This window comes from Arthrobacter zhaoguopingii (assembly GCF_009828605.1).
GTDB classification, from domain to species: domain Bacteria; phylum Actinomycetota; class Actinomycetes; order Actinomycetales; family Micrococcaceae; genus Arthrobacter_D; species Arthrobacter_D zhaoguopingii.
This window is the reverse complement of the sequence record NZ_WIAE01000006.1, coordinates 111,097-168,285: the sequence shown is the minus strand read 5'-3', so window position 1 is coordinate 168,285 and position 57,189 is coordinate 111,097. Positions and strand designations below refer to the sequence as shown.

The following is a 57,189-nucleotide window of genomic DNA, read 5'->3' as shown; positions in this document are numbered from 1 at the left end:
CAGGTCGCTGCGGGTGAGCGCCTTGGCCAGTTCGATCTTCGCGTAGGCCGCCAGGACCGACAGCTCCGGGGAGGTCAGGCCCTTCCCGGTCTCGAGCCGGGCCCGCAGCGCCTTGGTGGTGGGCAGGGCCTCGAGGCCCCGGTCCAGGTCCGCGTGGGCCTCAAGCCAGTCCATCAGCCGCTCGAAGCTGGGGCTCCACTCGATGATCCGCTGCCGGTCGTTGAGCAGCAGCACGTTCTGGTCGATGTTGTCGCGCAGCACAAGTCTGCTGACCTCATCGGTCATGGAGTGGAGGAAGTCGGGGCGTTCCTCCGGGGTCATCCGGCCCAGCTTCACCATCCGGTCGACGAAGATCTTGATGTTGACCTCGTGGTCGGAGCAGTCGACGCCGGCGGAGTTGTCGATCGCGTCGGTGTTGAGCACCACGCCGGTCAGCGCCGCCTCGATCCGTCCGCGCTGGGTCATGCCGAGGTTCCCGCCCTCGCCGACGACCTTGACCCGCAGGTCGCTGCCGTTGATCCGGATCGCGTCGTTGGCGCGGTCCCCGACCTCGGCGTTGGTTTCGGCCGAGGACTTCACGTAGGTGCCGATGCCGCCGTTGTAGAGCAGGTCAACCGGCGCGCTCAGGATGGCCTTCAGGAGTTCGGGCGGGCTGAGGGTGGTCACGGAGTCCTCGAGGCCGAGGACGGCCCGGATCTGGTCCGAGACCGGAATCGACTTGGACTGCCGCGGGTAGATGCCCCCGCCTTCGCTGAGCAGGGAGGCGTCGTAGTCCTCCCAGCTGGAGCGCGGCAGGTCGAACAGCCGCCGGCGCTCGGCGTGGGAGGCCGCGGGATCCGGGTTGGGATCGAGGAAGATGTGCCGGTGGTCGAAGGCCGCCACGAGCTTGATGTGTTCGGACAGCAGCATGCCGTTGCCGAACACATCCCCGCTCATGTCGCCGACGCCCACGACCGTGAAGTCCTGGGTCTGCGTATCGAGGTCGAATTCGCTGAAGTGCCGCTTGACGGACTCCCACGCGCCGCGGGCGGTGATGCCCATCGCCTTGTGGTCATAGCCCACCGAGCCACCCGAGGCGAACGCGTCGCCGAGCCAGAAGCCGTACTCCGCCGACAGGCCATTGGCGATGTCGGAGAAGGACGCGGTGCCCTTGTCCGCCGCGACGACCAGGTAGGAGTCATCGCCGTCATGGCGCACCACCCGCTCGGGGGTGACCACCGTTTCCCTGCCGTCGACGGTGACCAGGTTGTCGGTGATGTCCAGCAGCGCGCGGATGAAGGTCCGGTAGCTCTCCGTTCCCTCCGCCAGCCAGGCCGCCCTGTCCACCGTGGGGTCGGGAAGCTGCTTGGGGAAGAACCCGCCCTTGGCCCCGGTGGGCACGATGACGGCGTTCTTGACGGTCTGGGCCTTCACCAGGCCCAGCACCTCGGTGCGGAAGTCCTCGCGGCGGTCCGACCAGCGCAGCCCGCCGCGGGCGATTTCCCCGAAGCGCAGGTGGACACCCTCGACCTGGGGCGAGTACACCCAGATCTCGAACTTGGGCCGCGGGAACGGCGCCCCCTCGATCGAGGGGGTGTCGAGCTTGAAGCTGACGTGCCGTTTGTTCTGGAAGTAGTTCGTGCGCAGGGTCGCGTCGATGAGGTTGGCGTAGGAGCGCAGGACGCGGTCGGCGTCGAGGGTCACGACCCGTTCGAGTCCCGCGGCGAGGTCGACCCGGGCGGCTGCGGCCGCGGCCTCCCGGTCGGAGGTCAGGTCGGGATCGAACCGTGCCTCGAACAGGGCGACGAGCGCCCGGGCCACGCCGGCGTTGCGCAGCAGCGTATCGGCGACGAAGCCGTACGAGTTCGCGTTGCCGATCTGGCGCATGTACTTGGCATAGCTGCGCAGGATCAGCACCTGGCGCCAGCTGAAGTGCTCGCGCACCACAAGGCGGTCGAAGGTGTCCGACTCGCTGGCACCGACGACGGCGGCGGCGAACGCCTCCTTGAGCAGGTCGGCCGTTTCAAGCGGGCTGATGCCGGCCGGGTACCTCAGGCCGAGGTCGTACAGGAAGTACTGCTGGCCGTCGGCGCGTTCGATTTCGAACGGCCTCTCGTCCAGTACCTCGAGGCCGAGGTTGTGGAGGAACGGCAGGATCTGGGTGAGGCTCTTCGGCTCCATGAGGTAGAGCTTGAGCCTCGCGTCCTCCTCGGCGCCGGGGCGCTGCGGGACATAGACGTGCATGCCGGGGGCGCCGGTGGAGCCGTCCAGGGCCTCAAAGCGGCTGACGTCCTCGAGGGCATCCTCAACCTCGTAGTCCACCCGGTACCCCGCCGGGAAGGCCTCTCCCCAGAGCCCGGACAGGCGCTCGGCTTCCTCCTGGTCGAAGCGGTCCCGGGCAACCTCGGCGATGCCTTCGCCCCAGGACCGGGCGGCGCGGACGAGCCGCTCCTCGAGCTCGGCGCTGTCGACCTGCTGGACCTCCCCGCCGCGGGCGAGCCGGATACGGAAGAACAGCCTCGCGAGGGCCGATTCGCTGACGCGGGCCTCGAAGTCGATCGAGTCGGCCTGGAAGGTGGAGCGCAGCTCCTCCTCGATCCGGAGCCGGACGCTGGTGGTGTACCGGTCGCGGGGGAGGTACACCAGCGCGGACATGAACCGCCCGTAGATGTCGGGGCGGAGGAACAGCCGGGTGCGGCGGCGTTCCTGGAGGCGCAGGATGCCCATGGCCGTGTTGACCAGGTCCTGGACCTCGATCTGGAACAGCTCGTCCCGCGGATAGGTTTCGGCGATCGAGAGCAGGTCCTTGCCGGAGTGCGAGTCGGAGGGGAATCCGCAGAGCCTGAGCATCTCGGTGACCTTGTCCCGGACGATCGGCACGTTCCGCACCGACCCCGTGTAGGCGCTGGTCGCGAAGAGCCCGATGAAGCGCCGCTCCCCGTTGACGTTGCCCTGCGCGTCGAAGCTCTTGACCCCGATGTAGTCGAGGTAGGCCGCGCGGTGCACGGTGGAGCGTGAGTTCGCCTTGGTGATCACCAGGGCCCGCTTCTCGCGGGCCTTGGCGCGGCCCGCCGAGGTGAGGTGCTGGATCCGCCGGTCCGCGTCGGTGTCGCGGAGCAGGCCGAGGCCGCTGCCGCGGCGGACGCAGAGGGCGTCGAGGCCGTCCTCAACGACGAGGTCGTATTCCTTGTAGCCGAGGAAGGTGAAGTTCCCGTCGTCGAGCCACCTCAGCAGTTCCTGCGCCTGGCGCAGGTCCGGGATGGAGGAGCCGCCGGCGACTCCATCCAGGGAATCGGCGATGCTCTGGACCTGGGCGCGCATGGCGGGCCAGTCGTGCACCGCGGCCCGCACGTCGGCCAGGACCTGATGAAGGCCGTCAATGAGCCTGCCGCGTGCCTCCTCGTCGGGAATCCGGTTGATCTCGATGGACATCCACGATTCGATCGAGGAGGCCCCGGGGATCAGGTGGGAGATATCGGGAAGCGCGGCCGTGTCTCCGCTCGAGGAGCCGGCGCTGGAGGGGACGCGCTGGAGACCGTTCAGGGCGTGGGACGCTTCTTCGCGTGCCGCCACGAAGGTGGGATGGACCACTAAGCGGATGGCGCAGCCCTGCCGGACCAGTTCCGCGGTGACCGAATCGACAAGGAAGGGCATGTCATCGGTGACAATGGCGACGACGCTCGCCTCGCCCTGGTCGAAGACATCGACCACCGGCTCTCCGGCGGCGCGCACCTCGGCAATCCGGCGGTGGGTCAGCGCGCGGTCACGCAGCGCTGACCCGCTGTAGGCTTCGGCGTCCTCCCCTGCGAGGTGTTCATAGTAGTGCTCAATGAAGTCCTCAAGCGACGTGTCTGAACTGGACTGATCCGTGACGCTGGATCCAGACGACATGAAAAACGCCTCCGTAACGAGATGAAAGACCGCTCCCTTGCGGCCCCTTACCTTGGAAGCCTAACGGGCATCCACGAAAACTTCACTTCGTTGGAGCTCCATCCAATACGGCGGCGTTGGCGTTGTTCAACCGTCACATCGACAAGTCCCGCAATCGCTTTTCGCAGGGCCGAAGACGGGGCGGTTTCGGCGAGCACCGAGCCCGCCAGCAGCGCCTCGTCCGCGGCCGGAAAATCGGCAGGGAGGAAGGCCGAAATGGCCGTGCCGGGCCCGAACCGCTCCCAGGCTTCCCTCAGCTGGTCCTCCGGCGAGCGCCCGACGGAACCGGCGCGGACCTTGTTGAGCACCACCCTCGGTTCGGCCGAGGGCACCGCCTCGGCGAGGACGGCCAGCGAGCGCACGAGGCGCGGGACGCCGACGGCGTCGGCGGCACCGACCGCGAGAACGGAGTCGGCCAGCTCAAGGCAGCGCAGTGCCGCCCCGTTGCGGCGGGGTGCGGCGGTGTCGAAGCTGAGCTCCTCGTCCGCTTCGAGGCAGAACCCGCAGTCGACGATGGTCACGGCGGCGCACGCACGGGCGCACTCGAGGACCCGGGCGAGGGCTGCGGGACGCAGCTCGGGCCACCGGTCCGGCCGGGTCAGGCCGGTGAGGACGCTCAGCCTGCCGCCGCCCACGGCGACGGTTGAAGCCACCCGGCGGAGCCCGTCCGGGGCGAGCGTCCCCTGGTCGGCGAGCCGGCAGGCCTGGGCGAGTCCGGCGGCCTCATCGAGCAGCCCCAGGAACGCTGCCGCGCTGGCCCCGTAGGTGTCGGCATCCACCAGCAGGACGGTGGACCCGGCCGCGGCCAGTTCCGCCGCCATATTCACCGCCACGGTGGTGCGCCCCGGGGCCCCTGTCGGCCCCCATACCGCGGTGACGGTGCCGCCGCCGGGCTCGTCCGAGAGCGGCGGCGCGGCGTTCCCGGGGGGCGGCAGGGCGGCGGCCGGGTCGGCGTAGGCGCTGGTGCCCGTCCGGGCGCCCGGACTCCGCTCGGCCCCGGACAGGCTTTCGACGGCCGCCGCGACGAGTTCGGCCAGCGGGCCCGGCGCGATGCCGGGAGGGGCCCGGAGCACCCCGGGTGCCCCGTCCCCGGCGGCCGGTTCGTCCTCTCCTGCGAGCACCACGACGGCGATCCCGGTGTCGCGCAGCCGCTCCAGGAGTGACACCGTCAGCTCTCCGGTTCCGGGTGAGAGAATGGCCGCGCGGGCCAGTCCGGCCTGGCCGGCTGCCAGCAGTTCGGGCACCCCCTCACAGCGGCGCACCACGGTCACCGGACCGTGGAGCTTCTCCAGGCCAGGAACGTACTCCCCCGCTGCCGGTCCGACGGTGACGACGGGGATGACCGGGCCGCTCACGGACCACCCCGCGGGTTCAGCACCACGGCGATCTTCGCACCGTTCGACAGGGCGTTCAGCAGGGCCGGCATTGTCTCGTCGGCCACCAGTACGTAGACCCGGGACGGGGAGTCCGTTCCCAGGGCCGATTCGCTGACCGCTATTTCGGAGACCTCGGCGCCCTCAAGCAGGAGCCGGGGCTGCTCGAACCGGGTGCCCTGCCCGGTGCCGGCCTCGGGCAGGGCGACCCAGACATCAACCCGCACCCCGGGTTCCGTGCCCGCTGGGAGGGGATCCTCGATGGGAAGCCCGACCGGTTTCCGGTCCAGCTCGTCCGGTCGGCCGACGGCAGCGGCGGGAACCAGTTCGCCCGGGCGGACGAGCCGGGTCACCACCGCGTTCTTCGGAAGGCCGGAGGTGGCCCGAAGGTACTTCTCCTCCGAGCCGCCCAGCCGGACGGCGACGGTGGTGAGGTCACCGGACTCAAGGCGGGCGCCGACGGGCAGTTCGGTACGGGCGGCAAGGACATCGGTGGTCCGGTCGAGGCTGCCGACCAGGGCCGTGACCCCTGCGGTGGAGGCCAGCACGAGCAGGAGACCGATGATGAGCCGCGGATCCCGCCAGGACGGCCTGCCGATCCGAGGCGCGGTGGGGTTCCGGTCCGTCCGGCTGGCGTTACCGCTCATGGAGCTTCCTCCGCACGCTTCGGAGCACTCTTCGGCACCGGCGGATGGGCACCGGCGCTCCTGCCATTGTTGTGCAGGCGGCTCACAAAATAAACAGAAGGTTTCCGGCGCGCCCGAATCTGTGGACAACCGGCACCTCCGGGGCCGGGGAGTGACAGAATTGAGGCACGTCCAGCCGGGTGCCCAGGGTTGGAACGAAAGCGTTCGTGGAGGCAAGGCCACGGCTGAGGAAGAGGTGCTCGTGTGGCTGAGAAGCGGTTCCTGACCCTCGCCGACGTTGCGGAGGTGCTCAATATCAGCTCCTCCCAGACCTACGCCCTGGTTCGGTCCGGGGAGCTTCCTGCCATTCAGGTGGGCGGACGCGGTCAGTGGCGCGTTGAGGCACGGGTCCTCGAGGACTACATCGCCGATGCCTATCGCAGGTCAGCAGCCTCCCTGCGCGGAAGCGCCGACCCGGTCAACAAGGCCTGAGCGTCCACGGTGTCAGGGGTGGGAGGCCACCGCGGCCACCGCGGCGAAGGGCAAAGCCACCACAGCCCGAACATTGGCCGCCCTGCGGTGCTCACCCGGGGGAACCAGGGCCACCTCGAGGAAGTCGGCTCCGACCCGATCCAGCGTGCCCTCGGAAACCGTTGCCGGTGACCCTGCATAGACGCTGACCTGCGCCCGGTCGCGGGCCAGCGCACGGTAGGCCGAGGCGAGGCCCAGGCGGGCGTGGACCCCCGCCGGGCGCGGGGCAACGGCACGCCCAAGGCCTTCGATGCTCAGGATCGCGGCGAAGGGCACCAGGACGGACCGCTGCCCCTCCGCGAGCACGAGCCACTCGGCGCCGACGTAGGCCAGCCTGCCGGAAAATCCCTGCCCATTCCCGGTCCGGACCTTCAGCCCCTGCGCGACGGAGCCGGCCAGCCGGTCCGCAAAGGCCACCCGTGCCTGCTCCATCATGAGAAGGTCTGCCGCCGCCGCTTCGTCCGACGCCGCCCGCGCAGCCGCCAGCTGGGCCTCGAGATCACCGAACAGGGCTTCCCACCGCATGGTCCAACGGTAGGCAGGCGGGTGGAGGGGGTCAACGAATTCGAGTAGCCGAAAACGTATACAAACTCCATCAAACGCGTTCAAATGGATGCAAATGCGAGGGAGCGCACCATGGAAAGGCATTCGGCGGTTCTCTACCCGGCGGTCCTCCTCGGCCTCGGGGCGGTCCTCGTCCTCTCGGGGCTGGAGCTTACCTCCGGTGGCTTGCGGGCTCCCGAGGCCGGTATCGGTGCTGCGGTAGCCGTCGCCGGCCTGGGCGTCCTGCTCTGGTGGACCGGCGCCCTGGCGCTCGCGTTCAGCGCGGAGTTCCTCGAACGCAGGGGCCGCGCCGCCACCGCCCGCACGATGGCGGCCCTCACGCCGGGCTTCATGCGCCGACTGGCCGCCGTGCTGCTCGGGGCGAATCTCCTGGCCGCGCCGTGCGCAGCCTCGGCGCCGTCTGGGGCCCTGATAACATCCGCGGTCCCGGGACCCGCCGTCGCTGGGCCAGCGGTCGCGGCGCCGGCGCTCGCGGCGCCTCCGGGATCGCTGGCCGCGGTCGCGGCCCTGACAGTTCCAGCCGACCGCGGCGAGGACGCTCAGTCCGGCCAGTCCGGCCCCTCAGGCCGGGAGCCGCCGGTCAGCCCGGACTGGAAACCGCTGCCGCTCCCCTGTGATCCGGGCCTGCTGGCCCGGGCGCCGCGTCAGCAGGGCTCCGCACTGGACGGAGACCCCGCTGTTGGGGATCGCGCCGGGGTGGTTGTCCGCAGGGGTGACTCGCTGTGGTCGATTGCCGCGGCACGGCTCGGTCCCCTCGCCTCGGACGCCGAGATCGCGGCGAGCTGGCCGCGCTGGTACGCGAGGAACGCCTCAAGAATCGGCCCGGATCCGGACCTGCTGACACCGGGCCAGACACTGGCTGCTCCTGACCCGCCCTGAGCGTCCCAACCGGCAGCAGAACCACCCATCCCCACGCAGTGAAAGGACCATCATGGCCACCCTGACCCAGCAACGCATCCAGCAACACCAGGCCCGTGCCGCGGCGCCGTGGGCCCTGCCGTCCTGCACGGACCCACCGGAGCAGCCGCCGCCGGAGGCACTGCTGCCGGACGCGGAGCAGCGCGTCGGCGGCATCGCGCGGGCCGTGGCACAGGGAGCCGTCGAGGTCCTCGGGGGCAGCCGCCCCGCCTCTCAGATGTCCCGATGGCTCGATCCGGCCAGCTACGAGAAGCTGCACCTGCGCGCCTGCCTCATGCAGAAGGTTGCGGCCTCCGAAGCCACCGGCTCCTGCCCGGGCGGCGCTCTGCTTGACCGGCGGGCCTACCGCTGCGTGACGGTCCGCAGCGCGCGGCTCTGCCGCGTCTCGGATACCGCCTTCGAGGCCGCACTGGTCGTCCTGGACCGCAGGCGGGCCCGCGCCGTCGCCCTGCGGGTCGAACACCGCCGCGGCGACTGGAAGGTCACCGCCCTGGAGATCGGCTGAGCTGCTTCCTGGCTACTTCTTCGGCCGCTTGGAGCCGTTCCGCTCGGCCCGTGCCTTCGTCTCGGCGACGGCCGTCTTGAGCCGCTCCACGTGCGTCTCGACCTCGCCCTGCGCGTTGGGCGCGGAGAAGTTCAGGCTGGCCGGGCGCTGCGGTGCCTCAAGGCCCGCCGCCCGGATCGAGGGAACCTGGACGAGTCCGCGGCCGTCCTGGACGCCCAGGCCGTTCGACGCCGGCGCCGCGGGGGCGGCGACCTCCACCTCGAGGTTGAACAGGTAGCCGATGGTCTCCTCGCGGATGGCCTCCATCATGGCCTGGAAGAGGATGAAGCCCTCACGCTGGTACTCCACGAGGGGGTCGCGCTGGGCCATGGCCCGCAGCCCGATGCCCTCCTTGAGGTAGTCCATCTCGTAGAGGTGCTCCTGCCACTTCCGGCCGATCACCGACAGGACCACTCGGCGCTCGAGTTCGCGCATGGTCTGCTCGCCGAGGGCATCCTCTCGCGCCTGGTAGGCGAGCTTGGCGTCGGAAAGGATCTCCGAGTGGAGGAAGTCGCGGGTGATCTTCGACTTCCCGCCGGCTTCCTCGATGACCTCGTCGATGGTGAGGGTGATCGGGTACAGCGTCTTGAGGTTGGTCCAGAGCAGCTCGTAGTCCCAGTCGTCGCCGTGGCCCTGGGCGGTGGCCTCGTCGACCATGGCCGTCACCACGTCCTCGAGGAAGTAGCCGACCTTTTCCTTCAGGTCGCCGCCTTCGAGGATGCGCCGGCGGTCGCCGTAGATGGCCTCGCGCTGGCGGTTCAGGACGTCGTCGTACTTCAGGACGTTCTTGCGCTGTTCGGCGTTGCGCCCCTCGACCTGGCCCTGGGCGTTCTCGATGGCCTTGGAGACGAGCCGCGACTCGAGGGCGACATCGTCGGGCATGCTCGAGCTGTTCATGATCCGCTCTGCGCCGCCGGAGTTGAACAGGCGCATGAGGTCGTCGGTCAGCGAGAGGTAGAACCGCGAGCGGCCCGGGTCGCCCTGGCGGCCGGAGCGGCCGCGCAGCTGGTTGTCGATGCGGCGCGATTCGTGGCGCTCGGTGCCCAGCACGTACAGTCCGCCGAGTTCGCGGACCTCGTCCTGCTCGGCCTCCACGGCCTTCTTGGCGGCCTCGAGGGCCGCGGGCCACTGGGCCTCGTACTCCTCGGGGTTCTTCGCCGGGTCGAGTCCGCGCTTCTCGAGTTCGGCGACGGCGTTGAACTCGGCGTTGCCGCCGAGCATGATGTCGGTTCCGCGGCCTGCCATGTTGGTGGCCACCGTGACGGCGCCCTTGCGTCCGGCCTGGGCGACAATGGCGGCTTCGCGCGCGTGGTTCTTGGCGTTGAGGACCTCGTGGCGGACCCCGGCCTTGGCCAGCTGCTTGGAGAGGTACTCGCTCTTTTCGACGCTGGTGGTGCCGACCAGGACCGGCTGGCCGGTCTCGTGGCGTTCGACGATGTCCTTCACGACGGCGTCGAACTTCGCCACCTCGTTCTTGTAGATCAGGTCGGCGAGGTCCTTGCGGGCCATTTCCTTGTTGGTGGGGATGGGCACCACGCCGAGCTTGTAGGTCGACATGAACTCCGCGGCCTCGGTCTCGGCGGTGCCGGTCATACCGGAGAGCTTCTCGTAGAGCCGGAAGTAGTTCTGCAGCGTGACGGTGGCCAGCGTCTGGTTCTCCGCCTTGATCTCGACGCCCTCCTTGGCCTCGATCGCCTGGTGCATGCCTTCGTTGTACCGGCGGCCGGCGAGGATGCGTCCGGTGTGCTCGTCGACGATCATGACCTCGCCGTTGAGCACGACATAGTCCTTGTCGCGCTTGAACAGTTCCTTGGCCTTGATGGCGTTGTTGAGGAAGCCGATCAGCGGGGTGTTCGCGGATTCGTAGAGGTTGGAGATACCGAGGTAGTCCTCGACCTTCTCGATGCCGGACTCGAGCACGCCGACGGTGCGCTTCTTCTCGTCGACCTCGTAGTCGCTGTCGACGGAGAGCTTCTTCACGACCTTCGCGAACTCGTTGTACCAGCGGTTGACGTCGCCGGAGGCCTGGCCGGAGATGATCAGCGGGGTCCGGGCCTCGTCGATGAGGATGGAGTCGACCTCGTCGACGATGGCGAAGTTGTGCCCGCGCTGGACGAGCTCCGAGGCGCTCCAGGCCATATTGTCGCGCAGGTAGTCGAAGCCGAATTCGTTGTTCGTACCATAGGTGATGTCCGCGGCGTACTGTTCGCGGCGCGTCGCAGGGTCCTGCTTGGACAGGATGCACCCGCTGGTCATGCCCAGGAACCTGAACACGCGGCCCATGAGGTCCGACTGGTATTCGGCGAGGTAGTCGTTGACCGTGACGATGTGGACGCCCTTGCCGCTGAGGGCGTTGAGGTAGGCGGGGGCCGTTGCCACGAGGGTCTTGCCCTCGCCGGTCTTCATCTCGGCGATATTGCCGAGGTGCAGCGCGGCCCCGCCCATAAGCTGGACGTCGAAGTGGCGCAGGCCCAGGGTGCGGCGGGAGGCCTCCCTCACCGCGGCGAAGGCCTCGGGCAGGAGGTCGTCAAGGCTCTCGCCGTCCGCGTGGCGCTTTTTCAGCTTGTCGGTCTCCCCACGCAGCTCAGCGTCGGACATTGCACGGAAGTCGTCCTCGATGATGTTGATCGCATCGGCGTAGTTCCGGAGTTTCTTCAGTGTCTTCTTATCGCCGGTGCGGAGAACTCGTTCAAGAAGTGATGGCACTGGTATCTGCTCCCAATCTAAGGCTGCCGAAAGATGGCGTGATCAGTCTACGGGAAGACGCCTGGTCTCCCGCTTTAGTTCCCGAACGGCTCAACGCCGCCCCAGCGCCGCGGAAAGCGGCGCCGCGAGGTCTCCCACGGGTTCGACAACGACCTGCTGCAGGCCGAGCCATCCGGCCATGGTACCCAGTTCAGCTGCGAGTTCGTCGGCGGTGCCCGCGGGCGCGCCCGGTTCGGCATAGCTTCCGCGCACCAGCAGGCGCCCGGTTGTCCGGTCGGCCTTGAGGTCCACCCGGGCCGCCATCGTCTCTCCGAGCAGGAAGGGCAGGACGTAGTACCCGTAACGGCGTGCTGCCGCCGGAGTGTAAATTTCCAGCCGGTAGTGGAAGCCAAAGAGTTCCTCGAGCCGCGGGCGGTCAAAGACGAGGGAATCGAAGGGGCTCAGCAGCGCCCGCCCGGCGGCGCGGCGCGGGATTGTGGCGTCGCGGTGGAGGTAGGCCGGCCGGGCCCAGGAGCCCACCTGGGCTCCGGTGAGGACCCCTCTCGCCTCGAGGATCCGCACCGCCTCCGCGGTGTCGCGGACGGGGGTGCGGAAGTAGTCGGCGAAACTGCGCACCGTTCCGATGCCCAGCGCGGCGGCGGCGCGTTCGGTCAGGACGAGGATGGCCTCGCGCGGGTCGGCCTCCTGGGCTGCGAGGTCGGAGGTGGGCAGCACCCGGGCCGAGGGGGCGTACCGGCGTTCGAAGGAGGAGGTCCGGCCGGCCGAGCTGATTTCCCCGCGGGCGAAGAGGTCCTCGAGGACCCGCTTGACGGCGCTCCAGTTCCATCCCCAGTTGTCGGTGCTGCGCTGCTCCGAGTGGCCGAGGCGTTCCTGCACCTGTCCGGCGGTCAGCGCCCGGCTGGAGGCAAGGAGCGTGAGGATCCGTTCCTCGAGGGATGAGCGGAGCACCGGATCCATCCCCGATGCTCCGCTCCAGGTGCGCCGCTGCCAGGGGCGCAGGTGCGGGAACAGGGCAGGGTCGATGAAGCTGGCCTCGTGCGCCCAGTACTCGGTCAACCGGCGCGGATGCCTGCCGGCGAACCTGTCGAGCACCGCGGGGTCGTAAGCCCCCAGCCGCGAGAAGACGGGAAGGTAGTGGGAGCGCACCAGGACGTTGACCGAATCGATCTGGAGCAGCTGGAGCTGATCGAGGATCCGGCCCACGGACCGCGCGGTGGGCGGGGCCGTGGGCCGGGTCTTGGCGAGTCCCTGGGCCCGCAGGGCCGCCCTGCGGGCCTGGGAAAGGGTGAGTCGAACGGTCATGGCCCTGCCGGGGGCAGGGGGCGGGCCGACGACGGGGCCCCGGACGCGCCCTCATCGGCGCGGGTCCGGGGCCCGGAAGTGGGACGGGGTGTCACTGGGTTGCAGCGGCTTCCTTCGCCCGGTACGCCAGGAGCTCCTCCTGGGGGTCCTGCGTCCCTTCGGCGCACTTCGAATCGAGGGTGATGACGCCGTAGGTCCAGCCCTGGCGCCGGTAGACGACAGAGGGGGCACCGGTGGCCGAGTCGACGAAGAGGTAGAAGTCGTGGCCGACCAGTTCCATGTTGTCGACGGCGTCGTCGAGGGTGATCGGCTCTCCGGAGAAGACCTTCCGCCGGATGAGGACCGGTGAGTCCCCTGCGGGAACGTCGTCGGGCGACTCGTAGGGGTCGGTCGAGGCTGCTGGCGCCGTCGTTCCGTTGGAGGAATCGTCAGCGAGAGCGGCGTAGATCGGCTGGGAGGTGCTGACCGGTTCGAGCCCGGCGGTGGCAGCGCCGACCGCGACGGGGGTGTGCCGTCCGTGGTGGACCTTGCGGCGGTCCCGCGCCCGGCGGAGGCGTTCGAGGAGCTTGTTGTAGGCGAGGTCGAAAGCGGCGAACTTGTCCGCTGCCGAGGCCTCGGCCCGGATGACCGGCCCGCGAGCCACCACCGTCAGTTCGACGGTGAGGGCCGTGTCGGCGTCCCTGGCACTTGTTTCCTTGGTGATCTTGGCATCCACCCGCTGGACCTTATCGCCGAGCTGTTCGATCTTGTCGATCTTCTCTGCGGCGTACTCGCGGAACCGGTCCGATACTGCAAGGTTCCGGCCGTTAATCACAAATTCCATGGTGCCCTCCAAATCGCTTAGGTGACACAACAGCGGCCGGTCAGGCTGCCCCGGGCCGCTGCCGATGGGTGCTTGTCTGCTTTCTAACACCCATACCTCACGGTAGATCACGGCACCCCGTAATTCATCCCTCCCCGCGCCGATTTCTCCGGAATTCGCTGTAAGCCAACTCGGTGCCGGAGGGCGGCGGCGTGGCCGCCAGGACGACGGCGCCGGCCACCGCGGCGCCCTCGGCCCGCAGCGCCCGGACGGCCTCCGCGAGGGTCGCTCCGGTGGTCAGGACGTCGTCCACGACGAGGCACTGCACCCCCTGGAGCCGGCCGCGGTACCGCCGCCGGACCCGCATCGAACCGGCGACGTTTTCCTGCCGGCCGCGCCGCCCCAGCCCCTTCTGCCCACCCCGCCGCGCCGCTGCAAACCAGGGGATACCGGCGGACCGGCCGCCCGCACGCATCCCCGGATGCCGGTGCCCAACGGGCCGTGCAAGGCGGGACCCGGCAGGGAGCTCCCCGCGCCGGCGGAGCCCGTCCAGCAGCAGGCCCAACGGGTCGTAGCCGCGCCGGCGCAGGGACCGGCCGCGGGTGGGGACGGGCACCAGCAGGCAGGGACCTGCCGGCAGGCCCGCACGGGCGGCGAGCAGGGCGCCGCCGAGGGCCGCCGCGAGGGGGCGGGCCAGGTCGGTGTGGCCGGCGTTCTTGAACGCCAGCAGGGCCCGGGCCACCACTCCCCCGTAGCTTCCCGCGGCGACCACCGGCAGGGGCTCAAACCCGCCTCCGACGTCGCCCGCGCCCGGGGGAGCACCGGTGCGGGTTTCCGGTGTGGCGGGATCGCGCAGCGGGAGGGAACCGGCGCCGGCCTCGGCGCGGAAGGGACGCACCGTGGCGCGCCGGAAAGCCCGGCGGCATGGCCGGCACAGGGAGGTGTCTCGGCGGCCGCACCCCACGCAGGAGGTCGGCAGGATCAGTGCCCGGAAACCCCGAAGGGCACGGCCGGCCGCGGCCGGGACTCCTCCGTTCCTGCCGCCGGGCGCCCCGCCGGCGTCCGGGAGTGCGCGGACCGAGTGGGCCATGCCTTCAGGATGCCGCGGAGGCTGGGGATCCCGGGGCGCCCTGGGTGCGATGTGGATAAGACCGGGCGGGCGCGGAGCATCCAGCCGGGCGGGCGGCGCCGCCCGCCCCGCCCGGCGGCGCCGCCCGCCCCGCCCGGCGGCGCGCGGTCCGGCCCGCAACGGCGGGTGCGGCCGTCCCGGCATCACCCGGGGAAGGCCGGGTCCCGCACCCCTTCGACGCTTCGGATCCAGCTCTGTCCCACTCGAGCGAAGAGGGCCTCGGCGGTCTGGATGTAGAAGTCCTCCTGCGGATCGCTTCCGGCGCTGATGTTCAGCACGCCCTTGTGCGGCTTGAGGGCCTCGGTCTCCCCGCTGAGCTGGACGATCAGGGGCGTCACCTCCGCCGTCGCCGAGACCGGGGAGGCGACGATGGTGCTCTCCCCCGCCCACTTGGCGGTGCCGATGTTCGCGCCCGCGTTGAGGGCGATGGGGTCCCCCAGGCTCTGCGGGATGCCCTGGGCGCTGCGCGTGATGCCGGCGAGCAGCACCTCGGAGGTCCCAGCCTCGTCGACGACGAGCAGGGCGCGGGCGCCGTCCCGGGAGATCCGGAGCTCCCTGACCGTCCGGTCGGCGAGCCACGACGCGGAGACGACGACGGCGTTGCGCGTCATCCCGCCCGGAGGCACCGCAACCACCTCGGTGCCGCGGCCGCTCGGGCCCCCCTCGACGCTGCGTGCGGTCCACACCCAGTTGCTGGTGTCGAAGCTGGGGGCGGTGAGGCCGGTGCCCTCGACGGCGGTGCGGACCTCGCTGCCCGGGGCGGTGGCCAGCAGCGCCGTGGACCGGCCGTTGAGGAACGCGAAATTGCTCCCCTCGAGGGACCGAGCGGGGTCCTTGGGGTTGTAGGCGGCCACCGAGGGCAGACCCTCGACCGGGAGCACACTGAGGTTCTTGACGATGCGCACTTCGTTGTCCGCGATGACCACCTGCTCATTGCCCACCGGGGGGTTGAAATCGGGGATCACGAGGGCCGGGTCGGGGCTGCCTAGGTCGATCGGCTGGCCTGCGCTCATCTCCACCGAGGTGACGTCGTTGAGCGTGGTGAGATTCACCCGCAGCTGCTGCTCCATCTGCTGGAGGCGGAGGTCCGTTGCGTCCTGGAGGACATCGGCCGACAGTTCGACGGAGGCCACCCCGGAGGCGATCGGCACCGATTCCTGTGCGAGGGTGACCCCCTCGGGGAAGGCGCTCGTGACTGCACCCTGGAGGTAGGGAGCGGGGCCGGCGAGCAGGGCCTGCACCACGCGGGCGGCGATGCCGGGGCGGCGGACGAACCAGCGGACATCGGGCACCCAGTACCGGTATCCACTGCTGTAGAAGTAGAGGTGGTGCGCGGTGGCCAGCAGGGAGGCATTGCTTTCGGTGACCATGATCCCGTTGGGGATTTCACTGATGCGCCACTGCCCGTTGATCTTCACCATTTCGGCGCGGATGCTTTCGGTGGTCGGGACCGGAGGGTCGGTGCGGATGCCCCTGGCATCGATGATCCCGGTGATTTCGAGCTGCACCTGCAGCGCGCCCTCGGCCTCCCGCTGGATGATCCTCGGGTCCGCCCGGAAGATCACGATCCGTTCCTCGGGCTGCCACGTCCTCGCCAGCTCCGGGGTCAGGAATTCCCGGGCCACCTTGTACCCGTCGGCCGCCCCGGTGCCCGCCGTGATGAACTCCTGGAGCAGCACCTCGGGAGGCGCACCCGGCTGCGGGCCTTCGGGCGAGAATACCTGGGACACGGTGTCCTCATCGACCGCCGGTGCGGGAATGGTCGCCACCGGACCGCTCCGGGGAATGGAGGAGCAGCCGGACAGGATCAGGAGCAGGGCAACGACCGCGGCGATGAAGGAGCCCCACGTTCCGGCGAGCCTACTGGATTTCACTTTTCTCCTTCAGCTGCGGGTCGGGGGTGCCGCCCCCGGCCGCGGGCGGGACGTCGGCGGGCACAGCGCCCGAAGGGCCGGCGGCGGACGGCGCATCGGCGGGCGCCGGGTCGGCGGGCGCGGGGCCCGAGGACCCTGCGGCGAGCGGCAGCGGCAGCCGGCCCCGCGGCGGCAGGGGCAGCGGGGAGACCAACAGATCCCCGCCGCGCTGCTTGGGCAGGGTGAGCCGGAAGCAGGATCCGTTCCCCGCCTCGCCCCAGGCCTGGAGCCAGGCCGAGTGCAGGCGTGCGTCCTCGACGGCGATGGACAGCCCCAGCCCGCTTCCGCCCGTGGTGCGGGCGCGGGCGGGATCCGCGCGCCAGAAGCGGTCGAAGACCCTTGAGGCCTCATCCTCGGTCATGCCGATGCCGTAGTCGCGCACCGCGACCGCGACTGCGTCGGGGTTTGAGGCGATATAGATGTGGACGGGTTTTCCCTTGCCGTGCTCGAGCGCATTGACCACCAGGTTGCGCAGGATCCGCCCGATCCGCCGGGGGTCGGCGTCGACGATGCAGCTGCTCTCGGACGAGACGATGCGCAGGTCCGAGCCGAAGTTGTCGGCCAGCGGCTGGGCCCCGTCGACGACGTGCTTCACCACCTGGAAGAGGTCGGTGGGCTCGGACTCGAGCACCGCCGCGCCGGCGTCGAAGCGGGAGATTTCGAGAAGGTCCGCCAGCAGCGACTGGAACCGTTCCACCTGGTCGTAGAGGATCTCCGCGGAGCGCTTGTTCACGGGGTCGAAGTCTGTCCGTGCGTCGTGAAGCACCTCGGCGGCCATACGGACCGTCGTCAGCGGGGTCCGCAGCTCGTGGGAGACGTCGGAGACGAACCGCTGCTGCATCTGCGACAGCTGCGCCAGCTGGGTGATCTGGTCCTGGAGGCTTGTGGCCATGTGGTTGAAGGACGCCCCGAGCCGGGCCACCTCGTCCTCGCCGCGGACCTCCATCCGCTCCTGCAGCTCGCCGGCGGCCAGCTTCTCCGAGACGAGGGCGGCATGGCTGACGGGCCGGACGACGCTGCGCGTCACGAACCAGGCGATCGCCCCGATGATCCCCAGCAGCACCGTTCCGGCGAGCCACAGCACGCGGTGGATGTAGTCGAGGGTCAGCTGCATCGAGGAGAGGTCGTAGATGATGTAGACGGCGTAGGTGGTGCTGTCCGGAGGCAGGGTGACCTTGGTGGCGAAGGCGACCCCCGGCGCCTGCAGGCCGCCGGTCGCTTCGGAGCGCGGAATCGTGATCGGGGCCCAGTACTGGTCCTCGCCCTCCGCGACGGCGGCGCTGAGCTCGGGCGGGATGAGGGCCGACTCCGTCATCGCCTTGTGGCTGGCCAGAGCCGGAACCCAGTAGCCCTGCTGGCCGGGCAGCGGGCTGAGCAGCCACTGCCGTGGGGCGTCGGCGCCGGGGGCCCCGAGCCGGTCGAGGGTGTCACGGGCCAGCCGGTCCGTTGAGTCACGGTCGGCGGCCGTGGTGTCCCGAAAGATTTCCTTGATGTCGCGCAGGCCGTTGCTCGCCTCGCTCTGGAACTGCCCGAACCGCTCCTTGTACAGGCCGTTGGCGATCTGGTTGGATAGGAAGCCCCCCACCGCCACGAGGGCGAGGGAGGTCAGCAGCAGCGTCGCGACGACCGTGCGGAACTGCAGGGAACGGCGCCAGCGGCCGGCGATAAAGGACGCCGCCCGGCGGGCCTGCCGCAGCCCCCGTCCGGCGCCCTGGATCGCCGATTCGACGGCTCGGGCTGCCCGGGTGTTCACCTCAGCCTTGACCTGCCTTATATCCGACGCCGCGGACCGTCAGGATAATCTCGGGTGCCTCGGGGTCGCGTTCGATCTTCGAGCGCAGCCGCTGCACATGGACGTTGACCAGCCGGGTGTCAGCGGCGTGGCGGTAGCCCCAGACCTGCTCAAGGAGCAGTTCTCGGGTGAAGACCTGCCACGGCTTGCGCGCCAGGGCCACGAGCAGGTCAAATTCGAGCGGGGTCAGCGAGACCTTCTCATTGCCGCGGGTCACCGAGTGTCCGGCCACGTCGATGGAGACCTCGCCGATCCTCAGCGTCTCCGGCGCCCGCGTGTCTCCCGGCCGCAGCCTGGCGCGCACGCGCGCTACCAGTTCGGCCGGCTTGAAGGGCTTGGGCACGTAGTCATCGGCGCCGGATTCGAGGCCGCGTACGACGTCGGAGGTGTCGGACTTGGCTGTCAGCATCACGATGGGGACATCGGATTCGGCCCGGATCTGCCGGCACACCTCGATGCCGTCGAGGCCCGGCAGCATGAGGTCAAGCAGCACGAGGTCCGGCTGGGCCGACCGGAACACCCCGAGCGCCGCGGCGCCGTCTGCGCAGAACACCGGGTCGAACCCGTCGTTGCGCAGCACAATGCCGATCATCTCGGAAAGGGCTTCGTCGTCGTCAATCACCAGGATGCGTGCCTTCATGCCTCAATAGTCTCCCATCCGGTCTCCAATGTCCCATTGGGCACTTCCTCCGCGTGCCGCAGCAGATCGCGCGGCATCGGCGGGAGGTGCTGTGGAGGTGCGGCGGGACGTTTCGCGCTCCGCCGGGCCCCCGGAAACACCAGTGTGTCCGCCTACTGCCCTCGGAAGGCACCGGTGATTATAGTTCAACGTGAACAGGCCGTACCGGCGCCCGCTTCGAGAAGGACAGCATGAGCAACGATCCATCCGACGGGTCCCGCCGGGACCCCGCCTGGCACCCTCCCACGGGGCCGGCGCCCGAGCAGTACCCGGGCTACCCTCCGCCCTCCGGCGCGGCGCCGGACCAACCGTTCCGCCCGCCGGGCCAGCAGGACCCGGGGGTTGCCGGACCCGGCCCCGGGGGCTCCGGCCAGAACAGCTGGGGCCAGAGCTGGGGCGGCGGGTACGGGCCGGACGCGGCCGCCCCCAACCCGCAGGCTCCTCAGGGCTGGGGTTCCCTCCCGCCGCTGGCCTACGCCGCTCCCCCCAAACCGGGGGTGATTCCGCTGCGCCCGCTGGGCCTCGGCGAGATCCTCGACGGCGCCTTCCAGGCCTGCCGCCGGAACCCGCTGGCCACCTTCGGTACGGCCATCCTCTTCCAGACCATCGTGGCTCTGGTGACCGTCCTGATGTCGGCCGGGGTGCTCAGCAGCCTCGACCAGCTGGCGATGGGCACCGTCTCCCCCGACCAGCTGGGCGGCACCGTGGCCTCGGTGGTCTCCTTCGCCTCGGTGGTGACCATCATCTCGGGCGGGGCGCTGCTCATCCTCCAGGGTGTTCTTGTGATTCCGGTGGCCCGTGCGGTGCTGAACCAGAAGACCGGCTTCGCCCAGCTGTGGAAGCTCTCGGCCCGCCGCATCCTCCCCCTGCTGGGGCTGGGGCTGATGCTCACCCTCGCGGTGGTCGTGGGCCTCGGCCTGTTCGTGCTGATCGCCATCGGGCTGGCCGCGGCGCTTGAGGACGCCTCACTGTTCATCATCATCCCGCTGATCTTCGCCGTCTTCGCGGTCCTCACCTGGTTCAGCATCAAACTGGTCCTCGCACCGGCGGCCCTCATGCTCGAAGGGACCGGACCGATGGCATCGGCGCGCCGGTCCTGGGTGCTGACGGGGCGCAACTGGTGGCGGACCTTCGGCATCGTCCTGCTGACGAGCCTCATGGTCTCGATCATCACCTCGGTGGTGGCCGCACCCATCAGCTTTATCGTGACCGCGCTGTTCAGTTTCTCCGACGCCCCGGCGGCCGGGTCGGCGGATGCGCTCGATTCCCTCCCGGTGCTCTTCCTGACCCAGGTCATCTCCGCCTTCTTCGCCGCCATCGGCTACGCCTTCCAGTCCGGCGTGACCTCCCTGCTGTACATCGACCTGCGTATCCGCAGGGAAGGCTTCGACGTGGTTCTCCTCGCCGAGACCGAACGGGCCGCTGGCCAGGGCGGCCCCGGGTACCGGCCGGGACCGCTGGAGGGCCTCCGGTGACTTTCTCCGCCCCGGCGCCCCGCCCCCGGGCGTTCCTCCGGTGATGGGGGAAACGCCGGTCGACCCCGACGAGGCCCGGGAGCTGCTTCAGGACGAGCTGGCCAAACCGGCCTATCAGGAAGCCCAGCCCTCCCTGCTTGAACGCGCGGTCCAGGCCGCCCTCGACTGGATTCTGGAGGCACTGTCGGGCATCCGGTCGGTGGGGGCTGGACCGGGCACGCTCCTGCTGGCCGCAGGAGCCGTACTCATCATCGTCGTGGCCGTCCTGCTGATCCGGCCCCGCCTCAACGCCCGGGCGGACCGCACCCAGCGGGCGGTGTTCTCGACCGGAGCCGCCCTTCCGGCCGCGGAGCACCGCCGCCGGGCGGCGGCCGCCGCCGGAGCGGGCCGGTGGAGTGAGGCCCTGGCCGAACGCCTGCGCGCGGTCGTCCGGGATGCCGAGGAACGCGGACTCCTCCAGGAGCGGCTCAGCCGCACCGCCACCGAGGCGGCCGCCGGCCTCGCACCGGCCTTCCCGGGCTCCGCCGGGGAGATCCGCTGGCTGGCCGAGAGGTTCAATGAGGTCCAGTACGGCCGGGGTGCCGCCTCGGAGGCCGACGAGGCCGACGCGGCGCGGGCCGAAGCGCTCGACGCGGCCCTGGCTGCTGGTGTTCCGGCGGGTGGAGGCGTCCCGGCGGGCGAGGGCGTCCGCGGGGCCGCCCGGTGAGCCGGCACACCGCTCCCCGGCGGGCCTCGACGCCGCCGCCGTCCGCCCTGCCCGCAGACCCAACGGCTGCCGGCCCGCCACCAGCGGGCACGTCCGCCGCTCAGGCCGTGGCGGCCCGCGGGATCACCGGAGACGGCGGGAGCGTCGCCTCGACCGGCCGCCGGCGGCTGCGGCGGGCGCTGCCGGGGCTGCTGCTGGCCCTCGTCATCGCCGCCGTCGTGGTGCTCGGGCTGCTCACCCGCACCGACGCCGATACCACTCCGCTCTCGCCGGGCAATGCGACGCCGACGGGCGCCCGCGCCGTGGCCGAGGTCCTCGGCGAGCAGGGGGTGGAAGTGGTCCACGCGCGCACCCTGGCCGAGGTGGAAGCTGCCCGGGCACGCCTCGGCGGCGCCACCCTTTTCTTTGCCGACCCCAACGGGTGGCTCAATGAGGAACAGCTGTCGTCACTGAACCGCTCGTTCCCCAGCAGAATCCTCGCCGCCCCCTCCGAGCCCCAGCTGGAAGTGCTGGCCCCGGAGATCCTGCCCGCAGGACCCGCCGAGGACGCGCGCGGAACGGTGCGCGCCGGCTGCGACGAGGAGGAGGCCCGGACCGCCGGGGAGATCACCGGCGGCGGTCAGCTGTACTCGGCTCCCGTCGAATGCTTCCGTTCCCCTGCCGCCGAGGGCGGGATGGGCGCCTCGTATGCCGCCGTCGGCGGGACAGTCGTCCTGGGCAACCCGGAAATCCTCACCAACGGCACCATTGAGGAGGCCGGCAACGCCTCACTCGCGCTGTCCACCCTGGGCACGGGAGAATCCCTCATCTGGTACCAGCCGACCACCGCGGACCTCGCCGGCGCCACCGGCCCACCTGCCAACCCGCTGGAGCTGCTTCCGGACTGGGTCAACACCCTGATGCTCTGGCTGCTCGGGTGCGCCTTCCTGGCCATGCTGTGGCGGGGCCGCCGGCTGGGCCCGCTCGCCGTCGAACCCCTCCCGGTCGTCGTCAGCGCCGCCGAGACCGCGGAGGGCCGGGCCCGCCTCTACCAGGGCTCCCGGGCCGTGCGGCACGCCGCGGCGAACCTGCGCGCGGCCGCCCTCAGCCGCGCCGCGGTCCGGCTGCGCCTGCCCCCGTCCAGCGCCCGGGCCGCCGTCGTGCAGGCCGTGGCCGACAAGACCGGCCGCCGCCCCGAGGACGTCCACTCGCTCCTTGACGGCCCGCCTCCGTCCACGGAGAAGGACCTCGCGCGCTGGGCGCAACAACTTCTGGACCTCGAAAAGGAGATCAACAACTCATGAACCGACAGAGTGGATGGCAGCAGGACGGCACCGGGGCGCACGCGGCGCACCAGGGGGTGGACACCGTGACGGAACAGGCTCCCGCGGGGCGGCCGGTCGATGATTCCCCCCGACGCGCACTCCTCGACGTGCGCGCCGAGGTCGGCAAGGCGGTCGTGGGGCAGGACGCGGCGGTGACCGGGCTGCTCATCGCCCTGCTCGCCAACGGGCACGTGCTCCTCGAGGGGGTGCCCGGGGTCGCTAAGACGCTGCTGATCCGCACCCTGTCGGCGGCGCTCAGCCTCGACACCAAACGGGTCCAGTTCACCCCGGACCTGATGCCCGGCGACGTCACCGGTTCGCTCATCTACGAATCGCGCACCTCCGAGTTCACCTTCCGGGAAGGCCCGGTCTTCACCAACATCCTGCTCGCCGACGAGATCAACCGGACCCCGCCGAAGACCCAGGCCTCGCTGCTCGAGGCGATGGAGGAGCGCCAGGTCTCGGTGGACGGAGTCTCCCGCGCCCTCCCCGACCCGTTCATCGTGGCGGCCACCCAGAACCCGGTTGAGTACGAGGGCACCTACCCGCTGCCGGAGGCCCAGCTCGACCGCTTCCTGCTCAAGCTCGTGCTGCCGCTGCCCGGACGTGACGACGAGATCGAGGTGATCCGCCGGCACAGCGAGGGCTTCGACCCGCGGAACCTCGGCGGCGCCGGGGTCCGCGCCGTTGCCGGGGCCTCCGACCTCGCCGCGGCGCGCCGCGCGGTCGGCAGGGTGGCCATCGCCCCGGAGGTGATCGCCTACATCGTCGACCTGGTCCGCGCCACCCGGGCGGCGCCGTCGTTCCAGCTGGGCGTCTCCCCGCGCGGGGCGACGGCGCTGCTGACGACGGCGCGGGCCTGGGCGTGGCTGTCCGGCCGCAACTTCGTCACCCCGGACGACGTGAAGACCCTCGCCATGCCCGCCCTGCGGCACCGCGTCGCCATGCGGCCGGAGGCCCAGATGGACGGCGTCGGCGTCGATGAGGTCCTCGGCGGGATCCTCGCCGTCGTTCCGGTTCCCCGGTGAACCGCTGCCGCACCGCACCGCACCGCGCGGCCGGCGTGGGCTCCGGAGGGGAGGCCCGCGGTGGCGGTTAGCGGACGCCTGGTGCTGCTGGCCCTGCTCGGCGCGCTGCCCATCGTGCTGTTCCCCGGCGCGCTGCCCGCGCTGATCTGGGCCGCGCTGCTGGCCGCTGGTGTCGCCGTCGACCTGCTGCTTGCCGCCTCTCCCCGCCGGGTCGGGGTGCGCAGGGCCCTTCCCGCCACCGTGCGCCTGGGCGAGGGCTGCGTCGGCGCGCTCCTGCTGTCCAACGACACCGGCCGCACCCTCCGGGCGACAGTCCGCGACCCCTGGCAGCCCTCCGCCGGGGCCGCCAACCCCGAACAGCGCCTGCGCGTGGCCGCCGGCCGGGTGCACCGCATGGAGGTGTCCCTGCAGCCGGCCCGCCGGGGGATCCTCACCACGGGCTCGGTCACTCTCCGCAGCCACGGCCCGCTCGGCCTCGCGGCGCGCCAGCTGACCCTCCCGGCGCCGGCGGAACTGCGCGTGCTCCCGCCCTTCCTCTCCAAGCGCCACCTTCCCTCGAAGCTGCGCCGGCTCAGGGAGCTCGACGGGAGGGCCGCCGTACAGATCCGGGGCGCCGGGACGGAGTTCGATTCGCTGCGCGACTATGTGCGCGGCGACGACGTGCGCTCCATCGACTGGCGGGCCAGTGCGCGGCGGCGGGACACCGTGGTGCGCACCTGGCGGCCGGAACGGGACCGCCGCGTGGTGATCGTCCTTGACACCTCGCGGACCTCCGCCGCGCGGATCGCCGACGAGCCGCGCCTCGACACCGGCATCGAAGCGGCACTGCTGCTGGCGGTGCTCGCCCAGCACGGCGGCGACAAGGTGGACTTCCTCGCCTTCGACCGCCGCCTCCGGGCGCGGGTCGACTCCGGGGCCAAGGCGAACCTCCTCAACGCCTTGGTGCGGGCGATGGCGCCCCTGGAACCGGAACTGATTGAGGCGGACTTCTCGCGGATCCCGGCGCAGATCCGTTCGGTCTCCCCCCACCGGTCGCTGGTGGTGCTGCTGACCTCCCTCGACTCCGGCGCCGTCGAGGAAGGCCTGCTGCCGGTGCTTCCCGGACTCACCGCGCAGCACCTGGTGGTGATCGCCTCCGTTCGCGATCCGCGGCTCGAGGAGCTGCGGGCCGTGCGGGGCACGGCCGCCGACGCGTACCGGGCCGCCGCGGCGGAGCGGGCGCTGCTGGACCGGGAGGCGGTCACGGCGCAGCTGAAGCAGCTGGGGGCCGAGGTGGTCGACGAGCATCCGCTGGAGCTTCCTCCCCGGCTCGCCGACACCTACATCCGGCTCAAGGCGGCGGGCCGGCTGTGACCCCCGGGACCGCCGCCGGCAGTTCCCGCGGGCGGGGCACCGCCCGCGGACTCGAAAGCAAACAGGGAGGAACATCGCGGTGAAATCGATCTACCAGGAGGTTCTGGGCCGGGACTTCGAGCGGCTCCAGCCGGAACTGCGCGAGTACTTCGGGCTCCACGCCGGCAGCGGAAAGGCCGGGGTGGGAACCGGCCGGTTCGACGTCGCCGGCTGCCCCGCCCGGTTCGCCCGGCCGGCGTTCCGGCTCACGGCCCTCGACAACGCCTTCTTCCCCGAATACGAGACGTCGGTGCCGTTCACCATCGCCAACTACCCCCATACCGACCCGTTCGGCCGGCCGGCGCTCACCGCGCGGCGCGAGATCCGGTTCAGCACGGCGGACCGGGTGTTCGAGGACACCACGTCGCTGCAGGACGGACGGCTGACCGACTACCTGGGCTCGCGGCGGCGCATGGCGACGGCGCTGACCTGCTCGGTCACGGACACCGGGCACATGCGCATGGTGTCCACCGCAACGCGCATCTTCGCGGGCATCCGGATCGCCCTGCCCGACGCCCTCGGCGCCAGCGCCACCATGGAGCAGTGGTGGGACGGACAGCGATTCCGCATCACAACCCGGGTGGTGCACCGCCAGCTCGGCACGCTGCTCGTGTACGCCGGGAGTTTCGACTACGAGCTTCGCCCCTTCGACGGCGTGCTGCCCGGGCCCGCGCAGCCGCGGCGGTGGGAGGAGCGGACCTAGGCCTCCGCGGCGAGCTGGGTCAGGGCCTCCGCGGCCCCAATCAGCCGCACCAGGCCCTGCCGGGCGGCGGCGGGGGTGAGCCCGGCCATCCCCTCCAGGGAGGTCACGGTCAGGGCGCCCAGCGCCGTATCAGGGAGGCCGACCCGCCGCCAGGGGTCCACAACGGCGGCCACCAGGGCCGAGACCTGCGGCACCGTGGCGCCCGGGACCAGGATCCCGGCCACCAGCCGGCGCCCCGACTCCACCGCCTCGGCCAGCCGCTCCCACTGGGCGTCTGTCACTGCACCGAAGGGCAGCCCGAGCGCGTCGGCGGGGCTTGAGAGGGCGGCGTCGAGCACATCGTCGCCGCCGGGCACGCGGAGTACCAGCCGGTCGGCGCCGGCGGCCCGAACGGCCCGGTGCAGGCCCGCCCAGGCGTCGGTGGCCTCCTGGCGCGGCACCGCACGCAGCGTCCGGTAGCCGCTGGCGGTCGGGATCCGGCCGGCGAGCACGGCGTCGGCCTCGGGCTCATCGAGTTGCACCTCGACGACGGCGCCGCGGGCCACCGCCGCGGTCCGCCGGACCAGGTCGGCGGCCCCCGCCGCCAGTGAGGCGTAGATCTCCCGCCGGGCGCCGGCGTCGAGCAGGGCCCGCTCCCCGGAGTGGAGATGCACGTTGGCCGCCACCGAGAGGGGTCCGCGCAGGTGCACCTTCACCCGTGCGGCGGGTGCCTCCTCGGCTCCGGCGATGTCGCCCAGCGCATTGAGGTCCGACGACAGCGCCGACTCCGCCCTGCGCTGGTCCTTCCCCGGGCGCGCCACAAGACGCCAGCCGTGGGGCTGAAGGTCGAAGGGGAGCTCAACGAGCATCCCGAGGGTGCGGCCGACGGCGTCGCTGCCGGGCCCGCGCTGCGGCAGGGCAGCAAGGAACGGCAGGTGCGGGCCGCCGAGTTCGCCGCGCACCGCCCGGTGCGCCTCCAGCGGGTCGGTGCCGGGCCAGTCGCCGGAGGCCGTGGCGGCGGCCTGCACGGCCCCGGTGTCGACCGGGCCGGCGGGAGTTCCGGTCCCGGGCGCGGCGGAGAGGTCAGGCGCCACCGGTGCCCTCCGGCGCGCGTCCGGACGCTTCCCCGTTGCGGGTCTCCGAAATCGCCTGGTGGTGGCGGATCACCTCGGAAATGATGAAGTTAAGGAACTTCTCGGCGAAGGCCGGGTCGAGGTGCGCCTCGGCGGCCAGGGCGCGCAGGCGCGCGATCTGGGCCGCCTCGCGGGCCGGGTCGCCGGCGGGGAGCCGGTGCTCAGCCTTGAGGTGGCCCACCCGCTGGGTGGCCTTGAAGCGTTCGGCCAGCAGGTACACGAGCGTCGCGTCAATATTGTCGATGCTGCTGCGCACCGACAGGAGTTCGGCCATCACCTCGGGCCGAACGGATCCCGCGAGGGAACTCGCCTCGGGGTCGAAACCACGTGTCTCTTCGCTCATGGAACCAGTCAATCAGACTTCCGGGGGCACCCTTAACTGTGTCTGCGGTGCCGCGGGAGGTTCAGCCGGCCGCGCTGGCCGGTTCGGGGCGGAGCGCGGACCGGGCCGAATCGATTGTCGCCTGGCCCAGCACGCGGCTGCCCTGGTACAGCACGACGGTCTGCCCGGGGGCCACCCCGCGCATCGGTTCGACCAGGCGCACAACGAGCTCGGTGCGTCCATCGGCACCGGCTTCGACGCGGGCACGGGCGTCGACGGGATCGCCATGCGCGCGCACCTGGGCCATGCAGTCGAACTCCTCACCGGTGTCGACCTCGGCGATGGGCCTTCCGGCCCAGGAGACCTTGATGCCGCGCATCTCATCGATGGCGAGCAGCTGCTCCGGGCCGACCACCACCGTGTTCTCCTTGGGCCGGATCTCCAGGACGAAGCGGGGCTTGCCGTCGGGCGCGGGCCGGCCAAGCTTCAGTCCCTTGCGCTGGCCCACAGTGAACGCGTTGGCGCCGGGGTGGGTGCCGAGCTTCGTTCCGTCGACGTCGAGGATGTCGCCCTCGGTGAGGTCGATGCGCTCCTCGAGCCAGCCGCGGGTGTCGCCGTCGGGGATGAAGCAGATGTCGTGGCTGTCCGGCTTGTTGGCCACCGACAGCCCGCGGCGCTCCGCTTCGGCGCGCACCTCGGCCTTCGACGGGGTCTCCGCAAGGGGGAACATCGAGTGCTTGAGCTGCTCGTGGGTCAGCACGCCCAGCACGTAGGACTGGTCCTTCGCCCAGTCCGCGGCGCGGTGGAGTTCCCGGTTGCCGTCGGCATCCTCGATGACCTTGGCGTAATGCCCGGTGCACACGGCGTCGAAGCCCAGCGCCAGGGCCTTTTCGAGCAGGGCGGCGAACTTGATCCGCTCGTTGCAGCGCATGCAGGGATTGGGGGTGCGCCCGGCCGCGTACTCGGCGATGAAGTCGTCGACCACGTCCTCCTTGAAGCGCTCCGAGAAGTCCCAGACGTAGTAGGGGATGCCGAGGATGTCGCAGGCGCGCCAGGCGTCCCGGGAGTCCTCGATGGTGCAGCAGCCCCGGCTGCCGGTGCGCAGGGTCCCGGGCATCCGGGACAGCGCAAGGTGCACCCCGACGACGTCGTGCCCGGCCTCCACGGCGCGGGCCGCGGCGACGGCCGAATCGACCCCGCCGCTCATAGCTGCAAGTACCTTCATAGGGAAAAACCTGTTCCTGCCGTTTGGATTGATGATGCATGGCCGGCCATGCCCGCCTTACGCGCACGGGCGTAGGCGTCGGGGAGGGCCGCGAGAAGGGCGTCGATATCCTCCGCGGTGGAGGTGTGGCCCAGGGTGAAGCGTTGGGCGCCGCGGGCTTCGTTTTCGCTCAGACCCATCGCGAGGAGTACGTGGGAGGGCCGGGGCACGCCCGCGGTGCACGCCGCGCCGGTTGAGGATTCGATCCCTGCCAGGTCGAGCAGGAACAGCAGCGAATCCCCCTCGCAGCCCGGGAAGGTGAAGTGGGCGTTTCCGGGCAGCCGCGCTCCGGCGGGCACCGGGTGCGCAACCCCGCGCAGGACGGCCTCGGGGACCACCCGCTGGACGCCCTCGATCAGACGGTCCCGAAGGGCGGAGAGCCGTACCGATTCCTCGGTCAGGTGCCCCACCGCCACGTCGGCGGCGGCGGCGAACGCCGCGATCCCGGGCGCGTCGAGCGTGCCCGAGCGGATATCGCGTTCCTGGCCTCCTCCGTGCTGGACCGGGGTGAGCTTCACCGCCCGACCCACGAACAGCGCGCCCACCCCGACCGGCCCGCCGATCTTGTGAGCGCTGACGGCCATGGTGGCCAGCCCGGAACCGGCGAAGGAGACCGGAATGGAGCCAAAGGCCTGGACGGCGTCGGAGTGCACCGGCACGCCGGAGGCTGCGGCCAGAGCGGTGATCTCGGCGATGGGCTGGACGGTGCCCACCTCGTTGTTGGCCCACATGACCGTGACCAGGGCCGTTGCGTCGGCGTGGGCCGCGAGCTCGGCGCGCAGCGCTTCGACCGAGACGACGCCGGTGCCGTCGACGGGCAGCCACGTCACCTGCGCCCCCTCGTGCCGCTCAAGCCATTCGATGGTGTCCTGCACGGCGTGGTGCTCGACGGGGGAGGCGATGATGCGGGTGCGGCGGGGGTCCGCTGCCGTGCGGGCCCAGTAGAGGCCCTTGACGGCCAGGTTGTCCGCTTCGGTTCCGCCCGAGGTGAAGATCACTTCGGAGGGGTGGGCGCCGGCGGCCCGGGCGAGGCTTTCGCGGGCGTCCTCGACCCCTCTGCGGGCACGCCGGCCGGAGCCGTGCAGCGAGGAGGGGTTGCCGCTGCGGCTGAGTTCGAAGGTCAATGCGGCGAGGGCTGGCGCCGATAGAGGCGTAGTCGCCGCGTGATCGAGGTACACGGGCATACATCGATTCTAGCGGCGGAGCCGGTATCCGCCGATTCGACGGCGGGGCGCCGGGCCCCGGTCCGCCCTTGCTTTGGCTGTCGAGCGGGCGGCCCGGGACGCCCTGCAGCCGCCGGAGCGGACCAAAGCGGGCCGTCCCGGCGGCCGGTCCCGGCCGGCCGCTCAGTATCGAATGGCGTCGATCACCCGAACCCGCACCGCGACGAGGGCCGGAATCAGGCCGGCGAGCGCGCCCACGGCGATGGCGGATCCAACCCCGAGGAGGGCCGCGCCGATCGGGAAGGGCGGCAGGTCCGTGGCACCGGCCGCCAGCAGCGGCTGGATCCGCGGATGGCTGACGACGGCGACGGCGAGCATCACCCCCGCCACCCCGGCCACGGAGGTGGCGACGACCGATTCCATCATCACCCCGAAGAAGATCCGGCCCGAGGTCGCGCCGAAGCTCCGCCGGATCCCGATCTCCCGCACCCTGTACTTCACCGTCACCATCGAAATATTGAGCAGCCCCACGGCCCCGAGCAGCAGCACGAGCCCTGCGACTCCGCCGATAACGAGGGTGAGGCCGCCGTACGGGTCGCCCTGCGCTGCGTAGTCCTGGCGGTACACCGAGACGTCGGGGCCGAACTGGGCCTGCAGGTCGGCGGTGATCCGGGCCGTGAGCTCATCGGCCAGCCCGGCAGGCACCCATGCCTCGAGCGTCGGCGGGGCGCCCTGGACACCCGCGACCTCCCACCGGTCGGTCTGGTCCTTCAGGAGGTAGGCCTGCGGCTGCGCCCCGGAGTAGTCATTGGCGAGGATGCCGACGATGACGGCCTTGACGTCCCGCTCCCCCAGCAGCTCAACGCCCGGGTCGGCGGTGATGTCCGGTGAGCCCATCAGCGTGTGGAAGGCTTCATTGACGATCAGCACGGGGGCCAGGCGCTCCGTGTCCGCGTCGGTGAACCAGCGCCCGTCCACCACATTCATGCGCCGCATCGTCCCGTAGTCCGGTTCCACCAGCAGGCTCATGGTGTCGATGCGGCCGGCCGGAGTGCGGATCCCGAGGAAGGTGTCGACCCGCAGGGAGCTGTACTCGATGCTGTACCGGTCGACGACCTCCGCGTAGGCCGCCACGACCGCCGCCTGGTCGGGACCGGCCGAGGCGGCGGAGACGCCCAGGGTCGCGGCCCGTCCGCCCATCCGTTCGGAGGTCTGCACCATGCCGGCGGAGGCCATATTGCCCAGGGCCACGACCGAGGTGAGCGCCGCGACCGAGAGCATCACCCCCAGCAGGGCCAGCAGTACGCGCGTCTTGTGGATGCGCAGCTCCGAAAACGCCTCGAGAACCGCGCCGAGGAGGGCGGTCATGCCGCCGCCGCCTCGGGCCGCAGCACGCCGGCGTCCAGCCGGTAGTGGCTCCGCGCCCGCACCGCCACGTTGGCGTCGTGGGTGATCGTGACCAGCGCGGCCCCCGACTCCGCGGCGACCTCGTCGAGCAGTTCCATCACGATGGCTCCGGTCTCAGTATCGAGGGCGCCGGTCGGTTCGTCGGCGAGGATCAGTTCGGGGGTGCGCACCAGCGCCCGGGCGATCGCCACGCGCTGCTGTTCGCCTCCGGAGAGGTTCGAGGGCAGCTCGCGCATCCGGTCGCCCAGGCCAACCCGGTCGAGCATGGCGGAGGCGAGCTTCTCGCGCTTCCAGAACTGCCGGCCCTCGGCGTAAAGCAGGGGGGTCATCACGTTTTCAAGGGCGGTCCGTCCCGGCAGCAGGTTGAACTGCTGGAAGATGAAGCCGATGGCGCCCCCGCGCAGCCGCGCCCGGGCGTCGCCCCGGAGGGCGCGGACGTCCATTCCCCGGAAAGACAGGGTGCCCTCGGTGGGAAGGTCGAGGAGCCCGAGCAGGTTCAGGAGGGTCGACTTTCCCGACCCGGACCGGCCGACGATGGACAGGGAGTCCGAGGGGTGGATGTCGAGGTCTATGCCGCGCAGGATGTGGAGGTCCTCCGAATCGGCGATACGCACGGTGCGGGTCACCTGGCGGAGGGAGACCAGGGGCGGCCAGGCGGTGCCGGCCGCCGGAACTGTTTCCGGTGCCGTCATCCCCGGCCCCCCATTTCGGCCGGCTGCATGCCGGGCTGGAGCGGAACGTCGACGCCCGGCACGAACTCAAGGACGTTCTCGCCCTCGGTGAGCCCCGAGAGGATTTCGACGGTTGAGCCGTCGTTCAGCCCGAGCCCGACCTTGCGCTCCTCCTGCGCCCCTTCTGCGCCGAGCACCCAGACAATACCCTCGGCGATGGAGCCCTGGACGGCCGTCGTCGGCACGGTCATCACGTTCTCGGCCACGCCCGCGCTGAGCTTGATGGATGCGGAGAGCCCCGCGAAAGAGGGAACCTCCGAGGGAATCCCGCAGGTCAGCTCCCCCGCCGGCGCCGACCCGTCGTCGCCGGCAGCCGGTGGGCCTTCCCCTCCCATCGGTCCGGCCATGGCCGTGCGCTCCGAGGCGGGCGGCGTGCCGCCGGCCTCCGGTTTTGGGTCCCCGATCCGCGGGTCCTTGCAGGTGAAGGGGGCGGATCCGCCGGCGATGGTGATGGCGGCCGAGGAGGGCCGGTCGAGCAGCCGAAACTGCTGGGCGGCGGTGAGGGTGCCGGTGACGTGATAGGTGCCCGGGCTGACCGAGCCAAGGGACTGCCCGATGGAGACGCTCTCCCCAATCAGGGGCGGGAAGGAGGTCAGGGTGCCCGAGGCCGGGGCGGTGATGTCGAAGTACTCATAGACGGGCTCCGGTGCCGGGACCGGGACGCCGGAGTCCTCGTCCTCCCCCTCGGTACCCGCGGGGGCCTGGGGCTGGACTTCGGCAGGGGTGCGGACCTGGAACAGCGGATCTCCCAGGGACACCTCCTGCCCCTCCTCGACGAACAGGTACACCACCTCGCCGGCCGCGGTCGACCGGATGGACACCCCTTCATCCGCAGCCACCGTGCCGGTGAGCTCTACGGTGTTGGCCACGGTCCCCCGGGTGACGGGCACCGTGGGGGTCAGCACCTCCGCGGCGGGAAGCCCGCTGGAGGGCGGCGGTTCGGCCGCCGAGAAGAAGGCCATCTTGACGAGCGCCGCGGCGATGATCAGGAAGACGAGAAGCCAGGCGGCCGGAAAAACCGCGCGACGAAGTACAGCCATGTATTTCCCCCATTACAGATGTGAATTCCCCGGGGCCGCGCACGCGGGCCCGAATTCCGCCAAGCGTAGACGGGAGCGGAAGGACTCCCCGCGGGGACACATCGGAAGCCGGGTGCCAATTCGGTGACGATTCGGCAACGGACCGGCACCGGCCGCAGGGTGCCGCCCGCAGGGTGCCGCCCCGCCCGGGCGGCAGGCGGGTCTGGTAGAAATAGCTCGTGGACGAAACAGCTGTGGCCCCGGAGCCACCGGGCATCTTCGTGCCGGCCTTCCGGCACCCCGTCCACGCCTTCGGGTCCCGGATCCTGAATTTCGACCGGCAGGTGGCCCTGATGGCCATCATCAACCGGACCCCCGATTCGTTCTACGACTCGGGCCGGACCTTCGCCCTGGAGGCCGCCACGAAGGCCTCCCTGGCCGCGGTGGCCGAGGGAGCCGACTGGATCGACATCGGCGGTGCGCCCTTTGCGCCCGGAGAACCCATCCCGGAGGCCGAGGAGGCCGAACGCATCGTTCCCGTGATCGCTGCCGTGCGAGAGGCAGGCGACGTCATCATTTCCGCCGACACCTTCCACCCCTCGGTGGCGGCCGCGGCCCTGGCGGCCGGCGCCAACGTGGTCAACGACACGACGGGCCTGCGGAACCCGGACCTCGCCGCGGTGGTGGCGGACGCGGGCGCCCACCTGGTCATTACGCACAGCCTCGCCGAGCCGCGCACGGCGTACCCCCGGCCCCGCTACGACGACGTGGCCCGGGAGGTCGCCGACTTCCTGCTGCGCCGGGTCGACCTCGCGGTCTCCCTGGGCGTCCCCGAGGAGCGCATCCTGCTCGACCCCGGGCATGACCTCAACAAGAACACCCTGCAGTCGCTGGAGATCACCCGGCGCTTCGCCGAGATCGCCGGGCTCGGCTTCCCGACCCTGGCCGCCGTCTCGAACAAGGACTTCATCGGTGAGACCCTCGACCTCCCGAAGGAGTCGCGGACCGAGGGCTCCCTGGCGGCGGCGGTGATCTGCATCCTCGGCGGGGCGCGGATCGTGAGGATGCACGACGTCGCCGCGGCCCGCTCGGCCCTGCGCCTGACCGAGGCCGTCCTGGGCTTCCGGCCGCCGGCCTACCTCCGGCACAACATGGGCGAACGGAACGGCTCCGACGGGCGATGATCACCTCCCTGCTCCCCGGCGCGCCGGATCCGCTCACGCAGGCGGACCTGCTGGCCGAATACGCGTATCCGCCCTCTCCGGGCCCCATCGTCCGGTTCAACTTCATCGCCTCGGCCGACGGTGCCGCGTCGGTCACCGGCCGGTCCGGCGGGCTGGGCAACGACGGGGACCGGCTGATCTTCGCCCTCCTGCGGCGGCTCGCCGACGTGATTCTCGTGGGCGCCGGCACCGTCCGCGCCGAGGGCTACGAAGGCGGGCTCGTCGATCCGGACGCCCAGACCGCGCGCCGCGCGTCGGGCCGGGCGGGCCATCCCGCCGTCGCCGTCATCTCCGGCTCGCTCGATCTCGACCCCGCCTCGGGCTTTTTCGCCGCGCCGCCGGTGCGTCCCCTGATCTTCACCACCACCGCTGCCGACCCCGGCCGGCGCCGCGCCCTGGAGCGGGTTGCCGACGTCATCGACTGTGGTGATTCGGCGGTGGACCCTGCGCAGGTGGTGCGGCACCTGGCCGGGCGCGGGCTGGGGCGTGTGCTGTGCGAGGGCGGACCCGCGGTCCTGGCCTCCTTCACGGCCGCGGGCCTTGTCGACGAGCTGTGCCTTTCGCTGAGCCCGCTCCTCGTCGGCGGGGAGGGGCCGCGCATCTCCAACGGCACGGGCCCGCCGCAGCCCGCGCCGCTGCGGCTCGTGTCGCTGCTGCATGAGGAATCGGCGCTCTATGCGCGGTACGTTCGACGCTGAGCTTCCCCCCGGTGCCCCCGCGGCACCGCGGGCAGCACCGGGCGGGGCCCCGCCCGGCCCGGGTGTACTAAGCTCCAAAGTTTCCCCAATGAAAGGCGTGAGATGCCCGAGCGGTCGGACCCGTCCCACTACGACATCCTGGGCATAGCTCCGGGTGCCACGCCCAAGCAGGTCAAGGACGCCTACCGCCGTGCCGCGCGGAAGGCCCACCCCGACCTTGGGGGCAGCGAAGAACTGTTCCATTCGGTGGCCGTCGCCTTCGAGACCCTCTCCGATCCGGCGCGGCGCGAACAGTACGACAAACGCGGGCGCTTCGGCGGACGGCGCGATGAGGCCTCCGGGTCCCGCACCTTCGGCGCGGGCACGCGTCCGGCCGGCAACTCCGGCTCCGGGGCCCGGGACGACGGCGTCTTCTCCCGTCCGCCCGTGTACCTCCCGCCCTTCTCCCCGGACCAGCCCCCCGTGCTGCCCCTGGTGCTCGCAGGCCGGCAGTCGCACGGCGCCGCGCGCCAGCCCGGGCTGATCGCGCGGCTCGGCGCGGAGGCGCGGTCCCGGCTCGACGGAGAGCTGCGCACCGCGGCCCTGGTGGAGGCAGCCGTGCTTGAGGGGTACCCGGCGGCACGGCTCGTCAACGGCCTCGTGTTCCCCAACCGGGCCCGGACGGCCGCCGGCCACATCGTGCTCGCGGGATACCGGCTCGCCGTGATCGATTCGTTCACCGCATCGCCCGGGAACTTCAGCTGGGACGGGCGTTCCCTGCGCCACCAGGGGCGCCCGGTGCCGCTGCGCATGCCCGCGACGGTGCGGGAGGTCCAGGAACTCTTCCCCGAATGCAACGTCACCGGGTGGGTGCTGATCCACGGGGCCCGCGACAACCCGTTCGACCCTGTCATCGACACCCCGCCGGGATTTGACCGCTCGGCGCCCGCGCTGGTGCAGGTAGTCAACGCCGGAACCGCGGCCCGCACGCTCAAGGCGTTCCTGGCTGCCGGGCCCCAGCCCAATACGGTGCAGCTTCCGGTGCTGGGGCGGCTGCTTGCGGCGGCCGGGAGCTAGGATGGAGCGGTGTTCCGTATCCTCTTCCACTCCCCCGAAATTCCGGGCAACACCGGCAACGCGATCCGCCTCGCGGCGGTAGCCGGAGCCGAACTCCACCTGGTGGAGCCCCTCGGGTTCAGCCTCGAGGATTCGAAGCTGCGCCGGGCGGGCCTGGACTACCACGATCTGGCGGTCCTGCGCGTCCATGCCGACCTCGAATCCGCCTGGCGGGCGCTCGCCCCCGAGCGGGTCTACGCGTTCACTGCCGAGGGGGACGTGTCGTACACCGACATCAGCTACCGGCCCTCGGATGTGCTCCTGTTCGGCCCGGAATCGGTGGGCCTGCCCGAGGAGGTCAAGCACGACCCCCACGTCACCGCAAGGGTCCGCCTGCCGATGGTCCCCTCGCGGCGCTCACTCAACCTGGCCAATACCGCCTCGATCGCCCTCTACGAGGCCTGGCGCCAGCATGGCTTCGCCGGCGCCGACCGCTGACCGCTGACCGCTGACCCACCCTAGGAGCCCGCAGATGACCCCACGCCACGCCTCAGCCCTCCCGGACCAGGGGGCCGAGGACTTCGAACTGCTGGCTCCCGCCCTGTGGAATCCGATCGCCAACGCGGTAGTCGCCGCCGCCGACGTGCATCTCGGTGAGCGGGTGCTCGACGCCTGGGCCGGCACCGGCGCCGGCACCATCCCCGCGGCCCAGCTCTGCGGCGCGGACGGGTCCGTCGACGCCGTCGACCCCTCGGCGGCAATGCTCGATCTGGCACGGGCCAAGGCCGAGGCGCTGAACCTCGAGAACATCCGTTTCAGCGTCGGCGACCCCGCACGCTGGACTGCCGGCCCCTACGACGCCGTCCTCTGCAGTTACGGGCTCTTCCTCGTCCCGGATATGGCCGCGACCACCACCTGGATGGCCTCCCTCCTGCGTCCCGGCGGGCGCCTTGCCCTGAGCACCTGGAACAAGGGCGCCCTCGAGGGGTTTGAGGCGATCCTCCTCGAGGCCTGTGCCGCAGAGCGGGCCCCGGCGCTTCCCCAGGCCCGCCCGGACTTCACCGCCAACTGGGAAAAGCTGGCGTCCGAGGAGAAGCTGGCGGACTGGCTTGCCGCCCACGGATTCGGGGAGGCGGAGGTCCAGGCGGTGTCGCTGTCGGTTCCCCTCGAACCCGGAATGGCCTGGTCGCTGGTGCTCGGCAGCGGCTACCGCACGGTGCTCCCCGAAGCACCGGACCTGCGCGGGCGGATCCGCGACCGGTTCGCCGCCCTGCTTGGCGAGGACTTCGTGCTGAATGCCGATTCCCTGGTCGCCACGGCCCGCGTCGGGGAACCCGGGCAGCCCCCGGCCTGACACACCCACCCGACCCGCCGTTCGAGCCACGCCGGACCCCCCGGATCGGCCCATCCGGAACCGGCTCGGCTCCGAATCTCTTGCAGTAACGCTCCGGGCCGCAGTGGACGGCGGCCCGGAGCGCCACCCGTGCCGACGGCGCGGGCGCAGCTGACAGGGTTTCCGGAGCACATTTAGGGGCGGTGAAGTGGGTGAATCGGGTCTCGGAACGGCGGCATGCGGCATTCCTCCCCTCTTCAGGGGATGTTCGGCACCGGCCGGTTGGCGCTCTATGCTTGGACCCTATGGACACGCCACGAGTAAGCCGGGCCACATCTGGGAGAACCCCCGCGGGTGGGCTGGCCGATGATGCTGCCGCCGGCTCCGCCGGCGAGCCCACGCTGACCGACCTCCTGCTGCGGATCGCCCGGCAGGACCAGGAGGCGTTTGCCGCGTTCTACGCCCAGACGTCCCGGCGGGTCTACGGGCTGGCCCGGCGGGTCCTGATCGACCCGGAACTGAGCGAGGACGCGACCCAGGAGGTCTACCTCCAGGTGTGGAACAGCGCCGGCCGGTTCGATCCGGCCGCCGGCAGTCCGATGGCCTGGCTGATGACCCTGGCCCACCGGCGGGCCGTCGACAAGGTCCGGTCCGAGCAGAGTTCGACCGACCGGGAAGCACGGTATGGCGCTGCCACCCAGACCATCGACCACGACGACGTCGTTGACACGGTGACCCAGCGGCTCGAGGCCGAGACCGTGGTGAAGTGCCTCGACACCCTCACAGACACCCAACAGGAATCTGTCAGGCTCGCCTACTACGGTGGACTGACATACCGCGAAGTCGCAGAGAAGCTCGGGGTTGCGGTACCCACCATCAAGTCGAGGATCCGGGACGGCTTGCTGCGCCTCAAGGCATGCCTGGGGGTGAGCTGATTGCAGGACAAGGACATGAACAAACAATTCGCAGAAGACCTTCAGCAGGACCTCCATCGCGGGCATGTGCTCGAGTGGGCCGAGATGTATGCCCTGGACGCCGTGAGCGACGACGAGCGCGCCGCGATCGAGGAGTTCCTGGCCCACGACGACGGCCTCCGGCAGGCCTTCACCGATCGGGTCCGCTCGAACCGCGAGACGATCACCACGGCGTATGCCATCCAGGAGGAGGAGCCTCCGGCCGGGCTGCTCGAGAAAATCCTGAGCCAGATTCCCGTCTCCGCACCGGCCGGCACTGACGGCGCCAGCGGCGGCACGGAGGCACCGGCGGGTGGCCCGGCCGGCGCTGCTGCTGCGGGCACGGCCGCCACCGCTCTGGGCGGCGCGTCAGCGGCCGGCGACGAGCTCGCCCGCAGGCGCCGGACGAAGGGGATGTGGGCCTCCCCCGCCACCCGCTGGCTGACCGCAGCGGCTGCAGCGGTGCTGGTCGCTGTCGGGGGTGTCACCGTTGCGCAGAACCTCGGGCAGACCTCCATTGAGCAGGAGGTCCTCCAGGCCTCCGACGTCGTCACCGGCTCCTACGTGATTCCCGCCGGTGGCACCGCGGGCCTGGCCCTGTCCGAGGAGGAGGACGCCGCGGTGGTGACGCTGAAGGGCGTCCCGGCGCCGCCCGAAGGCTCCGTCTACCAGATGTGGCGGCTGCCCGCGGACGGGTCGGCACCCGTCTCGGTCAGCACGATGGACGCCGAGGATGTCGCCGGCACGAAGGTCACCGAGGTCGAGGGGATCAGTTCCTTCAGGGGCATCGCCATCACCGTCGAGCCCGACGGCGGGTCACCGGTTCCCACCACGCCCGTCATCGCGGAGATCCCCTTCCGCACCTGAGCGGCGGGCCGGGGCGGCCGGCCCTGACAGAGCAAACAGAGGGGCCCGGTGGACACCGGGCCCCTCTGCCTGTGCTGTTCTGCCTGTGCTGTTCTGCCTGTGTCGTTTTGCCTGTGCCGGGCTAGAAGCCGGCGATGGTCTGCTCGGTGTTCACGCCCACGACGTGGAACCCCTCGGCGCTGCGCCCGCCGGGCAGGCCCCCGCGGACGCCATTTCCCAGGAGCATGCTGCGCACCGCGGCGTCCATCTTCTCGACATCGGGATGCTGGCTGATGTGGGTGCGGATGGCGGAAAGTTTCACATCCTCGAAGCCGGTGATGTCAACGAAGTGGTTCTCCCTCTCCTCGGGCCCGCCGTAGAACCACAGCCAGGGCACCCGGTAGGCCTCAAGGCCGGCCGCCGCCAGCTCGGGGAAGGCGAACGGGTTCTCCACCGCCGGGTACACCGCCCGCGTGACGGCCTCTCCGCAGGCAAGGTGGTCGGGGTGGCTTTTCTGCAGCCGGTCCCAGTTCCGTTCCGGGTGGGAGGAGACAACGATATCGGGGCGCACCTCACGGATGCGGGCCACGATGCCGCGGATCACGGCCTCGGTGGGGCTCAGGTAGCCGTCCCGTTCACCGAGGAAGCTCACATCCTCGACGCCGACGATGCGCGCCGCCCGTCGCTGTTCATCGTGCCGGGTTTCGACAATGGTGTTCCGGTGCTCCTCGGAGAAGCCTCCGGCGTCACCGTCGGTCAGGATGCAGTAGCTCACCTCGATCCCGGCCGCAGTCCAGGCGGCCACGGTTCCGGCAGCGCCGAAGTCGAGGTCGTCGGGGTGGGCGGCGAAGCACAGGACGCGGCGGATGGTGTTGCGTTCGGGCTCCACCTCAGGCCCTGCGCTTCCGGATCTCCTCGGCCGCCTGCGGCAGGACAGTGAACAGGTCGCCCACCACGCCGAAGTCGGCGATCTCGAAGACGGGTGAATCGGGATCCTTGTTGATCGCCACGATCACCTGGGAGGTCTGCATCCCGGCCTTCTGCTGCACGGCCCCGGAGATGCCCGCCGAGATGTAGAGCTGGGGGGACACCGTCTTGCCGGTCTGGCCGATCTGCGCCGAGTGCTCGATCCACCCGGCGTCGGTCGCCGCCCGGGAGGCCCCGACGGCACCGCCGAGGAGGTCGGCGAGTTCCTCGATCGGGGCGAAGTTGCCGTCCACGCCGCGTCCTCCAGCGACGATGACGCGGGCCTCAACGAGGTCCGGCCGGCCGGTGGCGGGCTTGTCGACCCGGCCGGTGATGACCGCGGCGGCGGCCGGGACCGGAACCTCGACCGGGACGGTTTCCGGGCGGGCCGGCTGCCCAGCCTCGGCGGCTTCGATGCTGTTGGGCTTCACCGCGAGGATCGGGATGCCGGTGGTGACCCGGCACTGTGAGGTGTAGGACCCGGCGAAGACGGATTTCGTCGCGGTCAGGTCATCGGCCACCGCGACGACATCGGTGATGACCCCGGATTCCAGCCGGACTCCTGCGCGGGCGGCGATTTCCTTCGCCTCGTAGGCGTTGCCCAGCAGCACCACCGACGCACCGGAGGCCCGCACCGCCTCGGCCAGGAAGGCGGCCTTGCCCGCGACGAGGGACTTCCCCACCGACGGATCGGCGGGAAGGTAGCAGCTGGACACCCCGTAGGAACCCAGTCCGTCGAGCAGGGGGTCACCGGCGTCGCCGGCCACCGCTGCGACGGGATCGCCGAGGGTCCGTGCCAGGGTGAGTAGTTCCCGGTCATTTTTGGCGAGCACCGCGCCGGGGTCGTGGAGGAAGACAAGTACCGTAGGCATGCTGCGGTCTCCTTTTCGAAGGATGGAGTGGGCGGCGGGCTAGAGGAGCTTTTGTCCCGCAAGGAAGTCGACGAGCCGCAGGCCCGCGTCGCCTTCGTCCGTGATCACGACGCCCTGGCTGCGGGGAGGCCGCGGCTCCGCGGCCTCAACGGCCGTCCAGGAGCCGGCGAACCCGACCTGGTCGGCGGCCAGGCCGATGTCGGAGAGGGACATCGTGCGCAGCGGCTTCTTCTTCGCCGCCATGATGCCCTTGAAATTGGGGTAGCGCGGCTCATTGATCTGGTCCGTGACCGACACCAGGGCGGGCAGCTGAGAGGCGATGGTCTCGGAATAGGCGTCGCCGTCGCGGCGGGCCGTGAGCGTCCACCCCGCTTCCGCGGCCTCAAGCTCGAGGGCCGCGGCGAAGGTCACCTGGGGCAGGTCGAGGCGTTCGGCCAGCTGGGCCGGGACCAGGGAGGTCTCCCCGTCCGTGGAGGCCATGCCCGTGAGGACAAGGTCGAAGGGGCCGAGGTGGGAGAGCAGGGCGGCAAGCGCGCGGGACGTTGCAGAGGCGTCCGATCCGGCCAGTGCGTCGTCGGTGAGGTGGACCCCCTCGGCCGCACCCATCTGCAGGGCCTTCTTCACGGCGCTGACGGCCGGACCCGGGCCCATCGTGACGGCCGTGACGCGGTGCCCGGCCGCATCCCCGCCGTGCTGCTCCACGAGCTGGAGGGCCGCTTCGATGGCGTACTCGTCGAGTTCGGAGAGGATGCTTTCGGAGCGTTCGGTGGTGTTGCGGGGGCCGTTGAGGTGGCGGTCGAACTGCGCGTCGGGCACGTGCTTGACCAGTACGGCGATATTCAGTCCCGGAGTCGGGGCCTCGTCCATGAGAAACCTTCCTGAGGTGGCAGTCTGTCCCGCGCTCTAGCTAACCATAAAGTTGTCGGCACCTTCTCCGGCGGGGCGCCCCTGCCGGGGCGCCCCGGGCATCAGGCCGCGGGGGCCTCGGCGAGGGTCACGTCGATGGTGACGGTGTCACCGCCGCGCCGCACCTCGACGGGAACGGTCTCCCCGACCGGCTGCATGCGCACCGCTGCCGTGAGCGACTGGGGGTCGCCGATGGGTGAATCCCCCACCTTGGTGATGATGTCGCCCTCACGGATCTCGGCGTCGTCGGCCGGCGATCCGGCTTCCACCCCGGCAACCTGGGCGCCGACGGAGAAGGTCGACCCGGAGGAGGCGTTCTCCCCGGCCGCAGGCTCAACGGTCACGCCGAGGAACCCGTGGGTGGCTTTGCCGGTCTCGATGATGTCGTTGGCCACCCGCTCGGCGTAGGAGATCGGGATGGAGAAACCGACGCCGATGTTCCCGGCGCTTTCGTCGCTTCCGCTTGAGGCGATGGCGACGTTGACGCCGATCACCCGCCCCTGCGCATCGACGAGGGCGCCGCCGGAGTTGCCCTGGTTGATGGCGGCGTCGGTCTGGATGACGTTGAGGTAGATGGAGCCCTGGGACTGCGGCTGGGGCTCCTGCGACCCGTCGGGCGGCAGGAAGTTGAAGCCGTCGCCCTCCTGCTGCTCGGGGGCATCCGACTGCTCCTCCGGTACCGCCGAGGACGCCACGCTGATGGTGCGGTTGAGCGTCGAGATGATGCCGTCGGTGACCGTGCCGCTGAGGCCCAGGGGCGCGCCGATGGCGATCGCGGTGTCGCCGACGTTCAGCTCCGCCGAGTTTCCGAGCGCCGCGGGTGTCAGGTCGGGTGCGTCGATCTTGATGACGGCGAGGTCGGACAGCGGGTCGGTTCCGACGATTTCGGCCCGGAAGACCTGGCCGTCGTTGGTCTTGACCTCGACGGCGGCGTCGGCGACCTGCCCTCCGAGGGTGACTACGTGGGTGTTCGTGAGGATGTGCCCCTCCTCGTCGAGGATGATCCCCGAGCCCGATCCGCCCGAACCGTTTCCGCTGACGGCGATGGTGACGACGCTGGGCGATGCCTTCACGGCGGCGGCGGTGATTTCGTTGACGCTGTCGGAGTTATTGACGATCACGGACTCGCTGCGCCCGCCGCCCGAGCCCGACCCGGCGGTGCCCCCGCCGTCGAACAGCCCGTCGGCCCCTGCCGCGATGCCGCCGCCGAGCAGGCCTGCCGCCAGGACACCGGCGAGGAAGGCGGGAACGCCGATGCGCTTCTTCTCCCGGACCCGCACGGACGCGTGCTGGCCCGAGGGCTGGAGCCACGGCTGGGACGGCGGCTGGGTAGGAGGCACCGGCTGGCCGAAGGCTCCCTGCCGGAAGGAGTTCTGTCCGTAGGAGTTCTGCCCGTAAGAGTTTTGTCCGTAGGAGTTCTGCCCGAAGGAGTCCTGTCCGTAGGAACTCTGGGGGGAAGTCTCGGAGGCACCCTGGCGGTAGGGCGCCGGCCCGCCGGTGGGAAGGTCCGCCGTGTCGCCGCCGGTGCGGCCCCCGGGGGCTCGACCGGAGTCCGCGACCTGTGCCTGCTCTGCCGTTGGGGGGTTGGCCGGTCGGGGCGGGATCGGGCGGTCAGGACCGGCAGGTCCCCCAAACTGGTCAGCCATTCGAATTCCTTTCATCGCGGTTGTCTCCACTATGGCAAGGAAGACTGAACCTTGAGGGAACGTTTGCTGGACGTCTGCTGGGAAGCAGCCGGAAAGCGAAGGGTCCCACTGCCTATTATTCCCCCTCCGGGCGGCCGCTTCATCTCCGCGGCCGGGCGCGGGCCCGGACCTCCCCCGGGAACCGTGATCGGTGCGCCGAGTTTCGCTTGGGGCTTAGGTCCGCGCCCGCCGTGCCGGTGGACGGCCCCTACCACCGGCCATAGAATCAAAATTCAGGGAGCCCCGGCGTCCGTCGCCTTTCTTCCCGACGGGCGTGACCGGGGAACATGCTGAAGGGTACTTAATGCAACGGATGACCAGGCGGACCGGCGCCGCCGCGGGACTCAGCGCCCTGATCGCGCTGACACTGGCGCCGGGTGCGGCCTACGCAGCCGACCCCATCGACATTCCGGACGGGGAGACGGTGGTCGACCAGGCAGGAGTCCTCACCCCGGCCGACATCAGCGACGTCGAGGCCGCGATCACGGGCCTCCAGGACGAATACGGCTACACCGTCCAGGTCGTGTACGTCGACACCTTCACCAGCCCCTCCGACTCCCTGGCCTGGGCCGTCGAGACCGCGCAGGCCAGCAACCTCGGGGCGGACGACGCGCTGCTCGCGGTCGCCGTCGATTCGGGCGAGGGACGCTTCATCGCCAGCAACGGCACGGAGGTCGAGGCCCGGACCGGGGAGATCTTCAACCAGCAGATCGACCCGCAGCTCGACGGGCAGAACTACGCCGAGGCGGGCATTGCCGCCGTTGAGGGGACCGAAGCGGTCCTGACTGACACGGGCGGCCCCGGGCCAGGGGCGGCAGGCGACGGCGGCGGGGGCGGCGCAGGGTTCCTCATCGGACTCCTGGCACTGGCCGGTGCCGGCAGCTACTTCTTTATGCGTTCGCGCCGGCGGCAGCAGGCCGCGCCCAAGGAGATCACCTACGGTCCCGGGCAGGCGCCCGACGGCGCCGTCGTCGACCCGCTGGCCTCCCTCAGCGTCGAGGACCTGCGCAAACGCGCCGGAAGCCTGCTCGTCGCCGCCGACGACGCCATCAAGTCGAGTGAACAGGAACTCGGCTTCGCCGAGGCCTCCTACGGCGAGGCTGCGGTCAAGCCCTTCGCCGCCGACATCGCCGCCGCCAAGGTGCACATGAGCGAGTCGTTCAAGCTGCAGCAGCAGCTCGATGACCACATCCCCGACACCGAGGAGCAGCAGCGCGCCTGGCTGGGAGACATCATCCGCCGCTGCGAGGCGGTCAATGAGTCCCTGCAGGCGCACAAGACCGACTTCGACTCGCTGCGCGAGCTCGAGCGGAACGCCCCACAGGCCCTCGACGCGGCGCGCCAGGCCGCCAACGCGGCCGGCACCCGCTTCGTCGCCGCGGAGGAGCGCCTGACCGCCCTGCGGCGCCGGTATGCCGGCACGGCCACCTCCCAGGTGCAGGACAACGTCGACCAGGCCCGCGAGCGGCTCGCCTTCGTGGAGAGTGCCGCCGCCGAGGCCCGGACCCGGATGGACGCCGGCGAAACCGGCCCCGCCGTCGTCGCCGTGCGTGCCGCCGAAGAGTCCGTCAGCCAGGCCAACCTGCTGCTCAACGCCATCGACAAGCGGGCCGCCGAACTCGAAGCGGCCCAGGAGGAACTCGACCGGGCCGTCACAGACACCGTGCAGGACCTCGCCCAGGCGACCGCCATGGTCCGCACCGGGCGACACGACGACCTCGTCGGGCCGGTCGCTGCGGCCGAATCGGCGCTCCAGACCGTACGCTCGCAGCGCCAGGCCGGTCCGATCGACCCCATCGCCCTGCTGGAACGGGTCGAGGGCGCCCACCGCCAGCTCGACGGGGCGATCGGCGGAGTGCGTGACCAGAGCGAGCAGGCCCGGCGGGCCCGCGAATCCCTGCAGCACACCCTCCTGGCGGCGCACTCGCGCATCTCGGGGACCGAGGACTACATCCGGGCACGCCGCGGCGGTGTCGGCAGCGAGGCCCGCACGCGGCTCGCCGAAGCCGGACGCAACCTCGACTACGCCGTCAGCATTCAAAACTCCGATCCCGTCACCGCCCTGTCCCATGCCGAGCAGGCCGTGATGCTCGCCGAACAGGCCGCGCAGCTCGCCGAACAGGACGTCTCGGGCTTTGGGGGGCGCGGATACGGCGGCTACGGCGGGTACGGAGCCCGCCGCGGCGGAGGCGACGGGATGGGCGGAGCCCTGCTCGGCGGCATCCTGCTCGGCGGTCTCCTCAACGGCGGCGGTGGATTCTTCGGCGGCGGAGGCGACGGCGGAGGCGATGTCTTCGGCGGCGGCGGGTTCGGCGGTTTCGACGGCGGAGGCGGAGGCTTCGGCGGCTTCGACGGAGGTGGAGGCGACTTCTAATCCCGCGGCGGCAGCTCCGGCGCCGCCGCACCAGTACTCACGAGAAACATTCACAGATCGAGAGGAAACCTCATGGTAAAGCAGTCAATTTTCGGCCGGATCGCTCAGCTGGCAAAGGCAAACATCAACTCCGTGCTCGACCAGGCGGAGGATCCGCAGAAGATGCTGGACCAGATGGTCCGCGACTACACCAACAGCATCGCCGAGGCCGAAAGCGCCGTCGCCCAGACCATCGGGAACCTCCGGATGATCCAGGACGACTACAACGAAGACATGGAGAATGCCCGAAGCTGGGGCAACAAGGCGCTGGCGGCGTCGAAGCGGGCGGACGAGTACCGCAGCTCCGGTGACGCGGTCGACGCCGAGAAGTTCGACAACCTCGCCAAGGTCGCCATCCAGCGGCAGATCGCCGCGGAGAACGAGGCCAAGGGTGCAGAGCCGACGATCGCCTCCCAGACGGAAATCGTCGACAAGCTGAAGACCGGCCTGAATCAGATGAAGGGCAAGCTGGGCGAACTCACGTCCAAGCGGGACCAGCTCATCGCCCGCGCCCGGACCGCCCAGGCGCAGCAGCAGGTCCACGACGCCGTCAAGAGCATCGACTTCCTCGACCCCACGAGCGAGGTGGGGCGTTTCGAGGAGAAGATCCGGCGCGAGGAGGCCAAGGTGCGTGGACAGCAGGAGCTCGCCAGTTCGAGCCTCGATTCGCAGTTCGAGAGCCTCGAGGATCTCGGGGAGCAGTCGGAGATCGAGGCACGGCTCGCGGCGCTGAAGTCGGGAGCCCCGGCCCAGCCGCAGTCGGCCATCAGCCAGGGCACCGAGACGACCGCCCCGTAGCCGCTAGGCGGAAGCGCCGAACCCGCATACAGAGAGAGCCGCAGCGTCAGCGCTGCGGCTCTCCCTGCGTTAAGACGCCCGCGTGCAGGGCAGGCGCGGCGGGCCTGCCTGGGTGGGGCCCGGTGTGCCGGCGTCGGCCTGCCCGGCCCGGCCGCGTGGATCCCCCGCCGGATCCGCCGCCTGCGAGACTCGTCGGGCAGGTACATTGGGGACCATGGCCGTTACCCTGGTGTGGCTCCGCGATGACCTCCGACTCGCCGACAATCCCGCGCTCCACGAGGCGGCGTCCCGCGGCGGGGAGGTCGTCGTCGTGTACATCCTCGATGAGGAGACCCCCGGCATCCGCCCTCTGGGCGGTGCCTCACGGTGGTGGCTGCACCACTCCCTGGCCGCGCTCGCCGAATCCCTCGAATCCGTCGGGGTCCCCCTGGTGCTCCGCCGCGGTCCCGCCGGAACCGTCCTGCCGGCCCTGATCGGGGAAACCGGCGCCGAAGCGGTGCTGTGGAACCGGCGTTACGGGCTCGCCGAACGTGAACTTGACGCCTCCCTGAAGGCGGAGTGCACGGCGTCGGGCCTTCTCGCCGAGAGCTTCCAGGCCAACCTGCTCTTCGAGCCCTGGCAGGTGCGCACCGGCGCGGGAGAGCCCTTCCGGGTGTTCTCCCCCTTCTGGCGCGCCTGCCTGCGGGAGCCCGAGCCGCGGCAGCCGCAGCCCGCGCCTGAGCGCCTCACCGGCCCTGCGGTGCGCTCTGACGCCCTCGGGGGGTGGGGGCTTCTTCCCACCCCGGACTGGGCGCAGGGCCTGCGCGAGACCTGGGTGCCCGGGGAGGCAGGGGCCACCGCCCGGCTGGCGGACTTCTTCGACTCCCTCGTCGAGGGCTACGCCACCAACCGGGACCTGCCGGCCGTCGACGGCACCAGCCGGCTCTCGCCGTACCTGCGCCATGGCGAAATCAGCCCCTTCACCGTCTGGCATGCGGCCCAGGCACGCCGTTCCGGCCCGCTCGCCGAGGACATCCGCTCCTACCTCTCGGAGATCGGCTGGCGCGAGTTCTGCTGGCAGCTCCTCTACTTCAACCCGGAGCTCGCGACGGTGAACTACCGGCCGGAGTTCAACGCTTTCGCCTGGGAGAGCGATACCGGCGCCGAGCTGAAAGCCTGGCAGCGCGGGCGCACCGGCTACCCCATGATCGACGCCGGAATGCGGCAGATGTGGCAGATCGGCTGGATGCACAACCGCGTGCGGATGGCGACGGGTTCCTTCCTGATCAAGAACCTCATGATCGACTGGCGGGTCGGCGAACAGTTCTTTTGGGACGCGCTCGTCGACGCCGACGCTGCGAGCAACGCCGCGAACTGGCAGTGGGTGGCCGGGTCGGGTGCTGACGCTAGCCCCTACTTCCGGATCTTCAACCCCGTCACCCAGGCGAAGAAGTTTGACCCCGACGGCGGCTACGTGCTGCGCTACGTACCCGAGCTGGCCGACGCCGAGAACCTCCATGAACCCTGGAAGGGCGCCGCGCCGGGGTATCCGGCGCCCGTGGTCGACCTGGCCGAATCCCGGCAGCGCGCCCTGGCAGCCTTCAAGGCCCTCGGCGCGGGCTGAACCGGCTCAGGAGACGAGGGAAACCCGCGAGCCCGGGGAAACCTCGCCTCCCACCGGCTGGACCGCGACGCGTCCCACGCTGAGGATCAGGTTTACCCGGGCGGCGCCCTCGGCGAACTGGACGCCGTACTGCTGGTAGACGTTGGCGCCGTCGTACTTCCGGTCGAACGAGGTCCCCTGCACGGTGGAGGGGTGACCCTTCCGGCCCCGCAGGTAGAACCCCGACCCGGTGTAGCCGGTTCCCCGGCCGCTGCCGCCGCCGCCGTTGTAGCCGTTGCTGTCCGCCACCGCCCCGCTGATGCTGTGATCGCCGCCGGCGATGAAGTACCCGTGCCCGTAGTTGTCCTGCGCCGTGCAGCCGACCAGGGAAATGCGGTGGCCGTCGAGGTGGAAGCCGTTGCCCTGGCCGAACCCGTCGGCGCTCCGCCCGCTGAACCAGCTCTTGCAGTTGGCCAGCTGAGTGTTTGCGTTCGGCAGCTGGAAACCGTGTCCCGCCGCCAGGCCGCTCTCGCAGTTCGCGATGCAGGCGTCCGGACTGTCGATGACGTACCCGGAGGCACCCCTGGTCACCCGGCGTCCCGCCTCAATCACCCGGATCGTATCGAGTACGCCGGCGCGCAGCCGGCTGTCGCCGGGCCCGTTGACCAGGTACACCCCGTGATGGCCCGTCCGGTAGATGTAGAGGTTCGATAGCAGGTGGGAGGCGTCCCATTCCGTTCCCCTGCCCTGCTCGTAGAAGATGCCCGAGCAGGAGCTGTCGGGCCCGCCGTGGATGCCCAGCCCGCGCACACCCGTGTACTGGGTGTCCGGCGAGTTGAGTTCGAACACGCCCTGCTCCTCGCCGCCGTCCAGGTCCGCCGTCGCCTGCAGGGTGGTGACCATGCGGCCCTGGCCCTGGACCTCGCAGTGGGCGCGGAGGCGGATCGGCGCGCTGATGCTGAACGAACGCCCTACCAGGCCCACCGAGCCGCCCTGGCTGCCGAAGGCGGGCGACCGGTCGTTGGAGAGCGCCTCGAGGGCTGCGTTGATCTCCTCCTGGTCGTCGACGCCGTCGCAGACGTAGTCCGCCGCGTCCTTCACCGCTGGCGGCGCGTCGTCGGCCGCCACGAGGAGGCTTGCCGCGAACCGTCCCGCAGGCCGGACGGCCCGTTCGAGCTCGTCCACCCGGGCGGCGAGATCACGGGCAGAAAGGTCACGGGCGGCGAGGTCAGGGGCAGGGGTGCCGCCCGGGGCCTGGACCGGAGCCGGGAAGCCGGCAGCGGCGGCGGACGGAACCGCCGCGGCGAGGAGCGCCAGGAACCTCCGGCGCTCCCAGGGAAACACCGTCGGTCTCCGTCGGTCAACTGGCATGGTCTGCTCCTCCCACCCGGGGCTCCCGTCCTCCTGCCCACGGGGCAGGCTCAGCAGGGCCGGATACCCATGCTATGCCGGGCCCCAGGACTCAGACAGGCCCGAATCCCCTACTCCGGCCCGATTCGGCCGACTCGATTCGGCCGGCCCGATTCGGCCGGATCAATTCCGCGGGTCCGGTTAACGCGGAAGGTCCCTGTCAGAAAACTGACAGGGACCTTCTCTTCGTTGCGGGGACAGGATTTGAACCTGTGACCTCTGGGTTATGAGCCCAGCGAGCTACCGAACTGCTCCACCCCGCGGCGCGGTCTCAACTCTACCGGCCGCGGGATGGGGAGGCAAATCGGGCTGCCGCCCGCCTAGCCGTTGTCTCCTTCGGCAGGCGCCTCGGATGCCTCGCCCTCGGCCGGAGCCTCGCCCTCAGCGGGCGCTTCGCCGTCGGCCGGCGGGACGACCGTGCCGGTGATCTCGCCTTCGGCGTCCAGCGCGCGCTGCAGCGCCGCGTTCAGCTTGTCCTGGGCTGCTCCGTAGGCGGCGAAGTCGCCCTCGGCCAGCGCAGTCCGGCCTTCCTCAATGGCCTCGTTTGCCTCAGCAAGCGCATCGCGAAGGGCCTGCTGGGCGGTCGGGTCCTCGGTGGGCGCCGACGGCGTCCCGGGGGTCGTGGGCGTCTCCCCCGCGTTCTCGGAGTCCCCTGCGCTTGCGCCGGAATCACCGCCGAACACCTGGTCGAGGGCCTCATCGAGGGTCGGGGCGAAGCCGACCTTCTCACCGAAGCTGGCCAGCACCCGCTGGAGCGTCGGATAGGACGATGCCCCCGAGGACTGCACGTAGACCGGCTGCACGTACAGCAGGCCACCGCCCACGGGCAGGCTCAGCAGGTTTCCGTTGATCACCTCGGAGGCGCCCTGCCGCAGCAGGTTCAAGGCGTTGGAGACCGTCGGGTCGGAGTTGAAGCGGTTCTGCGCCTGCCCGGGGCCGGGCACCGAGGTGGAGCGCGGCAGCTCGAGCAGCCGCAGCTTGCCGTAGTCCTCCGACTTCACCCCGGCCTCGCTGCCGGCGTCACCGACGGCCGAGAGGAACCCGTAGAGCACGTTGCGTGCTTCCCCGCCAGGCTCGACGAAGGGAATGAACGGGGTGGTGAGGGAGAAGGCCGCTTCATCCTGGCCGGGCACCTTCAGGGAGAGGTAGAACGGGGGCTGCTTCACGTCGGCGCTCTCACCCTCGGTCGGATCGTCGGGAACGCTCCACGCGTCGCTGTTGGCGAAGAACACATCGACATTGGTGACGTGGTAGCGGGCCAGCAGTTCACGCTGCACCTTGAACTGGTCCTCGGGGTAGCGGACGTGGGACATCAGTTCGGCCGACATCTCGGTGTAGGGCTTGATCGTGGTGGGGAAGATCTTGCTCCAGGCCTTCAGGACGGGGTCCTGATCGTCCCAGGCGTACAGCTCCACCGAGCCGTCGTACGCGTCGACGGTCGCCTTCACGGCGTTGCGGATGTAGTTGACCTGGTCGGCCGGCAGCGGGGTGGACAGGTTGTCCGCCGTCTGGGAGTCGATCGTCGCCGATTCGAGCTCCTGCTGCGTGGAGTACGGGAAGAACTCGTTCGTGGTGTACCCGTCGACGATCCACTTGACCCGTCCATCGACGATGGCCGGGTAGGAGTTGCCGTCGACGGTGAGGTACGGCGCGAGCTTCTCGACCCGCTCCCGCGGGGTGCGGTCGTAGAGGATCTGCGATTCGCTGTTGACCGCATCCGAGAGCATCAGGTCGGTCGACTGGAACTTGATCGCGTACACGAGCTTGTTGAAGAAGTTGCCCACGCTCGGGCCGCCCTCGCCCGCGAACGTGTTCTTGGACTCCTCGTCGGAATCATCGCTCTGCGGGCGGTCGATCTCGCGCGGCTCGGCGCCTTCGGGGGCACCGACGATCGAGTATTCCGGGGACGCCTCGCCGAAGTAGATCCGCGGTTCATAGGTTTCATCGCTGCCGAGCACCCCGGCGGAGGGGATGCCGGAGAGCGTGAAGGAGGGCTTGCCGTCGGCTTCGACGACCGAGCCGCGGGCAGCGACGACGCCGTAGCCGTGGGTGTAGAGCACGTGCTCGTTGACCCAGCCGGCCGGGACGCCCTCGGGGTTGAGCTCGCGGGCGGCGATCACCGTGTCCTGGACCTCGCCGTCGACCGTGTAGCGGTCAACGTTCAGGGTGGGCGGGAACTGGTAGTACTGCCGGAACTGCTCAAGCTGGCTGAAGGCGTCGGACACGAGGTTCGGGTCGAGCAGGCGGATGTTCGCCGTCGTCTCCGCGTCCTCGCGCAGCGCCCCGGGCTCGGCGGTCGTGGTGGCGTTGTAGGGAATGGCCTCGACCTTGTCGAGCCCGTAGGCAACCCGGGTCAGGTCGATGTTGCGTTGGATGTACTCCCGTTCGAGGGTCAGCTCCGACGGGGTGACCTGGAACCGCTGGACCACCCAGGGGTAGACGCCGCCGGCGAGGATCGCGGTGATGATGAGCATCGCCGTTCCGATGATGGGCAGCCGCCAGCGGCCGATGACCGCGGCGACGATGAACAGGACCGCCACCAGGATGGCGGCGACGGCGAGGATGGCCTTGGTGGGGATCACCGCATTGACGTCGGTGTACAGGGCGCCGGTCCAGCGTCCGCCGGTGTTCTGCAGGGTGGCGTACCGGTCGAGCCAGTAGTTCACTCCCTGCAGGAGGAGGAACAGGGCCGCGATAACGGCGATCTGGACCCGGGCCGCCTTCGTGGTGAACAGGCCCTTCTCCTCGAGCCGGATCCCGCCGTAGAGGTAGTGGGTGAGCACCGCGGCGATCGCGCTGATGATGGCGACGCTGGTGAGGAAACCGATCAGGAAGCCGAAGAACGGCAGGGAGAACATGTAGAAGGAGAAGTCCAGGCCGAATTCCGGGTCGGTCTCACCGAAGGGCACCTGGTTGATGAACAGCAGGACCTGCTGCCACTGGGAGGCGGCGGCCGTTCCGGCGAAGGCGCCCAGCACGACCGGGATGCCGAGCATGAGCAGCTTGCGGATCGGCTCAAGCTGCGCCTGATACCGGTTGAGGTTGTCCTGCATCACGCTGTCCGGCGCGTAGATGGGCCGGCTGCCGTAGGCGATGCGCAGACTCGCATAGACGGCGCCGGCCATGATGACGAAGGCGGCGACGAACAGGGCGATCCGGGATACGTTTTCGGTGAGGAACACGCCGAGGTAGCCCAGCTGGTTGTACCAGAGGATGTCGGCGTAGACCTGCGAGAGGTACACGAAGGCGATGACGATGATCGCGAGCACGATGACCGTGGGAATCAGGGGGCTGCGTCGTCGGGCGGGTGCTGTCGCGGTTGAACTCGAAGGGCTCGGTCTGCTGCCGAAGGGCCGGTCTGGTCCGGATGTCACATTTACCTCATCGTTGGCGGCTGTGGGTCACGACGACGAGCACAAAACGGTCTGCTGCGGGCCCGCGGGCCGGAAACATGGCGCAGTCTCTGCCTTCGTGGTTCCATTCTGCCCTGTTCCCGCACGGGCGGTACAACTCAGGGCCCGATTACGCCGCTTCGCCGGGAATCGTTCCGCAATCGTGTCCTGGCAGAGGCCCCCGGGGTGCCCGGGAATCCGGTCAGCTGCAGGCCGGCAGGCCGGCGCCGTCCCCGCCCGAACCCAGCACCTCGACGGCGTTGACGGCCTCTTCCAGGGTGCTGACCTTGACCACCTTCAGCCCGTCCGGGACGTGGCCGACAACCTCCGCGCAGTTCTCGGCAGGGGCGAGGAAGAACTCCGCGCCGCTCTCGTGCGCGCCGACCAGTTTCTGCTGGATGCCGCCGATCTTGCCGATCGCCCCGGTGGAGTCGATGGTCCCTGTGCCCGCGAAGTGGCGCCCGCCGGTGAGGTCACCCTCGGTGAGCATGTCGATGATGCCGAGGGCGAACATGGAGCCGGCGGAGGGGCCTCCGACATTGTCGAGGGCGATGGTGACGTCGAAGGGGAAGTCGAACTCCGAGGTCAGCAGGACCCCCAGCTGGTAGTCCCCTTCCGGGGACTGCTTCGGGGTCACCGACACCTCCTCCGCCGATCCGGCACGGAGCACTTCGAGGTCGACGCCTGCACCCGCGGCGTCCGTCAGGGCGCTGCGGAGGGTGTCGATGTTCCGCACCGGGGCGCCGTCGATGGACGTGATGGTGTCCCCGGGCTCGAGGACTCCCGCGGAGGCCGACCCCTCTGCCAGGTCCACCACGGTCAGTGACTCCTCGTAGGGGATCTCCAGGTGCCCCAGCGCCGCCGCGATGGCGGACTCCTGGGAGGAGATCATGGACACGGAGTTGCGTTCCTCGATATCCGACCGGGTGGTGCCCGGAGCATAGACGAGTTCCTCCGGGCGCACGGTCTGGTCCGGGTCGATCCACGCCCGGAAGGCATCGAAGATGCTGACGTCACCGTTGGGTCCGCCGCTGACGTACACCGTCGTGAGGTCAAGCTCCCCCTCAGGGTCGAAGGTCTCCCGGCCGGAGATTTCGATGAGCGGCTGGGACCGGGCTTCCCCGATGGTGTTGAACGTCGGCCCGGGCGCCTCGAGGACGTACGGCGCAGGCAGCAGCACCGCCGCGGCGCCGAGCCCCAGGGCGAGCGCACCGGAGGTCACCATGGCCCGGATGCGGGGGTCACGGGGGCGTTCCGGCTCCACGGGTTCGTAGGTTCCGGCGCGGACGGGCTGTGACACGATGGGGTTTCCTTTTCCCTGGCGCGGGCCGTTCGGCCCGGCCAGCGGGGCACGCGAGTACGAAGTGATCTGCTCTACAACCCTAAACGGTTCGTGTGCCGGCACCGTCCCGGCCCGGGTCTTTGCCCTCAGCGAACTCCCGCAGGGGTTCTAGGACAAGCCCGCTCCCCTGCCGGTAACGTTGGCTCAACAGCTGCGCGGACCGGTGCCTCGGCACGCAGGACCGGCAGGCCTTTTCAGCGACTTCCAGGACCGGTGGTATTAGTGACCAACCCATCCAACCCCTCCAACGGCGACGACTCCCCCAAGGATCCGCTGTCGGAAATGATCGCAAGGCTGCTCGGCGGCGACGCCGAGGGGTTCGATCCCCGGGAGATTGCCAAGGCGGCCGGCCTGCCGTCGGACCCCCAGGCGATGGCGATGATGATGCAGCAGGTTCAGGCCATGTTCTCGGCCCCCAGCAGCGGTCCGGTGAACTGGCAGCTCGCGCACGAGCATGCCCGGCGGGTGGCCGCTGCTGACAACGACCCGTCGGTCACCTCCCTGCAGCGCCGTGCCGTCGATGAGGCCCTGCGCGTGGCCGAAATGTGGATCGACCCCTTCACTGCATTCCCGCCCACCGGTCAGCTCGGCCGGGCGTGGTCGAAGGCCGAGTGGATCGAAGCGACGATGGGCACCTGGCGCAGGTTGACCGAGCCGGTGGCGGTGAGTATCGCCAAGGCGCTCTCGGACACGCTCTCGGAGCAGCTGCCCGATGAGATGAAGTCGATCCTCGGCATGGCAGGCGGCGGTGCCTCCATGTTCCAGAACATGGGCGGGGCGATGTTCGGGATGCAGCTCGGCCAGGCCGTCGGCGCTCTCTCCAAGGAGGTGCTGGGCTCGACCGACATCGGCATCCCCCTCGCCGACGGCCAGATGGCCCTGCTTCCCGCCAATGTGCGCTCCTTCGGTGAGGGCCTGGACATTCCCGAACAGGAGGTCACCCTCTTCCTGGCGGTCCGGGAGGCCGCCCATGTGCGCCTCTTCACGCAGGTGCCGTGGCTGGCGGGCCACCTCATGGGCACCATCGAGCGGTATGCCCGCGGAATCCACATCGACATGACCAAGATCGAGGATGCCGCCCGCGAGATCGACCCCACGAATCCGGAATCGATGCAGGCGGCCCTGTCCCAGGGCGTGTTCATGCCCGAGCGGACGGCGGAGCAGGAGGCTGCGCTGTCCCGGCTCGAGACGGTGCTGGCCCTGGTCGAGGGGTGGGTCGACGAGATCACCGCCGCGGCCGCGGTCAACCTGCCCTCGGCGGCCGCGCTGCGGGAGACCGTGCGGCGGCGCCGTGCCAGCGGCGGCCCGGCCGAGCACGCCTTCGCCTCCCTGGTCGGACTCGAACTGCGCCCGCGCCGGCTGCGCGACGCCGCCGCACTGTGGGCCCACCTCACCGAGGAGCGCGGGCTTGAGGGCCGCGATGCCATCTGGGAGCACCCCGACCTGCTGCCCACCGCCGAGGACCTCGATGACCCGACGGGCTTCACCGCCCGCCGCCAGCTCATCGAGTCGGCCGGGTCCGACGTCGACGCCGCCCTGGAGCGCCTGCTTGCCGGCGACTTCGAAAAGCCGGACGCCCCGGAGGACGGGGCCGACGGCGGGGACGGCCCGCAGGACGGTCCCGATGGCGGGGACGCCCCGGAGGACGGTCCCGGTGGCGGGGACGGCCCGCAGGACGGTCCCGACGGCGGGGGCGAGCCCGGGGTTGAGGACCGCGGCCCGGACGGACGCACTCCGTAACGACCCACGCACCCGATAACGACGGAAGCACCCGATAACGACAAACGCGCCGGTAAAGTCCGGTGCGTTTGTCGTTAAGTGGCCTCTGGCGGGGGTTTCCTGCGGAGCGCCTGCTAGCGGCCGGCCAGCCCGTGGTCGGCGGCGAAGGCCGCCCCGGCGAGGAAGGCCTTTGCCTTCTCGGTGTCCGGGTAGGACTCGAGCAGGCGCCAGAAGACGCGGTTGTGGGACGGCTCGATCAGGTGCGCCATCTCGTGGAGGATGACGTAGTCGATGACCCAGTCGGGCATGCCCCGAAGCTTGTGCGAGAGCCGGATGGACCGGTGCGCCGGGGTGGCCGAGCCCCAGCGCGAGTTCTGGTTGGTGACCCATCCGATGGTTCCGGGGATACCCCGGCCTCCGAGGTAGCGCCCGGCGAGGTCGGCTGCGCGCTGTGCCAGGGCGCGGTCGGCGGCCGCGGGGTCGGAGGCCTGTCCAGCGCTTCGGCCCTGGAGCTTTCGGACCATCCGGGCCACCCATTCCTTTTCCTGCGCCTGGGTGAAGGTGGCGGGAATCGAGACGATCATCGTCCCGTTGCGCACATCCGCGCTCACGGTGCGCCGCCGCCGCGCCGATCGGCGCACCACGACCGGCATCGGCTCCCCCGCGGCAGGTCCGCCGGCCTGCGGGGAGGGCTCAGTCATTTCGGCTGATGATGTCGATGACCGCTTCGCCGTAGCGCTCGAGCTTGGCGGAGCCGACCCCGGCCAGCTCGCCGAGCGCCTCCAGGGTCTGCGGCTTGGCCTCGGCGATCGCGATGAGGGTGGCATCGGTGAATACGACGAACGCCGGGACGTCCTTATCGCGTGCCTCCTCCAGCCGCCACCCCCGCAGCGCCTCGAACGTCTCCTCACGGTAGGTGGCCGGGCAGTCTCCGCAGCGGCCCATCTTCCGCTCGGAGCCCGTGCCGAGCGCCTTCCCGCAGACGCGGCACACCGCGGGTGCGGCGGCCTTGCGCACCTTGCGCGCCGCCGGCTGACGGAACGGACGCCCGCCGGTCCCGGCCGGTCGCAGGGCGTCGAGGAACCTCGACGGCTTGCGGGTGGCCCGGCCCCCCGGCGAGCGGGAGGTCGACCAGGACAGCGCGAGGTGGGCCCGCGCGCGGGTGATGCCCACGTAGAGCAGCCGGCGTTCCTCGTCGATCGCCTCCTGGGTGTCGGCGAAGGAGATCGGCATCAGTCCCTCGCTCAGGCCCACGAGGAACACCGCATCCCACTCAAGGCCCTTGGCGGAGTGGAGGGACGCGAGGGTGACGCCCTGCACGGTCGGGGCGTGCTGGGCGGCCGCCCGTTCCTCAAGTTCCGCAACGAACATCCGAAGGGAGAACGACTCGCGGGTCCGGGACAGCTCGTCGGCCAGCCCCACGAGCGCGGCCAGGGATTCCCACTTCTCCCGCACGGCACCGGAGGTCTGCGGGGCCGTGGAGGTGTACCCGAGGGAGGAAAGGACGTCGCGCACCTGCTGCGGGACGTCGTCCTCGCCCTCGGCGCGGGCCGCCGCCCGGAGCTGAAGCAGTGCATCCCGGACCTCGCGGCGGGCGAAGAA

General features: G+C 70.7%; 47 protein-coding genes and 1 tRNA gene (2 of these 48 cut by a window edge). 20 read left to right on the top strand and 28 right to left on the bottom strand.

The window, feature by feature from the left end; all coding sequences use genetic code 11:
* The 3 genes in view from GVV77_RS10350 to GVV77_RS10340 are tightly spaced (at most 47 nt apart) and all read right to left on the bottom strand, a layout consistent with a single transcriptional unit that may run on beyond the window.
* On the bottom strand, positions 1 to 3,870 hold the 5' portion of the coding sequence (locus GVV77_RS10350; protein WP_159618061.1) for an NAD-glutamate dehydrogenase. Its footprint begins 948 nt before the window's first position; the window shows 3,870 of its 4,818 coding nt (coding positions 1-3,870); it begins with the start codon at positions 3,868 to 3,870; the stop codon falls past the left edge of the window.
* 47 nt (positions 3,871 to 3,917) lie between these two features.
* Entirely contained in the window at positions 3,918 to 5,264 is a 1,347-nt protein-coding gene (locus GVV77_RS10345) for a CpaE/TadZ family protein (protein ID WP_159618059.1), read from the bottom strand.
* Positions 5,261 to 5,929: a CpaB family protein gene (locus tag GVV77_RS10340; RefSeq protein ID WP_159618057.1), complete on the bottom strand. Its 669-nt coding sequence runs from the start codon at positions 5,927 to 5,929 to the stop codon at positions 5,261 to 5,263. The genes GVV77_RS10345 and GVV77_RS10340 overlap by 4 nt, the downstream gene beginning before the upstream one ends.
* A gap of 243 nt (positions 5,930 to 6,172) precedes the next feature.
* On the opposite strand from GVV77_RS10340, the gene GVV77_RS10335 reads away from it, so the two are divergent.
* Positions 6,173 to 6,400, top strand: a complete 228-nt coding sequence (locus GVV77_RS10335; protein WP_159618055.1) for a helix-turn-helix domain-containing protein — start codon at positions 6,173 to 6,175, stop codon at positions 6,398 to 6,400.
* Between the two features lie 12 nt (positions 6,401 to 6,412).
* Here GVV77_RS10335 and GVV77_RS10330 read toward each other — a convergent pair whose 3' ends face one another.
* The gene (locus tag GVV77_RS10330) at positions 6,413 to 6,964 is read right to left on the bottom strand and encodes a hypothetical protein (protein WP_159618053.1); all 552 of its coding nucleotides are present in this window, start codon (positions 6,962 to 6,964) and stop codon (positions 6,413 to 6,415) included.
* A 111-nt stretch (positions 6,965 to 7,075) separates the two neighbouring features.
* On the opposite strand from GVV77_RS10330, the gene GVV77_RS10325 reads away from it, so the two are divergent.
* Positions 7,076 to 7,882 carry a LysM peptidoglycan-binding domain-containing protein gene (locus tag GVV77_RS10325; protein WP_159618051.1) on the top strand — a complete coding sequence of 269 codons (807 nt, stop codon included), beginning with the start codon at positions 7,076 to 7,078 and terminating at the stop codon, positions 7,880 to 7,882.
* 52 nt (positions 7,883 to 7,934) lie between these two features.
* Positions 7,935 to 8,426, top strand: a complete 492-nt coding sequence (locus GVV77_RS10320; RefSeq protein ID WP_159618049.1) for an Rv3235 family protein — start codon at positions 7,935 to 7,937, stop codon at positions 8,424 to 8,426.
* 12 nt (positions 8,427 to 8,438) lie between these two features.
* On the opposite strand, the gene secA is transcribed toward GVV77_RS10320, so the two are convergent.
* From secA to mtrA, 7 genes are all read right to left on the bottom strand, one after another.
* Entirely contained in the window at positions 8,439 to 11,171 is a 2,733-nt protein-coding gene (secA, locus tag GVV77_RS10315) for a preprotein translocase subunit SecA (RefSeq protein ID WP_159618047.1), read from the bottom strand.
* A 90-nt stretch (positions 11,172 to 11,261) separates the two neighbouring features.
* A complete protein-coding gene (locus GVV77_RS10310; RefSeq protein ID WP_159618045.1) occupies positions 11,262 to 12,473 on the bottom strand; it encodes a winged helix-turn-helix domain-containing protein in 1,212 nt (403 codons plus the stop codon).
* 91 nt (positions 12,474 to 12,564) lie between these two features.
* Entirely contained in the window at positions 12,565 to 13,296 is a 732-nt protein-coding gene (gene hpf, locus GVV77_RS10305; protein WP_159618043.1) for a ribosome hibernation-promoting factor, HPF/YfiA family, read from the bottom strand.
* 124 nt (positions 13,297 to 13,420) lie between these two features.
* Positions 13,421 to 14,365 (bottom strand): ComF family protein, encoded by a 945-nt coding sequence (locus GVV77_RS10300; RefSeq protein ID WP_159618041.1) that lies wholly within the window; start codon positions 14,363 to 14,365, stop codon positions 13,421 to 13,423.
* 182 nt (positions 14,366 to 14,547) lie between these two features.
* Positions 14,548 to 16,278: an LpqB family beta-propeller domain-containing protein gene (locus GVV77_RS10295; RefSeq protein WP_159618039.1), complete on the bottom strand. Its 1,731-nt coding sequence runs from the start codon at positions 16,276 to 16,278 to the stop codon at positions 14,548 to 14,550.
* Entirely contained in the window at positions 16,265 to 18,070 is a 1,806-nt protein-coding gene (mtrB, locus tag GVV77_RS10290) for an MtrAB system histidine kinase MtrB (RefSeq protein ID WP_159618037.1), read from the bottom strand. The genes GVV77_RS10295 and mtrB overlap by 14 nt, the downstream gene beginning before the upstream one ends.
* Position 18,071: 1 nt before the next feature.
* A complete protein-coding gene (mtrA, locus tag GVV77_RS10285) occupies positions 18,072 to 18,749 on the bottom strand; it encodes an MtrAB system response regulator MtrA (RefSeq protein ID WP_159618035.1) in 678 nt (225 codons plus the stop codon).
* A 230-nt stretch (positions 18,750 to 18,979) separates the two neighbouring features.
* Between mtrA and GVV77_RS10280 the strand changes: the two genes are divergently transcribed.
* The 6 genes from GVV77_RS10280 (at position 18,980) to GVV77_RS10255 (ending at position 25,396) form a co-directional block, all read left to right on the top strand.
* Positions 18,980 to 20,263, top strand: a complete 1,284-nt coding sequence (locus GVV77_RS10280) for a DUF7847 domain-containing protein (protein WP_159618033.1) — start codon at positions 18,980 to 18,982, stop codon at positions 20,261 to 20,263.
* Between the two features lie 43 nt (positions 20,264 to 20,306).
* Positions 20,307 to 20,969, top strand: a complete 663-nt coding sequence (locus GVV77_RS10275) for a DUF4129 domain-containing protein (RefSeq protein ID WP_159618031.1) — start codon at positions 20,307 to 20,309, stop codon at positions 20,967 to 20,969.
* Positions 20,966 to 22,252, top strand: a complete 1,287-nt coding sequence (locus GVV77_RS10270) for a DUF4350 domain-containing protein (RefSeq protein ID WP_159618029.1) — start codon at positions 20,966 to 20,968, stop codon at positions 22,250 to 22,252. Before GVV77_RS10275 ends, GVV77_RS10270 begins: the two co-directional genes overlap by 4 nt.
* Complete coding sequence (locus GVV77_RS10265; protein WP_159618027.1) at positions 22,249 to 23,301, top strand: AAA family ATPase; 1,053 nt, start codon at positions 22,249 to 22,251, stop codon at positions 23,299 to 23,301. Before GVV77_RS10270 ends, GVV77_RS10265 begins: the two co-directional genes overlap by 4 nt.
* Positions 23,302 to 23,361: 60 nt before the next feature.
* Positions 23,362 to 24,654, top strand: a complete 1,293-nt coding sequence (locus tag GVV77_RS10260) for a DUF58 domain-containing protein (RefSeq protein WP_159618024.1) — start codon at positions 23,362 to 23,364, stop codon at positions 24,652 to 24,654.
* Positions 24,655 to 24,733: 79 nt separating this feature from the next.
* Positions 24,734 to 25,396 (top strand): DUF4166 domain-containing protein, encoded by a 663-nt coding sequence (locus tag GVV77_RS10255; RefSeq protein WP_159618022.1) that lies wholly within the window; start codon positions 24,734 to 24,736, stop codon positions 25,394 to 25,396.
* Here GVV77_RS10255 and GVV77_RS10250 read toward each other — a convergent pair.
* The 7 genes from GVV77_RS10250 to GVV77_RS10220 form a co-directional block, all read right to left on the bottom strand.
* Complete coding sequence (locus tag GVV77_RS10250; protein ID WP_246199749.1) at positions 25,393 to 26,469, bottom strand: uroporphyrinogen decarboxylase/cobalamine-independent methonine synthase family protein; 1,077 nt, start codon at positions 26,467 to 26,469, stop codon at positions 25,393 to 25,395. The two genes, GVV77_RS10255 and GVV77_RS10250, sit on opposite strands and share 4 nt — an antisense overlap.
* Positions 26,459 to 26,851 carry a chorismate mutase gene (locus GVV77_RS10245; protein ID WP_159618020.1) on the bottom strand — a complete coding sequence of 131 codons (393 nt, stop codon included), beginning with the start codon at positions 26,849 to 26,851 and terminating at the stop codon, positions 26,459 to 26,461. Before GVV77_RS10245 ends, GVV77_RS10250 begins: the two co-directional genes overlap by 11 nt.
* A gap of 61 nt (positions 26,852 to 26,912) precedes the next feature.
* A complete protein-coding gene (mnmA, locus tag GVV77_RS10240) occupies positions 26,913 to 28,055 on the bottom strand; it encodes a tRNA 2-thiouridine(34) synthase MnmA (RefSeq protein WP_159618018.1) in 1,143 nt (380 codons plus the stop codon).
* Positions 28,052 to 29,278, bottom strand: a complete 1,227-nt coding sequence (locus GVV77_RS10235; protein ID WP_159618016.1) for a cysteine desulfurase family protein — start codon at positions 29,276 to 29,278, stop codon at positions 28,052 to 28,054. The genes mnmA and GVV77_RS10235 overlap by 4 nt, the downstream gene beginning before the upstream one ends.
* A gap of 162 nt (positions 29,279 to 29,440) precedes the next feature.
* Positions 29,441 to 30,625 carry an ABC transporter permease gene (locus GVV77_RS10230; RefSeq protein WP_159618014.1) on the bottom strand — a complete coding sequence of 395 codons (1,185 nt, stop codon included), beginning with the start codon at positions 30,623 to 30,625 and terminating at the stop codon, positions 29,441 to 29,443.
* Positions 30,622 to 31,356: an ABC transporter ATP-binding protein gene (locus tag GVV77_RS10225; RefSeq protein ID WP_159618012.1), complete on the bottom strand. Its 735-nt coding sequence runs from the start codon at positions 31,354 to 31,356 to the stop codon at positions 30,622 to 30,624. Before GVV77_RS10225 ends, GVV77_RS10230 begins: the two co-directional genes overlap by 4 nt.
* Complete coding sequence (locus tag GVV77_RS10220) at positions 31,353 to 32,435, bottom strand: efflux RND transporter periplasmic adaptor subunit (protein ID WP_159618010.1); 1,083 nt, start codon at positions 32,433 to 32,435, stop codon at positions 31,353 to 31,355. Before GVV77_RS10220 ends, GVV77_RS10225 begins: the two co-directional genes overlap by 4 nt.
* Positions 32,436 to 32,653: 218 nt before the next feature.
* Between GVV77_RS10220 and folP the strand changes: the two genes are divergently transcribed.
* The 7 genes from folP to GVV77_RS10185 all read left to right on the top strand — a co-directional run bounded on the left by folP (position 32,654) and on the right by GVV77_RS10185 (position 38,523).
* On the top strand, positions 32,654 to 33,598 hold the full coding sequence (folP, locus tag GVV77_RS10215) for a dihydropteroate synthase (protein WP_246199748.1): 945 nt from the start codon (positions 32,654 to 32,656) through the stop codon (positions 33,596 to 33,598).
* A complete protein-coding gene (locus GVV77_RS10210; protein ID WP_159618008.1) occupies positions 33,595 to 34,335 on the top strand; it encodes a pyrimidine reductase family protein in 741 nt (246 codons plus the stop codon). Before folP ends, GVV77_RS10210 begins: the two co-directional genes overlap by 4 nt.
* Positions 34,336 to 34,437: 102 nt before the next feature.
* Positions 34,438 to 35,391: a J domain-containing protein gene (locus GVV77_RS10205; protein WP_159618007.1), complete on the top strand. Its 954-nt coding sequence runs from the start codon at positions 34,438 to 34,440 to the stop codon at positions 35,389 to 35,391.
* A gap of 9 nt (positions 35,392 to 35,400) precedes the next feature.
* Positions 35,401 to 35,868, top strand: coding sequence for a tRNA (cytidine(34)-2'-O)-methyltransferase (locus tag GVV77_RS10200; RefSeq protein ID WP_159618006.1), 468 nt, complete (start codon positions 35,401 to 35,403; stop codon positions 35,866 to 35,868).
* Between the two features lie 34 nt (positions 35,869 to 35,902).
* Positions 35,903 to 36,724 (top strand): class I SAM-dependent methyltransferase, encoded by an 822-nt coding sequence (locus tag GVV77_RS10195; protein ID WP_159618005.1) that lies wholly within the window; start codon positions 35,903 to 35,905, stop codon positions 36,722 to 36,724.
* Positions 36,725 to 37,008: 284 nt separating this feature from the next.
* On the top strand, positions 37,009 to 37,638 hold the full coding sequence (gene sigK, locus GVV77_RS10190; protein ID WP_159618004.1) for an ECF RNA polymerase sigma factor SigK: 630 nt from the start codon (positions 37,009 to 37,011) through the stop codon (positions 37,636 to 37,638).
* A 15-nt stretch (positions 37,639 to 37,653) separates the two neighbouring features.
* A complete protein-coding gene (locus GVV77_RS10185; RefSeq protein WP_159618003.1) occupies positions 37,654 to 38,523 on the top strand; it encodes an anti-sigma factor in 870 nt (289 codons plus the stop codon).
* Between the two features lie 121 nt (positions 38,524 to 38,644).
* On the opposite strand, the gene GVV77_RS10180 is transcribed toward GVV77_RS10185, so the two are convergent.
* From GVV77_RS10180 to GVV77_RS10165, 4 genes are all read right to left on the bottom strand, one after another.
* Entirely contained in the window at positions 38,645 to 39,391 is a 747-nt protein-coding gene (locus GVV77_RS10180; protein ID WP_159618002.1) for a PIG-L deacetylase family protein, read from the bottom strand.
* A 1-nt stretch (position 39,392) separates the two neighbouring features.
* Positions 39,393 to 40,340 carry an electron transfer flavoprotein subunit alpha/FixB family protein gene (locus tag GVV77_RS10175; protein ID WP_159618001.1) on the bottom strand — a complete coding sequence of 316 codons (948 nt, stop codon included), beginning with the start codon at positions 40,338 to 40,340 and terminating at the stop codon, positions 39,393 to 39,395.
* Between the two features lie 39 nt (positions 40,341 to 40,379).
* Complete coding sequence (locus GVV77_RS10170) at positions 40,380 to 41,207, bottom strand: electron transfer flavoprotein subunit beta/FixA family protein (protein ID WP_201293209.1); 828 nt, start codon at positions 41,205 to 41,207, stop codon at positions 40,380 to 40,382.
* Positions 41,208 to 41,308: 101 nt separating this feature from the next.
* Entirely contained in the window at positions 41,309 to 42,892 is a 1,584-nt protein-coding gene (locus tag GVV77_RS10165) for a S1C family serine protease (RefSeq protein WP_159618000.1), read from the bottom strand.
* Positions 42,893 to 43,244: 352 nt separating this feature from the next.
* Between GVV77_RS10165 and GVV77_RS10160 the strand changes: the two genes are divergently transcribed.
* The 3 genes from GVV77_RS10160 to GVV77_RS10150 all read left to right on the top strand — a co-directional run bounded on the left by GVV77_RS10160 (position 43,245) and on the right by GVV77_RS10150 (position 47,745).
* Positions 43,245 to 45,305, top strand: a complete 2,061-nt coding sequence (locus GVV77_RS10160) for a TPM domain-containing protein (RefSeq protein ID WP_343033050.1) — start codon at positions 43,245 to 43,247, stop codon at positions 45,303 to 45,305.
* A 72-nt stretch (positions 45,306 to 45,377) separates the two neighbouring features.
* Positions 45,378 to 46,142, top strand: coding sequence for a PspA/IM30 family protein (locus GVV77_RS10155; protein ID WP_159617998.1), 765 nt, complete (start codon positions 45,378 to 45,380; stop codon positions 46,140 to 46,142).
* A 214-nt stretch (positions 46,143 to 46,356) separates the two neighbouring features.
* Complete coding sequence (locus GVV77_RS10150; RefSeq protein ID WP_159617997.1) at positions 46,357 to 47,745, top strand: cryptochrome/photolyase family protein; 1,389 nt, start codon at positions 46,357 to 46,359, stop codon at positions 47,743 to 47,745.
* Between the two features lie 6 nt (positions 47,746 to 47,751).
* Here GVV77_RS10150 and GVV77_RS10145 read toward each other — a convergent pair whose 3' ends face one another.
* The 4 genes from GVV77_RS10145 to GVV77_RS10130 all read right to left on the bottom strand — a co-directional run bounded on the left by GVV77_RS10145 (position 47,752) and on the right by GVV77_RS10130 (position 53,826).
* Positions 47,752 to 49,095, bottom strand: a complete 1,344-nt coding sequence (locus GVV77_RS10145) for a right-handed parallel beta-helix repeat-containing protein (protein ID WP_159617996.1) — start codon at positions 49,093 to 49,095, stop codon at positions 47,752 to 47,754.
* 228 nt (positions 49,096 to 49,323) lie between these two features.
* Positions 49,324 to 49,397 (bottom strand) — tRNA-Met (locus tag GVV77_RS10140).
* A gap of 57 nt (positions 49,398 to 49,454) precedes the next feature.
* Positions 49,455 to 52,508 (bottom strand): UPF0182 family membrane protein, encoded by a 3,054-nt coding sequence (locus GVV77_RS10135; protein ID WP_425483356.1) that lies wholly within the window; start codon positions 52,506 to 52,508, stop codon positions 49,455 to 49,457.
* 220 nt (positions 52,509 to 52,728) lie between these two features.
* Positions 52,729 to 53,826 carry a YlbL family protein gene (locus GVV77_RS10130; protein ID WP_246199747.1) on the bottom strand — a complete coding sequence of 366 codons (1,098 nt, stop codon included), beginning with the start codon at positions 53,824 to 53,826 and terminating at the stop codon, positions 52,729 to 52,731.
* Positions 53,827 to 54,150: 324 nt separating this feature from the next.
* Between GVV77_RS10130 and GVV77_RS10125 the strand changes: the two genes are divergently transcribed.
* Entirely contained in the window at positions 54,151 to 55,608 is a 1,458-nt protein-coding gene (locus GVV77_RS10125; RefSeq protein ID WP_159618192.1) for a zinc-dependent metalloprotease, read from the top strand.
* Between the two features lie 113 nt (positions 55,609 to 55,721).
* On the opposite strand, the gene GVV77_RS10120 is transcribed toward GVV77_RS10125, so the two are convergent.
* Positions 55,722 to 56,288, bottom strand: coding sequence for a M48 metallopeptidase family protein (locus GVV77_RS10120; RefSeq protein WP_159617995.1), 567 nt, complete (start codon positions 56,286 to 56,288; stop codon positions 55,722 to 55,724).
* On the bottom strand, positions 56,281 to 57,189 hold the 3' end of the coding sequence (locus tag GVV77_RS10115; RefSeq protein WP_159617994.1) for an ATP-dependent DNA helicase UvrD2. It continues 1,194 nt past the right edge of the window; 909 of the gene's 2,103 nt are visible here — the last part of the coding sequence; its start codon lies beyond the right edge, outside the window; the stop codon is at positions 56,281 to 56,283. Before GVV77_RS10115 ends, GVV77_RS10120 begins: the two co-directional genes overlap by 8 nt.

Excerpts from the sequence above, each read along its gene's own strand:
- GVV77_RS10340 (WP_159618057.1), bottom strand. The coding sequence starts at position 5,929 with ATGAGCGGTAACGCCAGCCGGACGGACCGGAACCCCACCGCGCCTCGG.
- GVV77_RS10330 (WP_159618053.1), bottom strand. The coding sequence starts at position 6,964 with ATGCGGTGGGAAGCCCTGTTCGGTGATCTCGAGGCCCAGCTGGCGGCT.
- GVV77_RS10325 (WP_159618051.1), top strand. The coding sequence starts at position 7,076 with ATGGAAAGGCATTCGGCGGTTCTCTACCCGGCGGTCCTCCTCGGCCTC.
- GVV77_RS10320 (WP_159618049.1), top strand. The coding sequence starts at position 7,935 with ATGGCCACCCTGACCCAGCAACGCATCCAGCAACACCAGGCCCGTGCC.
- GVV77_RS10310 (WP_159618045.1), bottom strand. The coding sequence starts at position 12,473 with ATGACCGTTCGACTCACCCTTTCCCAGGCCCGCAGGGCGGCCCTGCGG.
- hpf (WP_159618043.1), bottom strand. The coding sequence starts at position 13,296 with ATGGAATTTGTGATTAACGGCCGGAACCTTGCAGTATCGGACCGGTTC.
- GVV77_RS10300 (WP_159618041.1), bottom strand. The coding sequence starts at position 14,365 with ATGGCCCACTCGGTCCGCGCACTCCCGGACGCCGGCGGGGCGCCCGGC.
- mtrA (WP_159618035.1), bottom strand. The coding sequence starts at position 18,749 with ATGAAGGCACGCATCCTGGTGATTGACGACGACGAAGCCCTTTCCGAG.
- GVV77_RS10280 (WP_159618033.1), top strand. The coding sequence starts at position 18,980 with ATGAGCAACGATCCATCCGACGGGTCCCGCCGGGACCCCGCCTGGCAC.
- GVV77_RS10275 (WP_159618031.1), top strand. The coding sequence starts at position 20,307 with ATGGGGGAAACGCCGGTCGACCCCGACGAGGCCCGGGAGCTGCTTCAG.
- GVV77_RS10265 (WP_159618027.1), top strand. The coding sequence starts at position 22,249 with ATGAACCGACAGAGTGGATGGCAGCAGGACGGCACCGGGGCGCACGCG.
- GVV77_RS10245 (WP_159618020.1), bottom strand. The coding sequence starts at position 26,851 with ATGAGCGAAGAGACACGTGGTTTCGACCCCGAGGCGAGTTCCCTCGCG.
- mnmA (WP_159618018.1), bottom strand. The coding sequence starts at position 28,055 with ATGAAGGTACTTGCAGCTATGAGCGGCGGGGTCGATTCGGCCGTCGCC.
- GVV77_RS10235 (WP_159618016.1), bottom strand. The coding sequence starts at position 29,278 with ATGCCCGTGTACCTCGATCACGCGGCGACTACGCCTCTATCGGCGCCA.
- GVV77_RS10230 (WP_159618014.1), bottom strand. The coding sequence starts at position 30,625 with ATGACCGCCCTCCTCGGCGCGGTTCTCGAGGCGTTTTCGGAGCTGCGC.
- GVV77_RS10225 (WP_159618012.1), bottom strand. The coding sequence starts at position 31,356 with ATGACGGCACCGGAAACAGTTCCGGCGGCCGGCACCGCCTGGCCGCCC.
- GVV77_RS10220 (WP_159618010.1), bottom strand. The coding sequence starts at position 32,435 with ATGGCTGTACTTCGTCGCGCGGTTTTTCCGGCCGCCTGGCTTCTCGTC.
- GVV77_RS10210 (WP_159618008.1), top strand. The coding sequence starts at position 33,595 with ATGATCACCTCCCTGCTCCCCGGCGCGCCGGATCCGCTCACGCAGGCG.
- GVV77_RS10205 (WP_159618007.1), top strand. The coding sequence starts at position 34,438 with ATGCCCGAGCGGTCGGACCCGTCCCACTACGACATCCTGGGCATAGCT.
- GVV77_RS10195 (WP_159618005.1), top strand. The coding sequence starts at position 35,903 with ATGACCCCACGCCACGCCTCAGCCCTCCCGGACCAGGGGGCCGAGGAC.
- sigK (WP_159618004.1), top strand. The coding sequence starts at position 37,009 with ATGGACACGCCACGAGTAAGCCGGGCCACATCTGGGAGAACCCCCGCG.
- GVV77_RS10185 (WP_159618003.1), top strand. The coding sequence starts at position 37,654 with ATGAACAAACAATTCGCAGAAGACCTTCAGCAGGACCTCCATCGCGGG.
- GVV77_RS10175 (WP_159618001.1), bottom strand. The coding sequence starts at position 40,340 with ATGCCTACGGTACTTGTCTTCCTCCACGACCCCGGCGCGGTGCTCGCC.
- GVV77_RS10170 (WP_201293209.1), bottom strand. The coding sequence starts at position 41,207 with ATGGACGAGGCCCCGACTCCGGGACTGAATATCGCCGTACTGGTCAAG.
- GVV77_RS10165 (WP_159618000.1), bottom strand. The coding sequence starts at position 42,892 with ATGGCTGACCAGTTTGGGGGACCTGCCGGTCCTGACCGCCCGATCCCG.
- GVV77_RS10160 (WP_343033050.1), top strand. The coding sequence starts at position 43,245 with ATGACCAGGCGGACCGGCGCCGCCGCGGGACTCAGCGCCCTGATCGCG.
- GVV77_RS10155 (WP_159617998.1), top strand. The coding sequence starts at position 45,378 with ATGGTAAAGCAGTCAATTTTCGGCCGGATCGCTCAGCTGGCAAAGGCA.
- GVV77_RS10150 (WP_159617997.1), top strand. The coding sequence starts at position 46,357 with ATGGCCGTTACCCTGGTGTGGCTCCGCGATGACCTCCGACTCGCCGAC.
- GVV77_RS10145 (WP_159617996.1), bottom strand. The coding sequence starts at position 49,095 with ATGCCAGTTGACCGACGGAGACCGACGGTGTTTCCCTGGGAGCGCCGG.
- GVV77_RS10125 (WP_159618192.1), top strand. The coding sequence starts at position 54,151 with ATGATCGCAAGGCTGCTCGGCGGCGACGCCGAGGGGTTCGATCCCCGG.
- GVV77_RS10120 (WP_159617995.1), bottom strand. The coding sequence starts at position 56,288 with ATGACTGAGCCCTCCCCGCAGGCCGGCGGACCTGCCGCGGGGGAGCCG.